This is a genomic window from Acinetobacter sp. V102_4, assembly GCF_031799005.1.
GTDB classification, from domain to species: Bacteria; Pseudomonadota; Gammaproteobacteria; order Pseudomonadales; family Moraxellaceae; genus Acinetobacter; species Acinetobacter calcoaceticus.
Window position 1 is genome coordinate 57,672 of sequence record NZ_JAVQNR010000049.1, and the last position, 57,671, is coordinate 115,342.

The 57,671-nt window shown below is 39.3% G+C and carries 50 protein-coding genes and 2 pseudogenes (1 of these 52 only partly in view); 29 read left to right on the plus strand and 23 right to left on the minus strand.

The genetic code is table 11. The features are described from left to right. The first annotated feature begins 199 nt into the window (after positions 1–199). From RMB13_RS13750 to RMB13_RS13760, 3 genes are all read left to right on the plus strand, one after another. The gene (locus RMB13_RS13750) at positions 200–1,546 is read left to right on the plus strand and encodes an MFS transporter (RefSeq protein ID WP_311085505.1); all 1,347 of its coding nucleotides are present in this window, start codon (positions 200–202) and stop codon (positions 1,544–1,546) included. 31 nt (positions 1,547–1,577) lie between these two features. Then, the gene (locus tag RMB13_RS13755) at positions 1,578–2,858 is read left to right on the plus strand and encodes an OprD family outer membrane porin (protein WP_311085506.1); all 1,281 of its coding nucleotides are present in this window, start codon (positions 1,578–1,580) and stop codon (positions 2,856–2,858) included. A 252-nt stretch (positions 2,859–3,110) separates the two neighbouring features. After that, entirely contained in the window at positions 3,111–5,309 is a 2,199-nt protein-coding gene (locus RMB13_RS13760; protein WP_311085507.1) for an OsmC domain/YcaO domain-containing protein, read from the plus strand. Positions 5,310–5,374: 65 nt separating this feature from the next. Here RMB13_RS13760 and RMB13_RS13765 read toward each other — a convergent pair whose 3' ends face one another. The 4 genes from RMB13_RS13765 to RMB13_RS13780 all read right to left on the minus strand — a co-directional run bounded on the left by RMB13_RS13765 (position 5,375) and on the right by RMB13_RS13780 (position 10,429). Next, positions 5,375–7,045 carry a GMC family oxidoreductase gene (locus RMB13_RS13765; RefSeq protein ID WP_311085508.1) on the minus strand — a complete coding sequence of 557 codons (1,671 nt, stop codon included), beginning with the start codon at positions 7,043–7,045 and terminating at the stop codon, positions 5,375–5,377. 28 nt (positions 7,046–7,073) lie between these two features. Continuing rightward, complete coding sequence (locus tag RMB13_RS13770; RefSeq protein ID WP_005041987.1) at positions 7,074–7,967, minus strand: alpha/beta hydrolase; 894 nt, start codon at positions 7,965–7,967, stop codon at positions 7,074–7,076. Between the two features lie 75 nt (positions 7,968–8,042). Further along, positions 8,043–8,897 (minus strand): SDR family oxidoreductase, encoded by an 855-nt coding sequence (locus RMB13_RS13775; protein WP_080026564.1) that lies wholly within the window; start codon positions 8,895–8,897, stop codon positions 8,043–8,045. Positions 8,898–8,941: 44 nt separating this feature from the next. Beyond that, on the minus strand, positions 8,942–10,429 hold the full coding sequence (locus RMB13_RS13780) for an NAD(P)/FAD-dependent oxidoreductase (RefSeq protein WP_311085509.1): 1,488 nt from the start codon (positions 10,427–10,429) through the stop codon (positions 8,942–8,944). A gap of 136 nt (positions 10,430–10,565) precedes the next feature. Here RMB13_RS13780 and RMB13_RS13785 point away from each other — a divergent pair, with 136 nt between their 5' ends. Next, the gene (locus RMB13_RS13785; protein WP_311085510.1) at positions 10,566–11,588 is read left to right on the plus strand and encodes an AraC family transcriptional regulator; all 1,023 of its coding nucleotides are present in this window, start codon (positions 10,566–10,568) and stop codon (positions 11,586–11,588) included. A gap of 1 nt (position 11,589) precedes the next feature. On the opposite strand, the gene RMB13_RS13790 is transcribed toward RMB13_RS13785, so the two are convergent. The 4 genes from RMB13_RS13790 to RMB13_RS13805 form a co-directional block, all read right to left on the minus strand. Next, entirely contained in the window at positions 11,590–12,465 is an 876-nt protein-coding gene (locus tag RMB13_RS13790; protein ID WP_311085511.1) for a class I SAM-dependent methyltransferase, read from the minus strand. 113 nt (positions 12,466–12,578) lie between these two features. After that, the gene (locus RMB13_RS13795; RefSeq protein ID WP_311085512.1) at positions 12,579–14,102 is read right to left on the minus strand and encodes an NAD(P)/FAD-dependent oxidoreductase; all 1,524 of its coding nucleotides are present in this window, start codon (positions 14,100–14,102) and stop codon (positions 12,579–12,581) included. Positions 14,103–14,124: 22 nt separating this feature from the next. Then, positions 14,125–14,958, minus strand: coding sequence for an SDR family NAD(P)-dependent oxidoreductase (locus tag RMB13_RS13800; RefSeq protein ID WP_080026570.1), 834 nt, complete (start codon positions 14,956–14,958; stop codon positions 14,125–14,127). Positions 14,959–15,023: 65 nt separating this feature from the next. Further along, a complete protein-coding gene (locus tag RMB13_RS13805) occupies positions 15,024–15,983 on the minus strand; it encodes a metal-dependent hydrolase (protein WP_005041970.1) in 960 nt (319 codons plus the stop codon). A gap of 523 nt (positions 15,984–16,506) precedes the next feature. On the opposite strand from RMB13_RS13805, the gene RMB13_RS13810 reads away from it, so the two are divergent. After that, a complete protein-coding gene (locus tag RMB13_RS13810) occupies positions 16,507–17,127 on the plus strand; it encodes a TetR/AcrR family transcriptional regulator (protein ID WP_004641989.1) in 621 nt (206 codons plus the stop codon). A gap of 77 nt (positions 17,128–17,204) precedes the next feature. On the opposite strand, the pseudogene RMB13_RS13815 reads toward RMB13_RS13810, so the two are convergent. Continuing rightward, positions 17,205–17,928 (minus strand): annotated as a pseudogene (locus RMB13_RS13815) (pirin family protein). A gap of 571 nt (positions 17,929–18,499) precedes the next feature. Between RMB13_RS13815 and RMB13_RS13820 the strand changes: the two are divergent. The 3 genes from RMB13_RS13820 (at position 18,500) to RMB13_RS13830 (ending at position 21,483) form a co-directional block, all read left to right on the plus strand. Beyond that, on the plus strand, positions 18,500–18,727 hold the full coding sequence (locus RMB13_RS13820) for a hypothetical protein (protein WP_004641992.1): 228 nt from the start codon (positions 18,500–18,502) through the stop codon (positions 18,725–18,727). A 321-nt stretch (positions 18,728–19,048) separates the two neighbouring features. Further along, positions 19,049–20,368: an NCS2 family permease gene (locus tag RMB13_RS13825; protein WP_003652707.1), complete on the plus strand. Its 1,320-nt coding sequence runs from the start codon at positions 19,049–19,051 to the stop codon at positions 20,366–20,368. 116 nt (positions 20,369–20,484) lie between these two features. Beyond that, on the plus strand, positions 20,485–21,483 hold the full coding sequence (locus RMB13_RS13830) for an adenosine deaminase (protein WP_005041965.1): 999 nt from the start codon (positions 20,485–20,487) through the stop codon (positions 21,481–21,483). Positions 21,484–21,525: 42 nt separating this feature from the next. Here RMB13_RS13830 and RMB13_RS13835 read toward each other — a convergent pair whose 3' ends face one another. Next, positions 21,526–22,080 carry a cytochrome b gene (locus RMB13_RS13835; RefSeq protein ID WP_311085513.1) on the minus strand — a complete coding sequence of 185 codons (555 nt, stop codon included), beginning with the start codon at positions 22,078–22,080 and terminating at the stop codon, positions 21,526–21,528. Positions 22,081–22,318: 238 nt separating this feature from the next. Here RMB13_RS13835 and RMB13_RS13840 point away from each other — a divergent pair, with 238 nt between their 5' ends. Continuing rightward, positions 22,319–22,708 (plus strand): hypothetical protein, encoded by a 390-nt coding sequence (locus RMB13_RS13840; RefSeq protein WP_005041960.1) that lies wholly within the window; start codon positions 22,319–22,321, stop codon positions 22,706–22,708. A 70-nt stretch (positions 22,709–22,778) separates the two neighbouring features. Further along, positions 22,779–23,345 carry a ribonuclease HII gene (rnhB, locus tag RMB13_RS13845; protein ID WP_005041957.1) on the plus strand — a complete coding sequence of 189 codons (567 nt, stop codon included), beginning with the start codon at positions 22,779–22,781 and terminating at the stop codon, positions 23,343–23,345. A 67-nt stretch (positions 23,346–23,412) separates the two neighbouring features. Here the strand turns inward: rnhB and csrA are convergent, their stop codons facing one another. The 3 genes from csrA to alaS form a co-directional block, all read right to left on the minus strand. Further along, positions 23,413–23,667 carry a carbon storage regulator CsrA gene (gene csrA / locus RMB13_RS13850; RefSeq protein WP_003652701.1) on the minus strand — a complete coding sequence of 85 codons (255 nt, stop codon included), beginning with the start codon at positions 23,665–23,667 and terminating at the stop codon, positions 23,413–23,415. A gap of 245 nt (positions 23,668–23,912) precedes the next feature. Continuing rightward, positions 23,913–25,193: an aspartate kinase gene (locus RMB13_RS13855; protein ID WP_003652700.1), complete on the minus strand. Its 1,281-nt coding sequence runs from the start codon at positions 25,191–25,193 to the stop codon at positions 23,913–23,915. A gap of 65 nt (positions 25,194–25,258) precedes the next feature. Continuing rightward, entirely contained in the window at positions 25,259–27,895 is a 2,637-nt protein-coding gene (gene alaS / locus RMB13_RS13860) for an alanine--tRNA ligase (protein WP_311085627.1), read from the minus strand. Positions 27,896–28,165: 270 nt separating this feature from the next. On the opposite strand from alaS, the gene RMB13_RS13865 reads away from it, so the two are divergent. The 5 genes from RMB13_RS13865 (at position 28,166) to RMB13_RS13885 (ending at position 33,386) form a co-directional block, all read left to right on the plus strand. Next, a complete protein-coding gene (locus tag RMB13_RS13865) occupies positions 28,166–29,185 on the plus strand; it encodes a type I glyceraldehyde-3-phosphate dehydrogenase (RefSeq protein WP_017389114.1) in 1,020 nt (339 codons plus the stop codon). A 316-nt stretch (positions 29,186–29,501) separates the two neighbouring features. Then, positions 29,502–30,668, plus strand: coding sequence for an ATP phosphoribosyltransferase regulatory subunit (locus RMB13_RS13870; protein ID WP_311085514.1), 1,167 nt, complete (start codon positions 29,502–29,504; stop codon positions 30,666–30,668). A gap of 63 nt (positions 30,669–30,731) precedes the next feature. Beyond that, on the plus strand, positions 30,732–32,051 hold the full coding sequence (locus RMB13_RS13875) for an adenylosuccinate synthase (protein ID WP_003652692.1): 1,320 nt from the start codon (positions 30,732–30,734) through the stop codon (positions 32,049–32,051). Between the two features lie 121 nt (positions 32,052–32,172). After that, on the plus strand, positions 32,173–32,490 hold the full coding sequence (locus tag RMB13_RS13880; RefSeq protein WP_005041944.1) for a hypothetical protein: 318 nt from the start codon (positions 32,173–32,175) through the stop codon (positions 32,488–32,490). 116 nt (positions 32,491–32,606) lie between these two features. Then, positions 32,607–33,386, plus strand: a complete 780-nt coding sequence (locus tag RMB13_RS13885) for a M48 family metallopeptidase (RefSeq protein WP_080026580.1) — start codon at positions 32,607–32,609, stop codon at positions 33,384–33,386. Between the two features lie 54 nt (positions 33,387–33,440). Here RMB13_RS13885 and RMB13_RS13890 read toward each other — a convergent pair whose 3' ends face one another. Then, entirely contained in the window at positions 33,441–34,490 is a 1,050-nt protein-coding gene (locus tag RMB13_RS13890; protein ID WP_311085515.1) for an NADP(H)-dependent aldo-keto reductase, read from the minus strand. Between the two features lie 159 nt (positions 34,491–34,649). Then, on the minus strand, positions 34,650–35,357 hold the full coding sequence (crp, locus tag RMB13_RS13895) for a cAMP-activated global transcriptional regulator CRP (protein WP_005041938.1): 708 nt from the start codon (positions 35,355–35,357) through the stop codon (positions 34,650–34,652). A gap of 241 nt (positions 35,358–35,598) precedes the next feature. Here crp and RMB13_RS13900 point away from each other — a divergent pair. The 3 genes and pseudogenes from RMB13_RS13900 to RMB13_RS13910 all read left to right on the plus strand — a co-directional run. Continuing rightward, positions 35,599–35,661: pseudogene (locus RMB13_RS13900) on the plus strand (hypothetical protein); the annotation flags it as partial. 135 nt (positions 35,662–35,796) lie between these two features. After that, positions 35,797–36,219: an OsmC family protein gene (locus RMB13_RS13905; protein WP_005041936.1), complete on the plus strand. Its 423-nt coding sequence runs from the start codon at positions 35,797–35,799 to the stop codon at positions 36,217–36,219. Positions 36,220–36,310: 91 nt separating this feature from the next. Beyond that, positions 36,311–36,736, plus strand: a complete 426-nt coding sequence (locus RMB13_RS13910) for a GNAT family N-acetyltransferase (RefSeq protein WP_311085628.1) — start codon at positions 36,311–36,313, stop codon at positions 36,734–36,736. On the opposite strand, the gene RMB13_RS13915 is transcribed toward RMB13_RS13910, so the two are convergent. Further along, complete coding sequence (locus RMB13_RS13915; RefSeq protein WP_311085516.1) at positions 36,733–37,542, minus strand: peptidoglycan DD-metalloendopeptidase family protein; 810 nt, start codon at positions 37,540–37,542, stop codon at positions 36,733–36,735. The genes RMB13_RS13910 and RMB13_RS13915 overlap by 4 nt on opposite strands. A 303-nt stretch (positions 37,543–37,845) precedes the next feature. On the opposite strand from RMB13_RS13915, the gene clpB reads away from it, so the two are divergent. Next, positions 37,846–40,425 carry an ATP-dependent chaperone ClpB gene (gene clpB / locus RMB13_RS13920; RefSeq protein ID WP_017389110.1) on the plus strand — a complete coding sequence of 860 codons (2,580 nt, stop codon included), beginning with the start codon at positions 37,846–37,848 and terminating at the stop codon, positions 40,423–40,425. A gap of 50 nt (positions 40,426–40,475) precedes the next feature. On the opposite strand, the gene RMB13_RS13925 is transcribed toward clpB, so the two are convergent. Further along, complete coding sequence (locus RMB13_RS13925) at positions 40,476–40,970, minus strand: CinA family protein (RefSeq protein ID WP_311085517.1); 495 nt, start codon at positions 40,968–40,970, stop codon at positions 40,476–40,478. Between the two features lie 269 nt (positions 40,971–41,239). On the opposite strand from RMB13_RS13925, the gene RMB13_RS13930 reads away from it, so the two are divergent. Continuing rightward, complete coding sequence (locus tag RMB13_RS13930) at positions 41,240–41,656, plus strand: hypothetical protein (protein WP_311085518.1); 417 nt, start codon at positions 41,240–41,242, stop codon at positions 41,654–41,656. An 18-nt stretch (positions 41,657–41,674) separates the two neighbouring features. Here RMB13_RS13930 and rlmKL read toward each other — a convergent pair whose 3' ends face one another. Then, positions 41,675–43,885 carry a bifunctional 23S rRNA (guanine(2069)-N(7))-methyltransferase RlmK/23S rRNA (guanine(2445)-N(2))-methyltransferase RlmL gene (gene rlmKL, locus RMB13_RS13935; protein WP_311085519.1) on the minus strand — a complete coding sequence of 737 codons (2,211 nt, stop codon included), beginning with the start codon at positions 43,883–43,885 and terminating at the stop codon, positions 41,675–41,677. Positions 43,886–44,124: 239 nt separating this feature from the next. On the opposite strand from rlmKL, the gene RMB13_RS13940 reads away from it, so the two are divergent. The 5 genes from RMB13_RS13940 to RMB13_RS13960 all read left to right on the plus strand — a co-directional run bounded on the left by RMB13_RS13940 (position 44,125) and on the right by RMB13_RS13960 (position 49,376). Continuing rightward, the gene (locus tag RMB13_RS13940) at positions 44,125–44,469 is read left to right on the plus strand and encodes a hypothetical protein (protein WP_311085520.1); all 345 of its coding nucleotides are present in this window, start codon (positions 44,125–44,127) and stop codon (positions 44,467–44,469) included. 124 nt (positions 44,470–44,593) lie between these two features. Beyond that, a complete protein-coding gene (locus RMB13_RS13945) occupies positions 44,594–45,610 on the plus strand; it encodes an aspartate carbamoyltransferase catalytic subunit (protein WP_003652674.1) in 1,017 nt (338 codons plus the stop codon). 12 nt (positions 45,611–45,622) lie between these two features. Continuing rightward, positions 45,623–46,858, plus strand: a complete 1,236-nt coding sequence (locus RMB13_RS13950; protein WP_311085521.1) for a dihydroorotase — start codon at positions 45,623–45,625, stop codon at positions 46,856–46,858. Positions 46,859–47,071: 213 nt separating this feature from the next. Next, complete coding sequence (locus RMB13_RS13955) at positions 47,072–48,493, plus strand: OmpA family protein (RefSeq protein WP_311085522.1); 1,422 nt, start codon at positions 47,072–47,074, stop codon at positions 48,491–48,493. Positions 48,494–48,596: 103 nt separating this feature from the next. Continuing rightward, positions 48,597–49,376: a Rossmann-like and DUF2520 domain-containing protein gene (locus RMB13_RS13960; RefSeq protein WP_311085523.1), complete on the plus strand. Its 780-nt coding sequence runs from the start codon at positions 48,597–48,599 to the stop codon at positions 49,374–49,376. Between the two features lie 14 nt (positions 49,377–49,390). Here RMB13_RS13960 and RMB13_RS13965 read toward each other — a convergent pair whose 3' ends face one another. The 3 genes from RMB13_RS13965 to trmB all read right to left on the minus strand — a co-directional run bounded on the left by RMB13_RS13965 (position 49,391) and on the right by trmB (position 51,577). Further along, positions 49,391–50,017: a glutathione S-transferase gene (locus RMB13_RS13965; RefSeq protein WP_311085524.1), complete on the minus strand. Its 627-nt coding sequence runs from the start codon at positions 50,015–50,017 to the stop codon at positions 49,391–49,393. Positions 50,018–50,315: 298 nt separating this feature from the next. Beyond that, entirely contained in the window at positions 50,316–50,690 is a 375-nt protein-coding gene (locus tag RMB13_RS13970; RefSeq protein WP_311085525.1) for a hypothetical protein, read from the minus strand. Positions 50,691–50,860: 170 nt separating this feature from the next. Then, complete coding sequence (gene trmB / locus RMB13_RS13975; protein WP_004642023.1) at positions 50,861–51,577, minus strand: tRNA (guanosine(46)-N7)-methyltransferase TrmB; 717 nt, start codon at positions 51,575–51,577, stop codon at positions 50,861–50,863. Positions 51,578–51,722: 145 nt separating this feature from the next. Between trmB and RMB13_RS13980 the strand changes: the two genes are divergently transcribed. Then, positions 51,723–54,161, plus strand: a complete 2,439-nt coding sequence (locus tag RMB13_RS13980) for an ExeM/NucH family extracellular endonuclease (RefSeq protein ID WP_311085526.1) — start codon at positions 51,723–51,725, stop codon at positions 54,159–54,161. A 207-nt stretch (positions 54,162–54,368) separates the two neighbouring features. Continuing rightward, positions 54,369–54,980 (plus strand): glutathione binding-like protein, encoded by a 612-nt coding sequence (locus RMB13_RS13985; RefSeq protein WP_017390222.1) that lies wholly within the window; start codon positions 54,369–54,371, stop codon positions 54,978–54,980. 59 nt (positions 54,981–55,039) lie between these two features. Here the strand turns inward: RMB13_RS13985 and RMB13_RS13990 are convergent, their stop codons facing one another. Together RMB13_RS13990 and ahpF are read right to left on the minus strand one after the other, a co-directional pair. Next, complete coding sequence (locus RMB13_RS13990; protein ID WP_017390223.1) at positions 55,040–55,384, minus strand: hypothetical protein; 345 nt, start codon at positions 55,382–55,384, stop codon at positions 55,040–55,042. Between the two features lie 174 nt (positions 55,385–55,558). Next, a complete protein-coding gene (gene ahpF, locus RMB13_RS13995) occupies positions 55,559–57,124 on the minus strand; it encodes an alkyl hydroperoxide reductase subunit F (protein ID WP_311085527.1) in 1,566 nt (521 codons plus the stop codon). A 268-nt stretch (positions 57,125–57,392) separates the two neighbouring features. Between ahpF and RMB13_RS14000 the strand changes: the two genes are divergently transcribed. Together RMB13_RS14000 and RMB13_RS14005 are read left to right on the plus strand one after the other, a co-directional pair. Next, positions 57,393–57,611: a DUF1653 domain-containing protein gene (locus RMB13_RS14000; protein ID WP_003652655.1), complete on the plus strand. Its 219-nt coding sequence runs from the start codon at positions 57,393–57,395 to the stop codon at positions 57,609–57,611. A 45-nt stretch (positions 57,612–57,656) separates the two neighbouring features. Beyond that, positions 57,657–57,671, plus strand: the 5' portion of a protein-coding gene (locus RMB13_RS14005; RefSeq protein ID WP_311085528.1) for an O-methyltransferase. Its footprint extends 573 nt past the window's final position; the window shows 15 of its 588 coding nt (coding positions 1–15); it begins with the start codon at positions 57,657–57,659; its stop codon lies beyond the right edge, outside the window.

Here is a 57,671-nt window from a genome sequence, read left to right on the forward strand (position 1 = left end):
TTCAATGTATTGTTGGTTGTTGAATTAAATTTTAAAAATATTGTTGATTTTTTGGATCCAAATATTCAGTATAGAAAAAGAGCAGGATGCTCAAAAAACAAATATTCCTCTAGGTCATTATGGATACGGATGTGCATAACCACCCAATCGCTTATATCAGCAATGTCGTGTGTATGTCTTATCCAAGGGAGATACACAAATGGAAAGAGACGTGCTGAGTGAGATCAATCAAAATAATATGAGCCGCTACCAATGGTTCGTCATTTTGATCTGTATTTGTCTTAATATTATTGATGGCTTTGACGTGATGGTAATGGCATTTACCGCACCATCCGTGTCAGCAGAGTGGTCACTTTCAGGTGCACAAATTGGCTTGTTGCTCAGTTCCGGTCTTTTTGGAATGGCTGCTGGTTCAATTTTTCTTGCACCGTTAGCTGATAAAATCGGTCGCCGTTTACTCATCTTAGTTTGTCTTGTGATCGCAGGTCTTAGCATGTTGGGCTGTGCTTTTGTACAAAGCCACGGCATGTTGGCAGCACTGCGGTTTATTACCGGAATTGGGGTGGGTGGCATTCTTGCTAGCAGTAATGTTTTAGCAAGTGAATATGCCAATGCTCGCTGGCGCAGTCTCGCAGTTAGCTTAATGTCTACAGGTTATGGAATTGGCGCGACACTGGGCGGAGTACTATCACTGGCATTGATTGAACATTTAGGCTGGCGTTCAATCTTTTTAGCAGGTGGAATCACCACCATTGCAATGTTGCTGATCAGCGTATGGTTATTGCCTGAATCTTTAGATTACTTACTCGCGAAACGACCAAAACAGGCATTGGAACGAATCAATACAACTGTAAACCGCATGGGGCTTAACGAACTATCAGTTATGCCGCGCTATGAAAAAATGAGCACGCAAAATGGCAGTGAACTCAGCAAATTATTTGCCGGACAACTGGGATTTCAAACACTTTGCCTTTGGTTTGCATTCTTTTTAGTGATGTTTGGCTTTTACTTTGTCATGAGCTGGACACCAAAAATTCTTATTTCAATGGGAATGTCACCAGAGCAAGGGGTAAGTACCGGTATTTTAATTAGTATTGGCGGTATTTTCGGTGCAGCTATTATTGGTTTACTCGCATCACGCATAAAAATTTTCTATGCTTTAAGCCTATTTTTAGGGCTAACGTCTGCTTGTGTTTTTCTATTTGTCGCAGTCTCGTCTCAAGTGAGTGTCGCACTCATGGTGGGGTTATTACTCGGCACACTTATTAATGGCTGTGTGGCAGGTCTATATTCTATTTCTCCAACAATTTATGGCGCTGAAATCCGTAGTCGCGGTGTGGGTTATGCCATTGGTTTTGGCCGTATTGGGGCAATTTTATCGCCAACGATTGCAGGTATTTTTCTGGATAAAGGTATTGCGCCCGCAACGCTTTATGCCTATTACGGTGTGGTCTTTATTTTAGCTATTTTCCTGATTTTAAGTCTGGGCAGCGCTTTTTACCGAAGTAAAAAAGAGCAAAACTACTCGCTTAAAACAGCACCTTAAACCATTAAAAATTAAATAGTTGAGATAAAAAATGAAAAAGACACCATTGTGGGTGGGGGTATGCTTGTGCCCATTATTTAGTCAAGTTGTGCATGCCGAGTTTATTTCAGACAGTAAAGCTGAGCTGACACTTCGTAATTTTTACTTTGACCGAGACTATAAAAAAGACCCATATCCCTATACCGCAGCCAGAGATTGGGCGCAGGGTCTAATTTTTAAAGGGCAGTCTGGTTATACCGAAGGAACAGTTGGATTCGGTGTTGATGTGCTGGCAATGGCGGGTTTTAACCTGATGGGAAGTCGCGCTGATGACTATGCACGTAGTGGCTTATTACCCGTCAATACTGATAACTCGCGTGACGATTATTATGGAAAAATTGGTATTACAGGGAAGGCTAAATTTAGAAAAAATGAGCTTTTTGTAGGGGATTTAGTTCCACAATTACCGACCATATTTTCATCGCCAGCGCGTTTGTTCCCCCAGACTTATCGCGGTATTCGCTTTGTTTCAAATGAAATTCCAAATCTTCAACTTGAAGGATTTTATGTTGACGAAGTGCGTCAACGCGATTCAATTCGCTTTACAGACGTTGGAACGGACAATATCAACCGTCGTTTTGACAAGGCGGCAACCACTGATTCTTTTTACACGCTGGGAGGAAGTTATCAGTTAAAGGATTACCGTTTACGTGCCTACCATGCTGAACTCAAAGACATTTACCAGCAACAATTTTTGGGTTTTAACGGAAAACAGCCTTTAAATGACCAGCTTAATTTTTTAAGTGACGTGCGTTTTTTTAATAGTGAAGAAACTGGAAGCAAAAAAATAGGAGAGGTCGATAACCGCCATATGAGTGGTTTATTTGGTTTGAACTATCAAAATCATACTGTTTCTTTGGGCTATATGCAGTCATTTGGTTCAACTGGTCTGCCATTTTTGTCAGGAACAGAAAGTCCAGTCGTGCTTGATTTTATGAGTTCGGACTACTCAAATAAAGACGAAAAAGTCTATTCGATTCGTTATGAATATGACTTTAAAAATGCACGATTAGGGGATGTTTCATTAAATGGACTGCGCTTTATGACCCGCTATGCAAAAGGTGAAAATATTGATTTGCTGCAATATGGCGATCAGCGTTTTAAAGAAGAGTCGATGGAATTTGATTTAGGCTATAAAATCCCTGAAGGGAAATTAAAAGGCCTAGGCATGCGAGCTCGTTTTTCTCACTATCGCAACGATATGCCAAGCAATATGACATTTCACTCGGCAAATGAAACACGGTTGAATGTTGATTACACCTTTAAATTTTAATGCTCAATATTTAAGTAAATTAAAGACAAGTTAAAACATTGTGAGCATCAATGTTTTAACTTTAGTTATCAACTTCACAAAATCACTCTATAATACCGCCAATCTTATTAAAGCCAATTGAGTCGTTCATTAAACACATGGCTTTAATCTCTCATTTTTTTAAGTCAATTTCTTCGCTGTGATTCGGCTTATATTTCAATATTTAGAATTTTATGTGTCTGTGCTGACACATAAAAATATTTAGGTGCCAGCATGGAAATCAAGGTTAATTATCTCGACAATCTTCGACAGGAAGCTAAGTTCGATGACTTTACGGTAATTGCCGATCAACCAATTCGCTACAAGGGTGACGGTTCGGCACCGGGCCCATTTGACTATTTTTTAGCATCTTCCGCATTATGTGCAGCGTACTTTGTAAAAGTGTATTGTGCAGCCCGAGATATCCCAACTGATAATATTCGTTTATCGCAAAATAATATTGTTGATCCTGAAAACCGCTACAAGCAAACGTTTAAAATTCAGATTGAATTACCAGCTGATATTTCAGAGAAAGATCGCCAAGGGATTTTACGTTCAATCGACCGTTGTACTGTTAAAAAAGTCATTCAAACTGGTCCTGAGTTTATTATTGAAGAAGTTGAAAGCATTGATGCAGATGCGCAAGCATTGTTATTGCCAAGCTTAACTTCAGAAAGCCATACCTATATTCAGGGTAAAGACCTGCCATTAGAAGAAACCATTGCCAATATGTCTGCCATTTTGGCAAATTTGGGTATGAAGATTGAAATCGCGTCTTGGCGTAATATTGTCCCGAATGTATGGTCTTTACATATCCGCGATGCACAGTCTCCGATGTGTTTTACCAATGGTAAAGGTGCAACTAAAGAAAGTGCTTTGGCATCTGCATTAGGCGAGTTTATTGAGCGTTTAAACTGTAACTTCTTCTATAACGACCAGTTCTGGGGTGAAGAGATTGCCAATGCTGAATTTGTGCATTATCCAGATGAAAAATGGTTTAAACCGGGTCCAAATGGTGAATTACCTAAAGAAATCTTAGATGAATACTGTCTTGAGATTTATAACCCAGATGATGAATTACTCGGTACGCATTTATATGACACCAATTCAGGCAATGTAGAGCGTGGCATTTGTTCGCTGCCTTTCGTGCGCCAGTCTGACGATGAAGTTGTCTATTTCCCATCAAATTTAATTGAAAACTTGTACTTAAGTAATGGTATGAGTGCAGGTAACACTTTGGCGGAAGCCCAAGTTCAATGCTTGTCAGAAATTTTTGAACGTGCTGTTAAACGTGAAATTTTAGAAGGTGAAATTGCACTTCCGGATGTTCCTGAAGAAGTATTAGCAAAATACCCAAGTATCGTTGCTGGTATTAAAGGCTTAGAAGAGCAAGGCTTCCCTGTATTAGTTAAAGATGCATCATTAGGTGGTCAGTTCCCTGTAATGTGTGTGACTTTAATGAACCCGCGTACGGGTGGTGTTTTTGCATCGTTTGGTGCACATCCAAGTTTTGAAGTTGCGTTAGAGCGTAGTTTGACTGAGCTGCTTCAAGGTCGTAGTTTTGAAGGCTTAAATGATTTACCACAACCGACTTTCCAAAGTAATGCGGTGACTGAACCGAATAACTTTGTTGAGCATTTTATTGACTCAAGCGGTTTGGTATCTTGGCGTTTCTTTAGTTCTAAATCTGACTATGACTTTGTTGAGTGGGATTTTTCTGGAGAAGGCGAAGAGTCGAATGCAGACGAAGCTGCAACATTGTTCGGTATTCTCGAAGAGATAGGCAAAGAAGTTTATATGGCAGTCTATGAGCACTTAGGTGCGACTGCTTGCCGTATTTTAGTACCGGATTATTCAGAAATTTATCTCGTTGAAGATTTGATTTGGGACAATACCAATAAGGCACTTTCATTCCGCGAAGATATTTTAAATCTGCATCGTTTGGATGATGAACAACTTGAAGCATTGGTTGAACGCTTAGAAGAGTGTGAGTTAGACGATTACACCGAAATCACCACACTCATTGGCATTGAATTTGATGATAATACAGTTTGGGGACAGCTCACGATTTTAGAGTTGAAATTGTTGATTTACGTTGCTTTGCAGCAATTTGAAGAGGCAAAAGAGTTAGTCGAAACTTACCTGCAATATAACACTAACACCGTTGAGCGTGGTTTGTTCTATCAGTGCATGAACGTGGTGCTTGAAGTCATGTTAGATGATGAGCTAGAGCTTGAAGACTACCTGATTAACTTCCGTCGTATGTTTGGTGACACACGAATGGAGGCAGTATTAGGTTCTGTCGATGGTAGCGTTCGTTTCTATGGTTTAACACCAACAAGCATGAAACTAGAAGGACTTGATCGCCATTTACGTCTGATCGAGAGCTATAAAAAATTGCATGCAGCTCGTGCTAAAGCTGTGGCGATGTAATCTAAAAAGCGAAAGAAAAAAAGCCTATTTTTAAATAGGCTTTTTTTATAAAACAAATTTCTATTTTAAGCAGAAGCTTTCGTGATCTCTATAATTTCTACTTCTGGTGTATCATCCTGATGTTCGTCCAAAGTGTGTTTAGCCGGAATATAAGACATTGCACGCTCTGCTAGAGCTGTAATGGTTAGACTTGGGTTAACGCCCAAATTGGCACCTAACATTGAACCATCTACAACATATAAGTTTTTATAGTTAAAAACGTGATTTTTTCCATCGACTACACCTTGTTCTGGGCTTGAAGCAATGGCACAGCCACCCATACAGTGTGCGGTAAAAGGTACATTAAACAAAATCTCGGTAATGGTCGTGATGGGATGTCCATTAAACATTTTGGCAACTTTTTCGGTAAAGACATTGGCCTGTGGAATGTAAACCGGTAGCTTTTTACCTTCACTTGATAAAACCTTGCCAAAAGGCCAAAACCAGTTGCGTTTCAGGCGCATGTTAATTGAAGCATCGGCAGTTTGCATCACGAGAAAAATGAGAGTTTGTCGTGCAAAACCAACTGGATTACTCATGCGAAGAAAGATAAATGGATGGGAAATTAATACCCATAACCAATAAAAAATACGTGTCCAACCCGGTTTGCCTTTTGCCATGTAGGTACACATAAGACCCATGGCATCAGAACCACTTTGGTAACGAGTTGCTTCAATATGAGTGTCATGGTCGATGTAAATACTTGAACCAATGGCAACGCCTTTACTCATATCGACATCTTTATCAAAGAAACGAACCCCTAAAATTGACTCAGCATTAGTACGAACTCGATTACCCAAGTCATCGGAAATATTTGGCAGAGAACCAGATTGCTTTAAGCGGAACAACATCTCTTGCGTACCCAAAGAAGATGCCGAGAAAATTACGTTGCGTACTCGCCATGTACGACGCTGTTTATTAAACCATGAGGTTGAACATTCAGTGGTTACTTCATAGCCATCACTGCCATCTGCTTTACCATTGAGTGGTTTAACATCAACAACTTTGGTTTCTTCATAAACCTTGGCACCATTTTTTTCGGCAAAGTACAAATAGTTTTTATCTAAAGTATTTTTTGCGTTGTGTTTACAACCTGTCATACAACCGCCACATGCGGTACACGTCGCACGGTCTGGACCTTCACCGTTAAAATATGGGTCGGGGTAGGTTTTGCCGCCTTGTTCACCTTCGGGTGGAAAAAAGGTTGCAACACGAGTCGGTTTAAACGTATGTCCAACCCCAACTGCATCGCCCATTTTTTTAAGCATGTGGTCGGCAGGACCGAAAATTTTATTATCTGTCACCCCAAGCATACGTTCGGCTTCAGCATAGTGCTGTGGCATTTCATTTTTCCAGTCCGCAGCATCTGCCCATGTGCCTTCGTCCCAAATATGTTCAGGTGGAACGAGTAGGGTGTTGGCATAGGTAATTGAGCCTCCACCTACTGCATTCCCGCAAATAATGGTGACATGGCGGAAAAAGCGCATATTGAAATAGCCGAAAAGCTTCATGCCCGGACGCCAAATCCAGCGGCGGGAATTCCAGTTATTTTTCGCAAAATCCTCGGCTTTCCAACGACGCCCCATTTCCATTACGGCCACAGAATAGCCTTTTTCAGTTAGACGGCAAGCAGAAACACTACCACCAAAGCCTGAACCAATAATGAGGTAATCATAGTCATAATTGTTTGTTGCCATGCCGAGGGCTCCTGTCTAGTGATATTTTTTATATTGACTGTGTATGTTTATCAATGAATTGCCCAATGCGCTCAATCGAGTCATTAGATTCTTTTAGTATACCTGCGTGGAACTGAAAAACATGTCCGACTTGGTCATAAATCCTAAAGTTCGTCGGAATGCCGTATTTTTGAGCTTGTTCAGCAAGGCGTTTTGCATCATCTAATAAAACTTCTTCGGTACCGACATGAATCAAAATAGGCGGTAGTCCTGTTAAGTCAGCATAGAGTGGGGAACAGATTGGATCGATTACTAATTTTTGCGCGCAATAGTTTTTTGCACACCACGCTAACCAGTCTTCAGACAGCATTGCATCTTGAGCTGCGTGGGTTTTCATCGTGCTTCCAGAGAGACTTAAATCAACCCACGGCGAAAGTAAAACCAATGCTGCTGGTAGCGGTAACTTTGCATCTCGAATAGCAATTGCGGTGCTTAAACTGAGTCCGCCACCCGCAGAATCTCCGACAAACACGAGTTTTTTCGGGTCTTGTCCTTGGGCAAGTAGAGCTTGATAGACTGCAACTACATCTTTAATAGCCGCGGGGCTTGAGTGCTCAGGAGCGAGGCGATATTCAGGTAACCAGACTTGAGCTTGAGCTGCATGTCCGATTTGAGCGGCAAGCTTGGTATGACTTTTTGAACTACCAACCACATAGCCACCGCCATGTAAATACAAGATACCCAGCCCTGACTTAGTCGTTTTGGGCTGAATATGAACTGTTGGCACTTGAGCAATTGTTTGCTTTTTTGTTTTATAACCACGTGGCCCAAGCACAATAGCACTGGCTGCATCGCTACAAAAACGTTGTAGTTTTAGTGGTGTTTTGGGGGATAAAGCTGGACGTAGCGTGGTACGGATGGTCCATGCAAGAAGCTGCTTCATAATAAGAACTCATACTAGAGCTTGTCATTTATCGATCAGCATCTCTTAAAATTAAGAGTATGCTGACCACTATTTTTATTTTGCTGATTTGTTGAGTAGGCGAGTTTGCAACGCGGTTGCTGTTGCAAAAATCTTTTGGTAACCCTGTGGAAGAATACGCTGAATTACATCAACGACTTTTGCATCGGCCCCAATCAATAAACGGCGGCGGTTTTTACGAACAGCCTCTAAAATTTGTTGAGCAGCTTCGTCAGCAGGGGTGCGCAGTAATTTATCGAAAGCATCCTGACTTTTAACAGGGTCCATTCCTAAAGACTGGACGCTATTATTCATACGGGCAGCTTTGGCAATATTGGTGCGAATACCTCCCGGATGAACACACGTCGCGCTAACCCCAGCATTTTGCATATCAAGTTCTTGACGCAGCGATTCAGTAAAGCCACGAACAGCAAATTTACTGGCGTTATAGGCACTTTGGGTTGGTTGAGCTGTTAAACCAAACATGCTGGAAATATTAATAATATGTCCATCACCACTTTGCTTTAAAAATGGTAAGAATTCTTTGGTGCCATAAACCACACCCCAAAAATTAATACCAATAAGCCATTCAAGATCTTCGTAGCTCACACCTTCAGCCGTGCTCCCAATTGCTACACCAGCATTATTAAAAATCAAATTAACTTGGCCATGCTCATTTACAACAGCTTTTGCCCAATCTGCAATTTCAGTACGCTTAGCCACATCAACTTTTTGAGTGGTCACTTTAACTGGGTAGGCTGATAACTGCTCGACAGTTTTGGCTAAGCCAGCTTCACTGATATCGGAAAGTGCCAGATGGCAGCCTTGTTTCGCGAGTGCAATTGCAATTGCTTGTCCAATACCAGAACCCGCACCTGTAACAGCCGCGACTTTGTTCTTAAATGTTTTCATAAAATTCTCCGTTTATTTTTCTCATTTCCTATGGTGAAACTTGTTTAAGAAATAGCCGAAACCTGAGTGTAGTTTTCAATATCAAAGCGGCGAGTGCGTTGACGATACTCAAGGGTAAAACCTGGCCAGTTGTTGGTATTCTTGCCATCAGCAGTTTGATACCAACTGGTACAACCTTGTGCCCATACGGTTTTCTTCATTTTTTCTTGAATGTTTTGGTTGAACTCGTGTTGAACTTCCGCACGAACATTAGTGAATAACAACTTATTTTTTATCAGTGTTTGAATGGCATCTAAAATATAATTCACCTGACTTTCAATCATATAGACAATTGAATTGTGTCCAAGATTGGTATTTGGACCATAAAGCATAAAGAAGTTTGGAAAGCCGCTCACAGTTAAACCGAGATAAGCTTCTGCACCATCTTTCCATGTGTCTTTTAAGGTGCGTCCGTCCAATCCGGTAATCTGCATTGGCGCCATAAATTCCGTTGCGGCAAAGCCCGTACCATAAATAATGGTATCGACTTCGCGCAGATTTCCGTCCGTGTCTAAAATGCCATTTTCAGTGATTTCTTGAATGCCAGTATTAATCACATCGACATGAGGTTGGGTCAGTGTTTCATACCAGTGGTTAGAGATTAAAATACGTTTACAACCAATTGGATAATCCGGCATTAAACGGTGACGCAATTTGGAGTCTTTAACCACTTTACGAATATGGCGCTGGAATAGATATTCCACCAAAGGCATTTCATTTAAAGAAGTTGTAAAGGCAAGCAGACGAATTTCGTGATGTCCATATTGCAAGGCACGATCTAGACTTTGCAAAATCGGTAATTTGCGGAATGCTTTTTTCTCTAAAGGTTGATAAATCCGATCTGGCTTTGGAATGACGTAAGGTGCCGAACGTTGATAAACATCAAGATGAGCAACCTGTTTAGCAATTTCGGGAACAAACTGAATGGCACTTGCACCTGTACCAATTACAGCAACACGTTTGCCATTTAAATCGTAGTCATGATCCCAACGCGCGGAGTGAAAAGCCTTACCTTTAAAGTTTTCAATGCCTCTGAGTTTCGGATAGGCTGGGCGATTGAGCTGGCCCACAGCACCTATTAAAAATTCAGCTTCAAAATGCTCACCGGTTGTACTTTGAATGTGCCATACACCTTGCAGAGCATCAAATTCGGCACTAGCTATTTCAGTATTAAGTTGAACATGGGGGCGAATGTCATATTTATCGGCGCAATGGCGTAAATATTGATAAATCTCTTGAGATGTGCCGTAACGGTTTTTCCAACCCAGCTCTTGCTCAAAAGAAAAAGAATAAAGATGTGACGGTACATCGCAAGCAGCACCCGGATAAGTATTATCGCGCCAGACACCACCGACATCAGCGGCTTTTTCATATAGTGTAAATTGTTCAAAACCGGCTTGTTTGAGACGAATCGCAAGACCCAAACCACCAAAACCAGTGCCTATAATGGCGATGCGTACATTTTTATTTGAATTAGCTGACGAATTAAACATAGGCTGCTCTAAAATCCTTAAAAACAGTGGGCGAAAGAATCGCAATTTCCTGTATGCAGAATAGTCGTTTATTTGCTTGATTTAGAGGATGGATGAGGACAAAATATTGTGATTCGAGGACATTCTGAGCAATACAGTGAAGTATGCATGGGCTTTTGAACGCAGTGTACATAGTGTTCGGTTAATGGCTGATTTTGCGGTGGAATCAGGCATTTCTTATCAGACCATTTTAGAAGAGACTGGAATCAGTCAACAGCAATTGCTTGACCCTAATATGGTGGTGACAGGTCAGCAAGAATTGCAGGTTATTCATAACTTGGTTGAGCAGCTTGGAGATAGACCGACATTAGGCTTAGATGTAGGTACACGCTATCACTTCACAACATTTGGGCCTTTAGGTATGGCCCTCATGAGTAGTGCCAGCATTCGTGAAGCACTTGATTTAGCTTTAACCTATTTTTCACTTACTTTTGCTTTTACCCGATTTCTAGTTTCAGATACAGATGAAGGTATTCGGATTGAGATTGAAGATGAGGGCATACCACCTTCAGTTCGCCAGTTTATTCTTGAACGGGACGCCGCGGCGCTCATTACGGTGCAACGGGACTTGGTACAAGATAATTTTTGTCAATATATGGCTTTCACTTTCCAGCCTAAAGCTGAGGTACAACCCTATATCGATTTGTTTGGAATTCTGCCGGAGTTTGGGGCGGCTAAGAACTTTGTTTTACTCGATCCACATAAAGTAGATCAAAAACTACAAATGGCCAATGACCTGATTTTGCATACGGCTGAAGAACAATGTAGGCAAATTCTAGATAGGCGCCAAACACAAAAGAAATTTATTAATTTAGTGCAGCAGCAGTTAATGAGGGTACGAGGGGAAATGCCATCTATGGACATGGTTGCCGATCGTTTGCACTTAAATACACGTACCTTACGCCGTCATCTGTCTCAAGAAGGTATGACCTTTATTCAAATTCGTGAAGAAGTCAGACAGGTTTTAGCAGAACAATATCTGACTTTACCGAAAGCCTCTATTGAGCAAATTGCCGAATGGTTGGGATATGCCGAACCTGCCAGTTTTATTCATGCATATAAAAGATGGCACGGTAAGACACCGCATGCAGTGCGGTTAAGTGGTAAATCATCAACCTGACTTATTTATTCAAGCGCAAATGCAATAAGCGTGTTGCTGAAGTATGGCGAATCTCATCTACTCGTGCACTAAAATAACGTTCAGTAATAGCTTCACCTGACAAATCTTCAACAACTTCAAACCCCATTTGTTCAACTGCGCGATGTAAATCAGTAGGTTTAAATTGACCTAATAATGGTTCTTTGAGCAAATGCGTAAACTGGGCAACACCCATACTCCCAAGTCGTTCGATACCAGTTAATTCCTGAAAATCGGTCGAATAGTCGAGTACCACCTCACTAGCGTTTGCTGCAAATTCAGCAATACTTTTTAAGGTCTGCAAGGTTGTTTGAGGGTTTAAATAGTGAGTTGTTCCAAGCCACGAGAAAAATGCAGGAGCGGATCGTTCATAGAGACTTCTGGCTAAGGCTTCCGAAATAGACTCTTTTTCAAAATTAATTGCGACAAACTCAACTGTGGCAGGAATTTCGCCTAGTTTTTTTAGCTTGGCTTGTTTTGCAGCTTGAGTATCGGGATGGTCCACTTCAAAGATTTTTAAAGTTGGGTAATGGTGAGACTCACGTAGTACAAATGAATCTAGACCTGCACCTACTAATACATATTGTTGAGTGTTTTGTTGAACTGCCTGATCAAGTAAATCTTCGGCATAACGAGAGCGTCCGACCACTTGCCCAGTGAGTAAACCTAAAGTGCGGTTTAAAACCGCAGAATTCATTAATTTAACAAGAAGTGGGCTTGATAGAAGTTTTTTCCAGCTTCTACTGGTCAACTCAAAAGCATAAGGGTCTGAAAATACAGGGCTGACCGTATTTTTAAAGTGATTTGCACGTAATGCAGCGGCGGCTTCGGCGGTACGACTTGATTGACCTTCTTTCATCTTTATCCTGTTTTTTTATTTCTTGAAGATATTCAACGAAGAAGGCAGTGTATTTCATGAAAACCTAAAATACACTGCCTATTTCTTACAACGGATTTGATCAAAATTACAAATTAATGAGTCTTTGTCGTTTGATATGTCACTTCATAATCTTTCAAATCGACGTTTTTCAAACGTTGTTTTAGCTTTTTCAATGACCATGGCCATGCAGCGAAGTTACGGCCGTTGGCATCAAGGTAGTAGCTCTTACAACCACCACTATTAAATACAGTTGTTTTTAAGTGCTTTTGCACCAGATCATTATGCTTTTTAATAACTTCGGACTTAACGTTGAGCTTGCTAATACCCTTGTTCTTAATTTTCAATAAGCCATCTACAATATAGTCTAGCTGCGCTTCAGCTAAGCCAATAAAAGAGTCATAAACCAAGACATTCGGTCCTAAAATTAAAAATGCATTCGGCACATTTTCAATGTTGGTACCTAAATAAGCCTCAGGTGAACTATCTTTCCATAAATCTTGTAAACATTGACCTTTTTCATTATGAACACGTTTACCAATTGGCGGATGAGATACCTCAAAACCAGTGCCCCAAATAATTACGTCAACTTCATGGCGTTCACCGTTGGCAGCAACAACAGTATTGCCTTCAACTTTCACTAAACCATGAGGAATAAGGTTGGTATTTGGTGCTTGTAATGCAGGATAGTAATTGTTAGCAAACAAAATACGTTTACAACCAATATCAAAGTTTGGCGTTACATTTTTACGTAGCACAGGGTCATTAATCTGCAATTTAAGTAATTGCTTACCCAGTACATTGACGGGTTTAAGCGCAAGAGGGTTACGTAAACCAAAGTTAATTGCATTGAGGGTTAGCGCTACACTTTTACGCCAGCTTGCTTGAATAGATGGATATTTAGCAATCACTGATTTACTAAATTCGCCCAAGTCTGTGTCTGGTTTTGGTAGTACCCAAGGTGCTGTACGTTGGAACACAAAAAGCTCTTTCGCTTTTGGTTGAATTTGGGGCACAAACTGAATAGCTGATGCGCCAGTACCAATCACAGCAATGCGTTTACCTGTCAAATCATAATCATGGTTCCATTTAGCTGAATGGAACATCTCACCTTTAAACGTATCTAAACCTTCAAGACGTGGAATTTGTGCTTCAGTAATTGGACCTGTAGCGAAAATAACAGTTTTAGATAAATACTGACCAGTAGTGGTATCAAGTACCCACACATGGCGTGAGTCATCCCATGCGGCGTTCAGCAATTCGTTGTTAAATTCGATTTTAGATGCGACATTAAACTTATTACTCACATCTTCCAGATAACTTAAAATTTCTGGTTGTCGAGCAAATAAATGGCTCCACTTTGCACTTGGTGCAAACGAGTAAGAATAAAGCGCAGATGGCACATCACAGCCACAGCCCGGATAGGTGTTTTCACGCCATGTTCCACCCACACGGCTAGCTTTTTCAATAATTTTATAATTGGTATAGCCAACTTGATCTAGGCGAATGGCAGTAGCTATACCTGAAATGCCGGCACCTACAATAAAGGTGTCGAAAATGTGATTGGATGAATTGACAGCTTTTTTTGCCGATGCATTTGTTTTCATTTGAGCAGTCATATGCGTACTACCTATAAATTTCTTATTTAAATAATTTGTAAGACGTGCCAAGGAACTTGGTATACAAGCTTGGTGATGCACGTTTCATGAGCCAGAATAACTTCGCATCGATTTGAGGAATGGTGTAAAGCTCATTCTGATCAAGGCGGTTCAGTGTTAATTTGGCTACACTATCACTTGTGGTGAGGGCATAATTCATGAGTGCATGGTCTGCAAGCTTTGAATACCGTCCTGGAATCCGACCATTTTTGATGATATTGGTTGGAACCAAAGTAGGGCAGAGCACATTAACTTTAATATTGAACTTATGCAGTTCGGCAGAAAGCGTTTCTGAAAGCGCGCGTACACCCGCTTTAGTCACGTTATAGGCGGTCATTTCTGGTGCAGCCGTATACGATGCAGCGGAAGCAACGTTAATAATCGCACCATAACCTAACTTTTTAAATTTTGGGACGAAAGCATGACAACCGTGAATAACACCCCAAAGGTTGATATTCATGACCCAGTTCCAGTCTTCGAGCGTCATTTCATCGAATTTTCCGCCTAAACCTACACCTGCATTATTAATGACAAGGGTGACAGGGTGCCCAAGTAAGATCTCAGCAGTTTCTGCTAGATCTGTAACCTGTTCTGAGTTACCGACATCGCAACGTATAGCGAAAGCTTTCGCGCCTTGTTGTTCAAGAATTTTTACGGTTTCTTCAGCAGCTTCGAGATTAATGTCTGCACAAACCACGCTGCCACCACGTTTTGCCAGTTCAATTGCAAAACTTCGCCCAATCCCACTGCCTGCACCTGTCACCACGGCATAAGCTTTTTGGCTTGGTTTAACTTTCTTTTTGCCAAATAAAATCATGATTCATCCATAAATAACTTGAAGATATACCAGCTATCTGTTTGATAGCTGGAAATGCAGGACGATTAAGACATGCGTACTGGTGGGGTAAATTCTTTAACAAAGTAAGGCGCAATTGCACCACCTTCATTCAGCAATTTCTTTTTGTAGTACTCAAGATATTCAGTCGTATCATGGTCATTTGGGTGAAAATCTGGACGTAAATAGTCAAGAATTTGACCAATTGTACTTCCGAAAACGCCATCTTTCGGGCCAAAGATTAAACCTACACCACGACGGGCATCTTTCCAGAATTTTAAGGTGAACATCTCTTGCGGTTTTCTTAAAACAGGGACAAATAAGGTCGTCGCAGGAATAAGCCCTAAAATGGTAATTAGAGCAAGGACGAAACCAGACGCTCGTAATGGGTAGCTGCCATTTAAGATTTGGTAGACATCATAGGCAATATCTTTATGTTCAGATTCTTCAAGCATATGCCACATCCACAAAGCACGGCTCTTCGCATCATCTGAATAATAAAAGTTTTTTTCATGCTTCATCATGTATTCAGCAAGTACTGCGGTAAAATGCTCAATACCCGCCATCATCGATAATTTGAGTGGCTGCGGAAACTTTAAAAATACATATTTAAAGAAGTTCGAGCCAAGAAAACGGTATAGGGCAACAGGATATTCAGCATCTTGAAGTGCATCGTTATATTCATTGTGCAATTTTGAGTGAATTGCTTCTTGACCAATGAGCGAAGTCACTCGCTGTTTTAAGATAGGGTCTTTAATAAACTCACGGTGATGGCGAGCGGTTTCGATCACCAGATCTTCACCATAAGTTAAAAAAACTGAAAGTGTGGCAAAAAACAAGGTGGCAAATTGATTGTCCATATAGAATCTGACATCAATTTCCTTACCATCAAAACCAATATTTAAATGACGGATTGGAATAGTGTTTTTACTGGCAAAATCCGGTAACTCACTTTCACGTTGAAATTTAAGTTTGTTAAATGATTTTTTTACTGTGGTCGAGATCATAGCGACACCTTGAGACAAATCAGTAGTAGTGCATTTTGATGAAAATCAATAAACTTAATGTTCAACAAAGCACTGTAAATTCCATTTTCAAAGCAGAGTGTTCTCTGGATTGACTACGGTGTTGTTGCTCCGTTATTTGTTTGATTATTTGGCTGAATAACGGAAAGAAGAGTTGAGACACATAGAATTTCTCAGTGACTCTTCTTTAATTTTTTCATATTAATCTGACTTTATGTTCGGATTCAATTCGGGTAAATTTTTAAATATATAAAAGTAATTTATCAATTTCTTGCATAAGAAAAAATTTCATAAAATTTGTACATATTATTGAAAAATAATAAATAATTTATTTTTATTAAAGTCGTTAAAGTAAATATAATAATGTTTAGATATCCTTAATTACATCTATTTTGAAGGATTTTTTTGATCAAGTTTGACAACTATTCGGATTTTGTTTTTTTATTTCTACCGAGTCTGATTACATGCTAATCTGACTTTATGTTCGGATTATTGATTAGATCGTATGACCACGCGTAAACCTCGTCAAACTCGAGCCAAAGTTACTGTCGATACTATTATTGAAGCGGGTTTTATTGCAGTGGCGCTTCATGGACCAAGTGGCACCACCACACGTCATATTGCAGAAATTGCAGGGGTGAGTGTCGGATCTTTATATGAATATTTTAAAAATAAAGAAGAAATTTACGATGCGATGAATCACTATTTTGTTCGAGAAATTCTGGACATGATTACGGAACTTACCCCAACTATTTTACAGCTGGAGTTAGAACCTGTTATTGAAATGATTTTTTATACTTTTAGTGATTTATTAAAGAAAAATAACGACCGCTATTTGACTGTTTTACGTTATGCAGGCGAGTTACAGTACGATAAATACATTCCCAAAATTGAGCAGGCTTTAGTGGAAGTCATCATGAAATATATGATGCACAATCCTAAATATTTAAAAATTAATAATTTGGCTGTAATTACCTATATTTGTATTAATAGTGGGATTTTTAATGTGGCGCGGCATCTTATTTTGCCAAACCCTTATATCAGTTTTGATGAAATGGTGCAGGGGTTAACCACTATGATCATGAGTTATATCAATGCAGAGATGTCGCGCTCTGAAGAGCATTGATCACAGTTAGACTTTTTCAATTTGTATAAACACTAAAAAAGCCCTCACATAAAATTTTATGTGAGGGCTTAGCTTCATTATGGCATGGTTGGAACTTCTTCCGGACGCATATCAAAAATCAGAATTTCAGCATGATCCCCATTGGTAAACGATAAGTTTCCACCATCACGGATACGTGCTGCATCACCTGTGTTAAAGGTTTTACCATTTACATCAACGCGACCTTTGGCAACATGTAGGTACACATATCGACCATCAGGAATCGTAAATTCGGCAGTTTCTTCACCATCAAAAAGACCTGAGTAAATATTAATGTCTTGTTTGATGGATAAAGTTTTTTCACCGCCTTTTGGTGAAATAATCAAATGCAATTTACCGCGTTTGTCTTCTTCATCAATATGAATTTGTTGATAACCTGGATCTGTATTTACTTCATTTGGAACGACCCAAATTTGTAAAAAATGTACGCCTTCTTGCGCAGAATGGTTAAATTCACTATGAGCCACTCCACGACCTGCACTCATTAACTGAATGTCGCCAGGTACAATTACAGAACCTGTACCCATCGAGTCTTTGTGCTCTAATGCACCTTCAAGTACATAGGAAATAATTTCCATATTACGGTGAGGGTGAGTACCAAAGCCTTTAGACGGAGCAACATTATCATCATTAATTACAAGTAGATCTGAAAAACCGACTTGTTTTGGGTCCCAATAGTTAGCAAATGAAAAGCTATGTTTTTGATTGTAACCAGCCGTGATGTGCTGCACCACGTTCATGAGATAAACGCATATCAAACATGATCTACTCTCCTAATTTAATTTTTTCTCTGAGTGCAGTTTATCGTAGCGATTATTGTAATAAATCTCTAAAAATGGAAAGCTTGGTACGATTTATAGAACGATGAAATAGAAAGCTATTTCTTAAATAAGAAAAGGACTCTTTTAGTTAAAATTGGAATTTTACTTTTAAAGCTAAGGATAAAATAGGAAAATGTCTGGGTTACTAAACAATTTTAAATATAACAATTGAAAGAAAAATCGATCTTTTTATCTTATTCAGTACATAGAAAATTTAGAGATCTTTCATGCAATATACACATTTGTCTACACTGCATATTTAAATGAACTTAATAATGGAAATGAATAAAAAGCTAATATTAAAAATAATTAAACATGAACTGTTTTAAAATAAAGTTACTTTTCAATGGAAATGTTTTGTATTTATCAATCATTGTAGTATTAAATTTAAAATCACTTTTATTTTCAAATATTTGAGTAAATATGTGTTATTGTAAATAAATGTGAAAACATTCACAAAGCTATTTTTTTTTGTTAAGATCATTAACATTAAAAACATAGAGATAATAATAATGATCAATAAAGTATTAATCGTGTTGTGTGTGAGTATCGTCTTTGTATTAGGGTATTGGGCTTATTTAGATACCCAAAATAAAAGACATCAGGAATTGATGCGAATCATTCAAGAAGCAGAACAAAATTTACAAAGTATCGAACGCAATCCTAATCATGCTCATCACAGCAATTTGGCTTCTTATAATTTGCAAGGCTATATAAGCGAGAAAAAAATTATTTTCTAATAATATTGGGCTTTAAATTTCTGATTTTTTGCATCGTCATTGGTCATATCTTTTCATAAATTTTGATCATGTTTCGGTTGAATCTGTTAAACTTATTGAACGTATAGTAAAAAAGCTGCATAGGGGTTATGCAGCTTTTTTGTGTTTCAAGAGGGGCTGTGGTTATTTCCTATGTATGAACTAGAAACCAAATGAGTGGCATATTTGTTGCTTCTTAAATTTGAGATTCTTGTTTATAGGCCTGAACAGAAAAACAATATTGTTCAGCGACCTACATAGAAGTAAATATTCCACAGTTCAGATTTTGCATAGAGGCTACTTATGGCGGCGCCCAATTCTTCGGCAGGCTGGTTAGAGCGTTTATTTAAGTTAAGCGACAATAAAACCACTTTCCGGACTGAAGTTCTTGCTGGTGTAACTACATTTCTAACGATGTGTTACATCATTATTGTCAATCCACTCATTTTATCTGAAACCGGCATGGATCATGGCGCCGTATTTGTTGCGACCTGTTTGGCAGCAGCAATCGGCTGTTTAGTGATGGGGATCATTGCTAATTATCCAATCGCACTGGCCCCTGGTATGGGTCTAAATGCTTATTTTACCTATTCAGTTTGTATGGGTATGGGCGTGCCATGGCAAACAGCTTTAGCTGCTGTTTTTGTTTCAGGTCTTGTCTTCCTTGCAATTAGCTTCTTTAAAATTCGTGAAGCGATTGTAAATGCTATTCCAATGTCGCTGAAGTTTGCGATTGGTGGTGGTATTGGCTTATTCCTTGCACTTATTGCTTTAAAAAATGCTGGCATCATTGTTGATAATCAAGCGACATTAGTTGGCTTGGGTGATATCAAACAACCTACAGTATTATTAGCGTTATTTGGATTTTTAATGATTGTGGTTTTACACCAATTAAAAATCCGTGGCGCAATCATTATTAGTATTTTGGTTGTTACAGCAATTGCGACAGCCTTAGGTCTAAACGAGTTTAAGGGCGTAGTGGGTCAAATTCCTTCAATTGCACCAACCTTTATGCAAATGGACTTTAAAGGTCTGTTTACTGCAAGTATGGTTGGCGTAATCTTCGTATTCTTTATTGTCGACTTGTTTGATAGTACGGGTACTTTGGTTGGCGTTTCACACCGTGCTGGTCTTTTGCAAGATGGTAAATTACCTCGTTTGAAAAAAGCATTATTTGCTGACTCTACTGCAATTGTTGCTGGTGCCGCATTAGGTACATCTTCAACTACGCCATATATTGAATCAGCTTCAGGTGTGGCAGCAGGTGGACGTACTGGTTTAACTGCTGTTGTGGTTGCAGTCTTATTTATTTGCTGTTTATTTTTAGCACCTCTTGCTCAATCTGTACCAGGTTTTGCAACAGCGCCAGCTTTATTGTTCATTGGTGTGTTGATGATTCAAGGGATCACTCACATTGACTGGGATGATATTACAGAAGCTGTTCCTGCATTTTTGACTATTGTATTTATGCCATTTACCTATTCAATTGCAGATGGTATTGCAATGGGCTTTATCAGCTATGCATTAGTTAAATTATTCACAGGTAAGGCAAAAACTGTACCGTACATGGTATGGATTATTGCTGCACTTTGGGTATTTAAATTTATCGCGTTTGGCGGTTAATATGATTTTTTATAATTTTCTTCTTGAGCTGTCTTAGTCATAGTTTTTAATAAGAAGAAAATTATAGAAGGGTGTGATTTTTACCACACCCTTTTTTCTTTAGACGTGGAGTTAATATGAATCAAGTCGAGCTGATTCGCGCCTTACCAAAAGCCGAATTGCATGTACATATTGAAGGGACATTTGAACCTGAATTAATGTTTGCAATTGCCCAGCGCAATCAGATTCAGATTCCTTACAAATCTGTTGAAGAAGTAAAGCAAGCTTATAACTTTCATAATCTTCAATCATTTTTAGATATTTACTATGCTGGTGCGAATGTTCTTGTACATGAACAAGACTTTTACGATTTAGCATGGGCTTATTTTGAGAAATGTGCAGAAGATCGTGTGGTTCATACAGAAATGTTCTTCGATCCGCAAACTCACACTGATCGTGGCGTTGCTTTCTCAACAGTGATTAACGGTTTAAAACGTGCTTGTGCCGATGCCAAAGCTAAGTTTGGTATCAGCTCTCAGCTTATTATGTGTTTCTTACGCCATTTAAGCGAAGAAGCTGCATTTGAAACACTTGAGCAGGCTTTACCATTTAAGCAAGACATTATTGCTGTAGGGCTTGATTCAAGTGAAGTGGGGCATCCGCCAGCTAAGTTTGAACGTGTTTTTGCTAAGGCACGTGAAGAGGGCTTCTTAATCGTTGCTCACGCTGGTGAAGAAGGCCCTCCTGAATATGTATGGGAAGCTTTAGACTTGCTCAAAGTGAACCGTATTGACCATGGTGTGCGCTCTGAAGAAGATGAACAGTTAATGGCACGTTTAATTAACGAAAAAATGCCTCTAACGGTTTGTCCTTTAAGTAATTTGAAGCTGTGCGTTGTAAAGGATATGAAAGATCATAATATCCGTCGTTTGCTGCAAAAAGACGTACACGTGACGGTTAACTCAGATGATCCATCATATTTCGGTGGATATATGAATGATAACTTCTTTGCAATTCAGCAAGCTTTAGATCTAACAAATGATGAGTTGAAAAAACTCGCAATCAACTCTTTTGAAGCCTCTTTCATTTCAGATGAAGAGAAACAAAAGTGGATTGCAGAAATCAAAAAAATCTAAATAAAAAACCGCCTATCTCAGGCGGTTTTTTTATACATACAATTACTTTGGTTGTTTGGTCATACTATTTAAAATATTGTCTTTATCAATAAAGTGATGTTTTAAAGCAGCAAGTACATGTCCAACAATAAGAAAGCCTGCAAACCAAGAAATATAAATATGTAATGGTTTGACGACAGCTAAAAGCTCAGGGTTATCTTGTACTAAACGCGGAATTTCAAATAAATATAAAACAGGGGCAGGGTGACCAGCACTCCAGCTAAATAAACAACCAGTGACAGGTAACGCCACCAAAATCACATAAAGGAATAGATGACCAATATGTGCCAGTGTTTTCATGGTTGGTGACATCGTATCTGGTAATTTTGGAGCTGGATGTGTATAGCGCCATAAAATCCGGATAATCACCAAAAAGATAATGGTTGTCGCAATGTTTTTGTGCAGTGTAATCACATCGCCTTTAATACTACTAGTATCGTAACTTAAAAAATTTCCACTATAGAAGCCAATAGCCCACGCTGCGATGAAAATGATTGCCATCACCCAATGCAGGACTTGTGCGGTACGGGTGTAATACTGAGATGAAACAGCAGGCATAAAAGACCCTATTTTTTTGTCGTTTTGATTTTTAATTTTATGGGAAAGCGCTGATTTTGAGAAATGTTTTAAATGTAACAGAGCGTGCTAAAAACAGAACGTTTAAGAAAAAATGCATTTGATGAGCTGAGTTTTGCAGGGGAAAATAGATTGCATAAATGCATCAAATTATTTGTTTCTTATAAAGTCGAGTTTAGGCACAATACGCGCTGCCAACGTTCAATCAAAGGAAAAAATGATGAAAAAATTGATGCTCGCTCTAGCGCCAGTTGTTTTAGCTTTAACAGCGTGTGCAACGACTACAGGTACGGGTACAGGCGCTACTTCTGCACAAACTACAACTCAACAGTTGGGTGTTGCTGCATTAAAAGTTGCTGTAAATGCAAAATGTATTACAGAAATTAATAATGTTTCAGCTTGGAAAACGGCAACAAAATATATGACTGCTGACCAACGTGACAGCATTCAAACCAATGTTTGTGGTTGTGTGAGCGAAAAAGCACCAAATAGTGTGACAGCAGTAGAATTGGCTGCGGCTGCATTTGATGTAAATGCACGTGCTACAATTGTAAACCAAGTGGTTTCAAAAACTGTAAATGAGTGTGTGGCAGAAGCTTTACAAAAGTAATTAATGATTTTTGTATTAAAGAAGGCTGATTATTATTGATCAGCCTCTTTTGTTTAAAGGTAGAGAATTGATGTTTATTGCTGGTGTAGATGAGGCGGGACGAGGACCTTTGGTGGGTTCTGTTGTGGCAGCGGCTGTTATTTTAGATCCGAATAATCCAATTGCGGGATTAAATGATTCTAAAAAATTAACTGAAAAGAAACGTGAAAAGTTGTTTATTGAAATACAAGAAAAAGCCTTAGCTTGGTCAATTGCAGAAGCAACGCACAGTGAAATTGATGAATTAAATATTTTACAAGCGACTTTTTTGGCTATGCAACGTGCAGTTGATGGTTTGAAAACTCAACCACAAAAAGTGATTGTAGATGGTAATCAAATTCCAAAAGGAATCATTATTCCTTGTGAAGCGATTGTTGGGGGAGATGCGAGTCATGCTGAGATTAGTGCAGCGAGTATTCTGGCAAAAGTTACGCGTGATCGACAAATGCAAGAATTAGATCAACAATATCCATTATTTGGTTTTGCCAAACATAAAGGATATCCAACTAAAGCGCATTTTGAAGCGATTGCAGCGCATGGTGTAATTGATCAGCACCGCCGTAGTTACGCACCTGTTAAACGTGCTCTAGGCCTATAAATACAACTTCCTAAAAAATTTAAAGCGACTATAAAGTCGCTTTAATTAGGGAGAGAATAACTTCATGTTAACGATTGAAGTTTTTCTGTGCAAAATTATCATCTTCGAAAGAAACTTGATAATCTTGATCAAGATGTTGAAGGTGTTCATGCATTGCACGTTCATGTTGAATACGTTGATAAATTTCTTCGCGATGAACAGAAACCTCTTTTGGTGCATTCACACCAATACGAACCTGATTTCCTTTGACGCCAAGCACAGTAACACTGACTTGATCCCCAATCATTAATGTTTCCCCGACACGGCGGGTCAGAATCAGCATGTTTATCTCCTTGCTAAACGCTTAAAACTGCAATATTGGTACCCAAATAAAAGCTCAACCTCAGTTTTCAGTCAGATTCTAACAGAAATATGAGAACAAAGTCATATTTTGATAATCACTGCCAAAAAACTTTCCGTTTAATATAACAGAGCCGCTATAAAAAAAACTATAGCGGCTCTGTGTTTTCTTTAATTATTGTCGGACAAGTAAACATTTTTTAATGAATAATTGACCGTTTGGTAAAATTAAGCGCGGGCGCTGCTTTCACCATGTTCACGATCTAAACCAAAAGCGGTGTGTAGACAACGAACAGCAAGTTCCAAGTATTTCTCATCAATAATGACAGAAACTTTAATTTCAGATGTTGAAATCATAAGGATATTAATACCTTCATCAGCAAGGGCAGTGAACATCTTGCTCGCTACACCTGCATGTGAACGCATACCTACACCCACGATAGACACTTTAACGATGTCATCACGTGTTGAAACTTCACGTGCACCAATATTTTTGGCAGTTTCGTTTAAGATTTTTTCAGCTTTAGCTAAATCAACACGGTTTACAGTGAAAGTGAAATCTGTTGTGCCATCTTCTTCAACATTTTGCACTATCATATCGACTTCGATATTGGCATCACTTACTGGTGATAAAATTTTAGAAGCAATACCTGGTTCATCAGGTACACCTAAAATCGTTAATTTTGCTTCGTCACGGTTAAAAGCAATACCTGCAATAATTGGCTGTTCCATATTATCTTCCGCCTCAGTAGTAATGAGTGTACCTACATTTTCTTTAAATTCATCGTCAAACACGCCGTCGTTATCATTATCAAAACTTGATAATACACGCAAAGGAACTTGATATTTTCCGGCAAATTCTACTGAGCGAATTTGTAAAACTTTTGAACCTAAGGAAGCCATTTCTAGCATTTCTTCAAAAGAAATACGGTCGATTTTTTTGGCTTTAGGAGCAACACGAGGGTCAGTGGTGTAAACGCCATCTACATCAGTGTAAATTTGGCATTCATCTGCTTTTAGAGCAGCAGCAAGAGCAACACCTGAAGTATCTGAACCACCACGGCCTAGAGTTGTGATATTTCCATTAGCATCAAAGCCTTGGAAACCAGCAACAACAATAACACGCCCTGCATCAAGGTCATTGGTCATGACATCTGTATCAATAGACTCAATACGCGCCTTGGTAAATGCACTGTCAGTTTTAATACCGACTTGACGTCCGGTATAGGATTTAGCTTCCACACCAATCGAATTAAGTGCCATAGCTAACATGGAAATCGTCACCTGTTCACCGGTTGAAACCATTTGGTCTAACTCGCGTGGGTCAGGTGTTTCGGTAATGGCTTTAGCGAGAGCAAGTAAGCGGTTTGTTTCACCACTCATAGCAGATACGACCACAACAACCTTGTGACCGTGATCATGCCAACGCTTCACACGACGAGCAACATTTAAAATGCGCTCGGGGGTACCCATAGAAGTACCGCCATATTTTTGAACGATTAATGCCATAGTTGTTCCATATAAGCCATGACCCTGAGAGGCTTTTCAGGGTCAGTTACACAAAAAGTGAAGTCTTATTTTTGTTCAAGCCATGCAGGTAATGCAGCAATAACTTGTCCAAACTTCTCGTTAAGTGGCGCGCCACCTTGTGCTAAGTCAGGTTTACCACCACCTTTACCACCTAACTCGGTTGCTAGATGCTTGATGATGTCACCTGCTTTTAGATTTGCAGTGTATTGTGATGCAACTGAAGCAAGCAGGCTAACTTTGTCACCCTCTACGCCAGCTAACACAATGACTGCGTTCTCTAATTTTGATTTAACACTGTCGTGCAAGTTGCGAAGTGATTTCGCATCTACACCCTGAACAGTGGTAATAAGCGTTTGACGACCAGCAATCGTTTGTACCTGATCAATCAATTCTGACGCTTGGAAGTTTGCCAATTTCTGATTGAGCTGTTCAATCTGCTTTTGTAATGTAGAAACAAGTTCTACATTGGCTTGTACACGCTCAACAGTTTGGTCTTTCTGTGCTTTTAATAAACTATTAATGTGCTGGATATCTGAATCGGTTTTTTGTACTACATCTAAAGCTTTAGTCCCTGTAACTGCTTCAATACGGCGTACACCGGCAGCCACACCACCTTCTGAAGTGATTTTAAATAAACCGATATCGCCTGTACGCTTAACGTGAATACCACCACAAAGTTCGATTGAGAAGTTTTTCTCATCAATCACTGAACCCATAGCGAGAACACGAACTTCGCTACCATATTTTTCACCGAACAACATCATTGCGCCTTTGGCTTTTGCCGCTTCGATGTCAAGGAGTTCAGTGGTTACTGCGGTATTTGCAATAATTTCTGCATTTACCAAACGCTCAACCTGTTGTAACTGTTCAAACGTTACTGGTTGGTCGTTAGCAAAGTCAAAACGTAAGATATCGCTTGCAACTAACGAACCTTTTTGTTGTACGTGTGAACCTAAGATTTGACGAAGGGCAGCATGTAATAGGTGAGTTGCCGAGTGGTTACGAGCTGTTGCCTCACGAATGTCTGCTTTAACAATCGCTTCAACGTTTTGATCGGCTTTAAGATTACCAACAGTCACAATACCTTGATGAACAAAGGCACCGCCTGATTTTTTCGTATCTTGAACTTCAAAAATACCAGTTTCGTTTTTGAAGATACCTGTATCACCAATCTGACCACCACTTTCTGCATAGAAAGGAGTTTGGTTTAAAACGATAAGTGCTTCGTCGCCTTCAGAAACTTCATCAACTTGTACGCCATCTTTGTAGATCGCTACAATTTGGCCTTGACCAGTAGTGTTGATGTAACCGTCAAACTGAGTTTCGCCTTCAACTTGTACAATGCTGTTGTAGTCAATAGCGAATTTACCAGCATCACGAGCACGTTGACGCTGTGCAGCCATTTCTACTTCAAAGCCAGCTTCGTCAATAATAAAGTCGCGTTCACGTGCAATATCAGCTGTTAAGTCTGTTGGGAAACCATACGTGTCGTAAAGTTTAAATACAGTCGCACCAGGAATCGTCTTATCTTTTAATTGAGCAAGCTCGCCTTCAAGTAGTTTTAAGCCTTGCTCAAGTGTTTTAGCAAACTGTTCTTCTTCACGAATTAAAGTTGCTTCAATTACATCTTTGCGAGCTACAAGCTCTGGATATGCATCACCCATAACTTCGATTAGAGGTTGCAACATTTTGTAGAAGAATGTACCAGTTGCACCAAGTTTATTACCATGACGCACAGCGCGGCGGATAATACGTCGTAATACATAACCGCGACCTTCGTTGCTTGGGTTTACACCATCAGCAATTAAGAAACAGCATGAACGCGCATGGTCTGCAACTACACGTAAAGAAGGCTGACCTTCGTCTTCAATACCAATAATGTTTGCAGCAGCTTTTAATAAGTGTTGGAACAAGTCAATGTCATAGTTTGAATTAACATGTTGCAATACAGCAGAGATGCGCTCCAAGCCCATACCTGTATCAACAGATGGAGCAGGGAGAGGGTGAAGTACGCCATCGTTCGTGCGGTTAAACTGCATGAAAACGTTGTTCCAGATTTCAATGAAACGGTCGCCATCTTCTTCTGGAGAGCCTGGTAAGCCACCCCAAATATGATCGCCGTGGTCAAAGAAAATTTCAGAACATGGGCCACATGGACCTGTGTCACCCATTGCCCAGAAGTTATCAGATGCGTATTTTTCGCCTTTATTATCACCAATACGGATAATACGTTCAGGTGCTAAACCAATTTCTTTATTCCAGATGTCATAAGCTTCATCATCGGTGTGATAAACGGTCGCATATAAACGATCTTTAGGAAGTGCTAGCCACTCATCGCTAGTCAAAAATTCCCAAGCAAATTTAAGAGCATCACGCTTGAAATAATCACCAAATGAGAAATTGCCTAACATTTCAAAGAATGTATGGTGACGAGCAGTGTAACCAACGTTGTCTAAGTCATTGTGTTTACCACCAGCACGTACACATTTTTGTGATGTAGTTGCACGTACATAGTCACGTTTTTCAAGACCTAAGAAGCAGTCTTTAAACTGGTTCATCCCAGCATTTGTAAATAATAAAGTTGGGTCGTTGGCAGGAACAAGAGAACTCGACGCGACACGTGTATGCCCTTGCGTCTCAAAGTAGCGCAAAAATGCTTCACGAATTTCAGCAGATGTCATTAAACGAGTACTCACAACCAAGTCACTCCATATTTTCGAATTTGGCTAAATGTATCAATGCCTGTTTGTTTTATGTCAAACCTGAGCATTTGATACGGGGCTTATTTTTTAAAAACGCTAAATTGTAGCGGAAAAACCCCACCGAACCAACGATTTTAAAAGGAATATCTTACAAAACTGTGATTTGGCTAAAAATCTATATTCAATTGGGCGTGACGTGCTTTACTATATGCCTTCTTTAGCCTTTAGTTTTGTAGATAAGGATAGGTCATGCAACGTATCGCCATTAATGGGTTTGGGCGGATTGGACGTAATGTTTTACGTGCTTGGTTCGAGAGCTCAAAACAATTTCAATTTGAAATCGTGGCGATCAACGATATAGCAGATGTACAAACATTAGTGCACTTATTTAAATATGATTCCACACATGGCCGTTTTAATGGAAATGTAGAAATATTTATTGAAAATGAAAAAGTTTTTTTGAACATTCAATCAAATCAAAGAACGCTAAAAGTTGAAGTTTTAAAACAGGAACAACCTGAGCTTTTGCCATGGTCTAGTTTAGATATTGATGTCGTACTTGAGTGTACTGGACTGTTCCGTTCCCATGCTGATGCAACACGCCACCTACAAGCTGGAGCAAAAAGGGTAATTATTGGTGCAGCACCTTTTGATCATGTAGATGCAGCAATTGTCTATGGTGTTAACCATGCAGATGTGAAAGCGACTGATCAGATCATATCAAGTGTGTCATGTACTACGCAGGCTTTGGTGCCCTTAGTTAAAATTATTGATGATGCGTTTGGAATTGAAACAGCGCTCATGACAGAAATTCATGCTGTTACAGCAGACCAGTCTGTGCTTGATCACGCGCATCGTGATTTACGTCGTGCCAGAGCTTCTGGGCAAAATATTATACCAACTACGTCTAGTGCACTCGGTGCATTAAAACGTGTTATGCCAAAAATGGAAGACCGTATAGATGGTTATTCAATTCGGGTGCCGACTATTAATGTGGCTGCAATTGACTTAACTTTTATCGCTCAATCGCCAATTACTGTTCATCATATTAATGAAGTATTGATTAAAGCTTCTCAAACAGATTATGCAGAAATTATGGCTGTTACTGATGAACCATTAGTTTCAAGTGATTTCAACCATTCTCCTTATTCTCTTATTGTTGATTTAACCCAGACTATGGTGGTGGGGCATCAGGCTAAAGTATTTGCTTGGTACGATAATGAATGGGGCTACGCAAATCGATTATTAGATTTGTGTGATTCTTTCTAAACGTCAATTGAAATAATTTAAGAAAGCTATTCAAAAGTTAAATTTGGTGAATTGGAAACAAGGTGATAGTTCAGTTATTGGCCCTTTCTTTGGTCGAAGAACTTTTGATTATAATTTAAGTGAGTGATAGTAAGATATTGAATCCACTTGCTAATTCATAAAAACTTCTTTTTGACTTTAGAGTTTATTCAGAAAGATTTATGCAAATTGTCAGGTGCATGGCAGAAAGTATCATGCTACACTAAGAGAAATCGGGTGTGTTCCCGATTTTTTTATGTGGGGTCGTTCCACGTTGATCAGATTTTAGGCTTGAAATATGACCATTTCAGAGACATGGTTGCTGCCTGACGGGGTAGCCGATGTATTGCCGGAACAGGCACAAGTCATTGAAAAACTTCGCCGTGAAGCTTTAGATTTCCTCGCGGTACGAGGTTATCAATTGGTATATACACCATTTATCGAATACATCGAATCGTTGTCTTCATTATCAGAATCAAATCAAGACTTAGATTTAGTAACTTTTAAGGTTATTGATCAGCTCTCAGGCCGTTTACTCGGTGTTCGTGCTGATATGACGCCACAAGTTGCACGTATTGATGCACATGTAAGACCAGTTGAAGGCGTTGCACGTTACTGTTATTCAGGGACTGTATTACATACTAAACCACAAAATTTCAATGCCACTCGTGCACCTTTACAATTAGGTGCAGAGTTATATGGCCATGACAGTATCGAAGCTGATGTCGAAATGGTCGATGTTATGCTGGGGTTGATTGAGAACATCTATACTTTGCAAGGCGCGCATTTAGATTTGGGCCATGTAGGGTTGTTCCGTAGTCTAGTCAAGTATGCTGGACTGTCAAAAAATGAAGAGCATGAACTGTCTGATCTTTATCAAAGAAAAGCATTGCCAGAATTAGCAGAATTTACTCAAAGCCTGAATATGGGTTCTGATTTCTATGCGCTTGGCCGTTATTCTAGTGATCTAGAAGCATTGCAGTCGAATTTAAGTGCCAATATCTTGCAAGATGCAGAGTTTAAGTCAGCATTAGATGCGCTTAAGACGACGCTTGAGCAAATTAAAGGGCGCTGGCCAAATCTCAATATCGGTATCGATGTCGTAGAGCTACGTAGTTATCACTATCACACTGGTTTAATGTACGCAGTATATGCGCCGAACCGTGCTGCGCCGTTAGCGCAGGGTGGCCGTTACGATGGTATTGGTGAGCATTTTGGTCGCGCACGTCCTGCTACTGGCTTTAGTTGTGATTTATATGCCTTAGGCGCAAATCAGTTCGCAGAGATCGAAACTGTTGTTGCTCCAAAAGGTACAGAACAGGATTTACTCAAAGCAATTTCTAATGCACGTGCTCAAGGTTTACGTGTCGTTCAATTGTTGGGTAATGATGATTTAAGTTCTATTCCATACGCGACCCATCAACTCGTGGCGCAAAATGGTCAATGGAATATTGAAAAGATTTAAACGCCAACGGTAATTTTTTACTGGTGGTTTCCAATTTTAACAGCATGATGTAATGAGGCTATTATGGGCAAAAATGTTGTGGTACTTGGTACCCAATGGGGCGACGAAGGTAAAGGTAAAATCGTCGACCTGCTCACAGATCAGGCGGCTGCGGTAGTACGTTATCAAGGCGGACATAACGCAGGTCATACTCTTGTCGTAGGTGGTAAAAAAACTGTATTGCACCTCATTCCATCAGGTATTTTACGTGAAAACGTATTGTGCTTAATTGGTAATGGTGTGGTACTTTCACCAGCCGCGTTAATTGAAGAAATGGGAATTTTGGAAGCAGAAGGAGTTCCTGTTAAAGAACGCCTACGCATTTCTCCAAACTGTCCACTCATTTTGCCTAACCACATTGCACTTGATCAGGCGCGTGAAAAGAAACGTGGTAATGCTAAAATCGGTACTACAGGTCGTGGTATTGGTCCTGCATATGAAGATAAAGTGGCTCGCCGTGCAGTGCGTGTTGCTGACCTTGTTCGTGGTGGTGCAGCATTAGAAGAAAAACTGTCTGAAATGCTTGAGTTACATAACTTCCAGTTGACTCAGTTCTACGGTGTAGAAGCTGTTAAATTTGAAGATGTATTGGCTCTTTGCAACCAATGGCGTGAAGTTCTTGCTCCATTAGTGGTTGATGTGACTAAAGTGTTGCATGACTATCGCAAAGAGGGTAAGGCTGTAATGTTTGAAGGAGCTCAAGGCTCACTTCTAGATATTGATCACGGTACTTATCCATATGTTACAAGTTCAAATACAACTGCTGGTGGCGTAAGCTCTGGTTCAGGTATGGGACCTTTACATCTTGATTATGTATTAGGTATTACTAAGGCTTATACAACTCGTGTAGGTGCTGGCCCATTCCCAACTGAGTTGGTTTACGATGCAGCAGCTGATGCTGGTGATCCAGTTGGTAAACACTTGGGTACAGTAGGTCATGAGTTTGGTGCTTCTACTGGTCGTCAACGTCGTTGTGGTTGGTTTGATGCTGAAATCCTTCGCCGTTCTGTAGATGTAAACTCACTTTCTGGTATTTGCTTAACTAAACTTGACGTTTTAGATGGTTTAGAAGAAGTGAAAATCTGTGTGGGCTATGAAAATACAGATTCAGGCTGTGTAGGTTCTTCTGATGCGGTTTCTTTTGAATGCTTGAAACCAATCTACGAAACTATGCCTGGTTGGAGTGAGTCGACTGTTGGTTTAACTAGTATCGACCAATTACCAGCAAATGCTTTAGCTTATGTGAAGCGCATTGAACAGTTAATCGAATGTCCGATTGATATCGTTTCAACTGGTCCAGACCGTGCAGAAACAATTGTTTTACGTCATCCATTCTCTGCTTAATTAGCAAAGATTAAAAAAGCCTCCTGAAAGGGGGCTTTTTTATACCCGACTAAAGTGCAGTTTTTGTTTGATTCGATTCAGATTAAAACGTTATATATCGATAAGGAATGATGGGCTCAGGATGAAGCTGCAACCAACTATTTCAAAAACAATTTTTTATTCTTTTTTATTTGCTATTGGTGGCTCTCCAACATTAGCGATGTTGGTCATTTATGGACAAACATATCATGAAGATTTTTTTATGACTGCTTTTATGAGCTTGTCAGTATTGTTCGCATGCGTGTTAATTCCTGTGGTATTCATACAAAATAGTTATTTACTCTGGAAAAGAGAAAGTCCTAATCTTGAAGAGAAAGTTAAGACCTTAAGTCATATCTATCTTGGCTTAAATGTAATATGTTTGATTTTCTGGATTTATTTGATGACTTTATCTACTTGATCGTTACATAAATACTATGATCATGAAGAAATGAGACATTCAAAGCATACGCGGGATTTCTTATAATAAGTGCAAAAGAATAAACAGCTTTTCTAACGATTTAGGTGATCCAATTGATGAATAAAAGACTTTTTTTAAGCTTATGTGCTGCGAGTGTTGTAACCATTTCTGGTTGTACAACAGTAGCTGACATGGCAGGCGCAGATACAGCGACTTTAAATGCTCAATCTGCTCAAGGTTTTAATAAAATGGTGCAGGAAGCACGTGGTAAGGGTGCGCTAGATACTAGTTCTAGTACATATAACCGCATTAATTCTGTATTCAACCGTTTGAAACCGTATGCGAACCAGATGAACCAGACAGGGCAGCCATTTAGCTGGCAGTTGGCAGTGTTGAAGTCTGACACGATTAATGCCTATGTAGCACCAGGCGGTAAAGTTGTGTTCTATACCGGTATTGTCAATAAATTGAACCTCACTGATGCTGAAATTGCAGCGGTTATGGGGCATGAAATGACTCACGCTTTAGAAGAGCATGCAAAAAGTAAAATTGGCGCTCAGGCTCTAACTGATTTAGCTCTTGGTATTGGTCTAAGCTATGCTGGTAATAATGTCGGCCAACTTGGTACTGCTGCGGCTCAACTGGGTTCGCAAGTGGGTGTAGGCTTACCATATTCTCGTAGCTTGGAAAGTCGTGCTGACCAAGGCGGTTTAATGCTAATGGCGCGTGCAGGTTATAACCCAAATGCTGCGATTACACTGTGGGAGAAAATGAACAAGCTTGAAGGTGGTGGTGGTTCATCTTTCTTGTCTACTCACCCATCTAACTCTCAGCGTATTGGCGAAATGCGTAAAAACTTGCCTGCAGCAATGGCAGTTTATAATACCCGTAAATAAGATATAAATTTTTTATAGATAAAGAAAACGGATGCTTAAGCATCCGTTTTTTATTTAGGGCGCAGGGTTGGGCTGTTGAGTGTGAATGGCCTCAATACCTTGTAAAACTTCAGTAGATAATTCAATTTCAAATGCCTGAATATTTTCTTTAAGTTGGTCTAAATTCGTGGCACCAATAATTGTGCTGGTCACAAAGAATTGTTGTTTGATAAATGCTAATGCCATTTGGGTTAAGCTGAGTCCATGTTTCTCTGCTAGCTGCGCATATTGCTCAGTTGCCCATTCGCTTTGAGGGTTGCTGTAGCGGCTAAAGCGCGGAAATAATGTGACACGGGCATTAGCGGGGCGAGCGCCATTTCTAAACTTGCCAGAAAGATGGCCAAACGCAAGAGGAGAGTATGCAAGTAAGCCGACATCTTCATATTTAGCAATTTCAGACATACCTAGTTCATAAGTACGGTTGAGGAGGCTATATGGGTTTTGAACACTTACAAATTTGCTGACACCTAATTTTTCAGCCAAATGTAAAAATTTCATGGTGCCCCATGGGGTTTCATTCGATAAACCAATATAGCGAATGCGTCCGCGGTTAATCTCTTCTTGTAGAGCAAGTAATGTTTCTTCTAGAGGTGTTGTGTCGTAATCATTTTGAGCTTGTTGGTTGCCATAAGCTAACGTACCAAAGAAGTTGGTGTGACGTTCAGGCCAATGGAGTTGATAGAGGTCGATATAGTCGGTTTGGAGACGTTTGAGTGAACCATCTAGGGCTTTCGCAATATGATCGCTGTTGAAGCGCGTATGGCCTTCTCGGATGTGTGTTCCTCCAAAGCCAGGTCCAGCAATTTTAGAGGCGAGAAAGACTTTGTCACGTTGACCATTTTGGGCAAACCAATTGCCAATGATCGTTTCTGTTGCACCGTAAGTTTCAGGTTTTGGCGGAACCGAATACATCTCTGCCGTATCCCAAAAATATAAATCGTGTGCCAAAGCATAATTGAGTTGTTGAAATGCTTCTTGCTGGGAGTTTTGCTCACCAAATGTCATGGTGCCTAAACAAATTTCTGGAAGCTTGAGGCCTGTGCGACTAAGTGGGTTAAATTGCATACAGCGGAATCCTTGGAAATTTTGAGTTAGCCTAACTGAGAATATGTATTCAACTTAAATCATAAAATTAGAATAGTTTGTAAGTTTTGTGTATTAACTCATTGTTGCATATAAAAAAAGCAAACCGAAGTTTGCTTTTGATTAAAAATTTAATAAATATTATTCGTCATCATCATAGTCGTCATCAGAAACAGGTGCATCTTCTAATGAAACATCAAAAATAAGAATAGCTTTACCATCTGTTTGGATCATGCCTTGATCTTCTAAAGTTTTGAGCACACGGCCAACCATCTCACGTGAACATCCAACAATACGACCAATTTCTTGACGAGTAATACGAATTTGACGACCGTTTGGCAAAATCATTGCTTCTGGCTGTGAAGATAGGTCGATTAAACAACGTGCAATACGGCCAGACACATCGATAAATGCAAGATCTGTCATTTTACGGGTCGTATTTTTTAGACGGCGAACGAGTTGTGCAAAAACAGCATAACTTAAGTCTGGATATTGTTTGCTAAGTTCGTGGAAGTTGTCATAAGAAATTTCTGCAATTTCACAGACATCACGAGTACGAACTTCAGCTGTACGTTGAGGGTTCGGTTCGAAAAGCCCCATTTCCCCAAAGAAGTCGCCCGGATTCAAATATGCAACAACAATTTCACGTTCATCATCTTCGCGTAAAATAATTGAAACTGAGCCTTTTAAAATTAAATATAAAGATTTCGACTCTGTTCCGGCATCAACAATTGTGGTTCGTTTTGGATATCTGTTGATGTGAGCACGTTTTAACAATGCTTTAACGGATTCAGGTAGTTGCCCCGGGGATAAAGCATCTGTGCTGAGTTGTGAAAAATTTGAAGTCATGCTTAATATGTTCCGAATAGGGTAAACAATTCACACAAGCCCGAGATGAGCTATTACACAGAAGAGATGAAATTCCTTATCAACTCATTTTATGTTAGTGTACAAAACAAGGGTCTGTTGACATTTCACAGATGGTTGCGACATAAGACAATTCTTTTAGACGTTACCAAGCAAGAGCTATGAAATTTAGCCATTCTAAATAAATAGATCTTAACAACGGAACGTACAAAATAACATAGTCTTGCGCTATGCCTGCGCTGCTTAAATGGCAACTCAGATTATGGCTGAAATTTCACAAACTATATAACAAAACTGGACAAAGGATTGCCATTGTCTGGGTTTTGCGTCTTATTTGGATTAATTTTTAGCTCTAACGCAATCCATAGATGAAATGTCAACAGACCCTGCTTAAATTTATAATTTTTTTTAGGTAGTTGCAATGCAAACAAGTGTACATTGGCTAGAGAATGTTGCTTTTGAAGCGAAATCAGATAGTGGGCATAGTGTCATCATGGACGGCTCACCTGAGTATGGTGGTGAAAACCGTGGTCCACGTCCTATGGAGTTGCTATTAATGGGACTTGGTGGGTGTGCTTCGTTTGATATTGTGACCATTTTAAAGAAATCTCGTCAAGATGTGACGAATGTTGTATGTAATTTAAAAGCTGAGCGCGCGGACACAATTCCCGCTGTTTTCACTAAAATCCATTTGCATTTTGTGGTAACAGGTAAAGCTGTAAAAGAAAAACAGGTTGCAAAAGCGGTTGAATTATCTGCCGAAAAATATTGTTCAGCGAGTAAAATGCTTTCTGATGGTGGTGTTGAAATTACCCATGACTTCGAAATTATTGAAGCTGAATAAGGTGTTTTTTGATAGGTAGAAAAAAGAAGCTGACATTAGAGTTGGCTTTTTTATTGTCAAAAATAACTAAAAAATAAGAGGATAAATGAAAGTGAATATTCGCACTGCTAAATGGGAAGATACTCAGGCAATTTGTAATTTACTTAAACAGATGGGGTACCCACAACCACTCGCTCTTATCCAAGAAAAATTTGAAATATTGCATAGCGATCTTAAAGCAGAACTTTTTGTTGCTGAAGAGGAAGATAAAGTGTGTGGTTTTTTATCCCTTTATTTTATTCCACAAATCGCCTTGAAAGGTGACTTTGCCAAAGTATGCTATTTATGTGTCGATGAAAATATACGAAGTAAAGGTATTGGACATTTACTTTTGCAGCAGGCTGAGCAATTGGCAAGACAACGTGGTTGTGATCGAATGGAACTGCATTCAGGCGAACAACGGACATTGGCGCATCAATTTTACTTACGAGAAGGGTATGTCGATGCGCCAAAATATTTCCGAAAAAAACTAAATTAGCGCGTTTTGCCTAAGAATAACTGAGGGTCTACTCGTGCATTATTAAGACTCATGCCCCAATGCAAGTGCGGACCTGTCACACGTCCAGTTTTACCAACTAAACCTAAAGTTTCTCCTTGGCGAATATGTTGGCCTTTCTCTACTTTAATTGCACTTAAATGGCAAAACATACTGATTAGGCCTTGCCCGTGATCAATCAATACAGTTTGACCATTAAAAAAATAAGATCCGGTTTGGATTACAACACCATCTGCTGGTGCAACTACTTTTTGTCCCACTGGTGCAGGGATATCTAAACCTGAGTGGGGCGCGCGCTCTTCGCCATTAAAGAAACGTTTTCGCCCAAAAGAGTTGCTGAATTTCCCCGAAGTGGGGCGTATAAATTTTGGCAACGCTTGCCATGTGCTCTGTGTAAATGAGCTATACACGTCATTTTGTTCTTTAGCTTCTTGAGCGTAACGGTCTAACTGACTTTGGTTAGGATTGACATAATCTTGGTTAGTAACTTTAATCCGTTGCTCAGCGTAAGGATAGGATTTAATTTCTATTTGAATTGAGGCTTTATTGGTTTCAAGCTGTACAGTACCAAGAGGTGTAGATAAAGGGATCCCGAACACAGCATAACGCTGATGACCTTCTTGACTGATTAAAACTGGTTTTTGCTGGAAGTTGACCTGAGTAATATCAGCAGTTAAAGGAATAACCGCAATTCCACCTGCTCTTCTAGAATCTTGTGGCAGCTCGGCCATTGCCAGAGTAGCTGTAAAAAGACAGGTTGTTGTTAATATAATTTGTTTGAAAAGCATAGCAAATATCAAAATTAATGAATGATTAGAAATATAGACTAAATCTTAATTGTAGAGTTCTCAATGAAGTCTCTGTGAATACTATAAGTTTAAAAAGAATAGCTCAGCTCAAGTTTAAAGATATTTTATAAAATATAGCAGAAGTGTACTTGAAATATACAATAAACAAACCCATATTATAATGGAGTTTTACTCATTGTTATTTTAATAACATTATGAAAAATATATAAAAATTTATTTGAAATCCGAAAAAGTGTTCCCATTTATTATGCAAGTACAAATTTGTTGTGAGGAATAACAAGAATGCGTTTTGAAAAATTTACAAACCGCTTGCAGCAAGCCCTTTCAGATGCTCAATCTTTAGCGATGGGTAAAGACCATACCGCGATCGCAGGTATTCATATTTTGTCTACCCTATTAGAAGAGCCATCAAATATTAGTTTGTTGCAACAAGCAGGTGCACGGTTACCTGAACTTAAACAAAAGCTTGAGCAAGCTATAAAAGATGCTCCGACCATTGCGAATCCGACTGGAGATGTCAATTTAAACCCTGAAGCCGTTAAAGCGCTTAATCTGGCAGATAGATATGCGCAAAAAGCAGGCGATGAATTTTTGTCAACTGACTGGGTCCTATTAGGCCTAGCAGAGACAGGCGAAACTAAAAATATTTTAAGTGCCGTAGGTGTAACTCCCGACAGCTTACGTAAAGTTATTGAACATATTCGAGGTAGTGACAAAGTCATGAGTAATAATCACGAAGATCAACGTGACTCACTTAATAAATATACGATTGATTTAACTGAACGTGCTTTAGCGGGAAAACTTGATCCGGTGATTGGGCGTGATGATGAAATCCGTCGTACTATTCAGGTCTTATCACGTCGTACAAAAAACAACCCTGTACTCATTGGTGAGCCGGGTGTTGGTAAAACCGCTATTGTTGAAGGTCTGGCGCAGCGTATTGTAAATGGTGAAGTACCAGAAGGCTTAAAAAGCAAACGAGTTTTATCATTAGATTTAGGTTCATTACTTGCTGGTGCTAAATATCGTGGCGAGTTTGAAGAACGTTTAAAAGCTGTTTTAAAAGATTTGGCTAAACACGAAGGCGAAATCATCCTGTTTATTGACGAGCTACATACGCTTGTAGGCGCAGGTAAGGGTGATGGCGCAATGGATGCAGGGAACATGTTAAAACCTGCATTGGCGCGCGGTGAGTTGCGCTGTGTGGGTGCAACAACCTTAGATGAGTATCGCCAATATATTGAAAAAGATGCAGCTTTAGAACGTCGCTTCCAAAAAGTATTAGTTGATGAGCCAAGTGTTGAAGATACCATTGCGATTTTGCGTGGTCTAAAAGAGAAATATGCCACTCACCATGGTGTGCAAATTTTAGACTCGGCGATTATTGCAGCGGCAAAAATGTCTCATCGCTATATTACAGATCGTCAATTACCAGACAAAGCAATTGACTTGATTGATGAAGCTGCTTCTCGTATTAAGATGGAAATTGACTCTAAACCAGAAGCGCTTGATAAGCTGGACCGCCGTTTAATCCAGTTGAAAATGCAATTGGAAGCTGTAAAAAAAGATGAAGATGTAGGTAGTAAAGCCGAAGTCGCTCATCTTGAAAAACAGATTGCTGAAGTCGAGAAAGAATACAACGATCTTGAAGAAATCTGGAAATCTGAGAAGACTCTTGTAGAAGGCACTAAACAAGCTCAGGTTGAACTTGATAAAGCGCGTATTGCTTTTGAAAAGGCTCAGCGTGAGGGTGATTTAGCTGAAGCAGCACGTTTACAGTATGGTGTAATTCCAGAGCTTCAAAAACAACTTGAGCAAGATGAAGTTGCAGAAGAGAACGAAGAGCCAAAACTTATTCGTACTAAAGTAACTGAAAATGAAATTGCCGAAGTCGTGAGTGCAGCAACAGGAATTCCAGTTGCTAAAATGCTGCAAGGCGAGCGTGAAAAACTACTCAATATGGAAGGTTTTTTACATGACCGCGTTGTAGGGCAAGATGAAGCCGTTGTTGCTGTATCGAATGCAGTTCGTCGTTCACGTGCAGGGTTATCTGATCCGAATCGTCCAAGTGGTTCGTTCTTATTCTTGGGTCCAACAGGTGTTGGTAAAACTGAGTTAACAAAAGCACTGGCGAACTTCTTGTTTGACAGTGATGACGCCATGATTCGTATCGACATGAGTGAATTCATGGAGAAACATTCGGTTAGCCGTTTGGTGGGTGCGCCTCCGGGTTATGTGGGTTATGAAGAAGGCGGTGTTTTAACTGAAGCTGTTCGCCGTAAACCATATAGTGTGGTGTTGTTTGATGAGGTTGAAAAAGCGCATCCTGATGTATTCAATATCTTGTTACAAGTATTGGATGATGGACGCTTAACAGACTCACAAGGCCGAGTAGTCGACTTTAAAAACACGGTTATTGTGATGACATCGAACTTGGGTTCACAAGATGTACGTGAGCTAGGTGAGGGGGCAACAGACGATGAAGTGCGTACTATTGTAATGAATGCGGTAAGTCAGCATTTCCGTCCGGAATTTATTAACCGGATTGATGAGCTTGTGATTTTCCATTCACTCAAGAAAGCACAAATTCGAGGCATTGCCGATATTCAGTTGGATCGATTACGTTCACGACTTGTTGATCGTGATATGAGTTTAACTGTAGATGATACTGCTTTTGATTTATTGATTGATGCTGGTTTCGACCCTGTATATGGCGCGCGTCCGTTAAAACGTGCGATTCAACAACAGATTGAAAACACATTAGCTCAAAAAATCTTGTCGGGTGATTTTGTCGCAGGTGATACCATTTTAGTTAAAGGTGAAAATGGTCACTTAGTCTTCGATAAAATGAAACTCAGCTAAGCTTTTTCTGCTAAAACCGAAAAGAGAATATGGAAACATATTCTCTTTTTTTATGGTGAGGCTGTTTGTGTTGTTGATGTGAGTAAAGCAATTAAGGCATCTGAAATTTTCTGAGTTAATGTTTTTAATTTTTGTTCGGGGTGGCCCGATAAAAAATAATGGTAATGATAAATATGGTCTTGGTAATAAATACACATAAAAAAAGTACCTACAGGTTTTTCTGCGGTTTCACTTCCTCCAGATTTTAATAGACCAGTACAACTTACAATAAGATCGGCTTGTGGAAATAACGTTTGGCCTAGCTTGCACATTTCTTCTGTGACTTGTGGTGACTCTGCTGTGTAAGTCTCTATTAACTTTGGATCGATATTTAAGATACTAACTTTAATGCTGGGGTCATAACTCACTAAACCACCGAGTAAAATGTCTGCACCACTATTTTTATGAATGGAAAATTGACTAGTTAAATAACCCGAACTGGCACTTTCAATAAAGGCAATTTTAAGTTGACGAGTTTCTAATATTTGGCAGCAGTGCTGAAGCATTATTTCACCTCGGATGGTGTTTATTTATAAATAAAATCAATTTACAGATAAATTATAAAATCACAGTAAGTGATTTAAGGGTGTGGTTCAAGTCTGAGATAAGAATCTATAAAACTACTGGAATATTCACAAAATGCTTGTGAAAAGAATCAGGTTTTAAAATGATCAATGTTAATTGTCGGGAAGTTTGTTTATAACATTGCGACCTGCTTAAAAAATTGTTAATTTTGTTCGATATAACAAACAATAACAATTTTAGGATGAATGAAATGAACAATAAACAAGGGTATATGCTGGGAATTTTGAGCGGTGTATCTGTATTATTATCAAATACATGGGCAGCACAACCAATGTCGGAAAGTGCGCTTGCAACTCAAACAGGAGCGATAACCACGTCTTTACCCGTCATTATTGCGAAAGCTCAGGACGATGCCAAAAAACCTGCGATAGAACAACAACAAGTACGTCAGGCGTTAGGAGATAACTATTTACAGCAAGTTCGATGGGATGCGCTTAGAACTAGCGTACTTTCCCCTTATCAAGAACAAAAACAAAATCATGTTATTGATAGTAAAGAAAAGAAAAGGTTAGAAATGATTGCGCTACCGGAAAGAGCAGACCGATTTACCAAATATGATTTTGAGTCAAAAAATGCTCATGGCGAGGTTATTATTACCGTGAAGTAATAATAACCTCCAATTTCATTAATATTGATCTAGAGCAGGGTGTTGAATTTTCCACGCACGGTGGATTTTTTGATTACGTTTAAAATCAAGGCCAATTGTTTCAGAAGTGATTTCTTCAACCTGAAAAATAGCTTCGATCTCTTCATCCATTTCAAAACCACGATAGTTATTCGAGAAATAGAGCGTGCCTTCACTGTGCAAACGGTTCATTGCACGTTTAATGAGTGAGATATGGTCACGTTGTACATCGAATGTACCATAGAATTTTTTTGAGTTTGAGAATGTTGGTGGGTCAATAAAAATAAGGTCGTATTGTTCATGGCCTTCTTTTAACCACTCAAAACAGTCACTGGCAAAGAACATGTGTTGTTCATCTGCATGATCTACAGTTAAACCATTTAAAACAAAGTTTTCTTTTGACCAGTTTAAGTAAGTGTTAGATAAATCTACACTTGTCGTACTTGCAGCACCGCCAAGCGCAGCATGTAAGCTTGCAGTAGACGTATAACTATATAAGTTCAAGAAGTGTTTACCACGTGCTTCTTGAGCAATACGTAAACGCATTTGACGGTGGTCAAGGAATAAACCTGTATCTAGGTAATCAGTCAGGTTAACCAAAATTTTAGCTTTACCTTCTTGCACGATAAAACGTTTTGAAGCTGTACTTTGTTTCGTATATTGAGTTGTACCAGTTTGGCGTGCACGTGTCTTAATAAAGATGGCATCGCGGTTTAAACCAGTAACAGCACGAATTGCAGCAAGCGCTAAATTAAAACGTTTTTTAGCTTTTTCTGGATCGATTGTTTTTGGTGGTGCGTATTCCTGAACGTGTAAACGGTCACCATATAAATCAACAGCAACATTAAAGTCAGGTAAGTCTGCATCATACAAACGTAAGCAATAGATATTTTCTTTAGTTGCCCATTTTTTCAAGGCTGTCATATTTTTTTGCAAACGGTTAGCGAAGTCTTGTGCTTCTTCCATTTCAATAGGTTGGGCTTGCCAATTCGCTAAAAATGGTTGATTCACTTTTTCTGGTTTGATTACACCGAAACGAATATAAATTGGCAACTTACCATTCATTAAACGTAAAGTTTCAGGTGCTTCAAATGCTAAAACATCGGATTGTTCAATTTGAGCTGCAATAATTGCTGCATATTGATTTGGGAAATGTTTTTGTAAAAGCGCTGATAAACCTAGATATAGAGAACGGTTTGAAGCTTTTTCACCTAAACGTTCACCATAAGGTGGGTTAGTCACAATAAATGCAGTTTTACCTTCAGCAGCAAAATCTGGCCAGTCAGCTAAAGTACGCTCTTCGATCTGAATCTGACCTAATAAATTTTCAAAGCCTGCCGCAATAATATTTTCACGGGTTGCTTTAATTGCTTCCCAGTCTGCATCGTAGGCATAAAATTTAGGTAAAGGTAATTCAAGTGCCTTTTCGTGACGCTCTGCAGCTTCTGCTTTAAGTGAAAGCCAAAGTTCGCGGTCATGACCATGCCAGCCATTAAATCCAAAACGGCGAACAAGTCCTGGTGCACGGTCAGTTAAAATCATTAATGCTTCAATGATAAATGTGCCTGAACCACACATTGAGTCAAGCACAATCTCTGGATTACGCTGTTTGAGCTGAGCTTTTTGTAAAATTGCCGCAGCAAGGTTTTCTTTAATTGGTGCATCCGTCATAAAACGACGGTAGCCACGTTTATGTAGCGAGTCACCTGATAAATCTAGACAGTAGGTATGTTCAGTTTTACCTGCTAAAGCATAGATCGTAATTTCTGGTTGTTTGGTGTCAATGCTAGGGCGACGACCTACAGCTTCCATAAAGGAATCAACAACGCCATCTTTTACACGCAGTGTAGCAAATTGCGAATTGACCATGATTTCACGTTCGGCATGCAAGCGAATTGCGAAAGTACTTTGTGGTGCAAAAACAAGTGACCAGTCAAAGCTCATTGCACCTTCGTAGAGTTCTTCTGCTACATCACGTGCATCATGCGTAAAATCAAGTTCATAAGTATGAATAGGAAGTAAAACACGAGAAGCGAGACGCGACCACATACAAATGCGGTAAGCTTCTTCAAGCGTCCCTTCAATGATTAAACGTCCTGCTTTACGTTCTGTCACTTTGGTGCCAAGTTGTTCTATTTCTTCTTGTAAGAGGGGTTCTAAACCATCAGCACAAGTAATCCAATAGTGGTTTAAACGTAAAGAGGTATTCATAAACTCGATTGACCAAAACATATAAATATTAACGATGCAAAGTTTAACGTATTTTGATGTCTAAAGGTTTTTAAATTATTGCAACCTATCATTTAGCAACCAATAAACTGATTTTTAAAGGGTAATACCTTGAAATTGGTATGTATTTTGCTAGACCAACATTATTGATGGTTATTTATTTAACAGACAGAGTCGGTTTTTAACCATTTTTATAATTTTAATGGATGGGGACGTTATAAATGAAAGACATGATCGGGAATGGTTTTACCACTAATGCAGATGCTTTCTCTGTGGCTACACAAATATATGTACGTATGCGTAGGGTGACTGGGCGGGTAATAGATGCAATGTACGTGATTCAAAATAAAGATTATGCAAAATATGTAATTACGGTAGCGTTAGAAACGGAGGATGACGAATTAAAACGATGCGTTGAGCGATTAAGATCGTTGGTTGACGCAATACCCGAGTCTTCTCAAAAAGAAAAACTTGCTGATGTTAAAGTCGATGAAGGTTCAGAAATTACTGCCGAAGACATTTATCGGGCACAAGTTCCACACCATTATATAGGTGCATTGAGATAGTCCAGATCACGGTCCTAAATTTTCTGGTCAATTTAGGGCCTTATTCTGTAAAGTTCTTCTGCGAAAAGAGCGGAATTCAGCTACACTATGCACGTTTTCGCGATTCGACCCATAGGAATCCATTATGCATATTGCAGCGTTGCATCAACCGAGCCAGGTTCAGCTCAATCAAGACGGAAATTTAAAACATTTTTTAACGATTGAGGGCCTTTCAAAAGAAAACCTCACTAAGATTTTAGATACCGCACAAAGCTTTTTAGATGATAATAATAATTTAATTAACCGTCCGCTCTTAGAGGGATTGACGGTTATGAATCTTTTCTTTGAAAACTCCACCCGTACTCGTACTACTTTTGAAGCAGCAGCAAAACGCTTGTCTGCAAATGTATTGAATATTGATATTGCACGTTCAAGTACATCAAAAGGTGAAACGCTACGAGATACGCTCTGGAACCTTGAAGCAATGGCTGCCGATATTTTTGTTGTACGCCATTCATCTTCGGGTGCTGCACATTTCATTGCCAAAGATGTTTGTCCAAAGGTCGCAATTATTAATGCTGGAGATGGACGTCATGCCCATCCAACGCAAGCGATGCTCGATATGCTTACAATTCGCCGTGAAACAAAAAAACCGTTTGAAGAGTTGAGTGTTGCCATTATTGGTGACATTAAACACTCTCGTGTAGCACGTTCGGATGTTGCGGCATTACAAACACTAGGATGTAAGGATATTCGTGTGATTGCACCGAATACATTATTACCAGTGGGCTTTTCCGAATATGGCGAACATGTCCGTTTATTTAACAACATGGATGCAGGGATCGCAGACTGTGATGTGATTATTGCTCTACGTATTCAAAATGAGCGTATTGACTCTCCAGCATTATCTTCACAGTCTGAATTTTACAGAATGTATGGCCTAAACAAAGAACGTCTTGGTTTGGCTAAACCTGATTGTATCGTGATGCATCCGGGTCCAATGAATCGTGGTGTAGAAATTGACTCAAGTGTGGCGGATGGAGACCAGTCGGTTATTCTGAAACAAGTAACCAACGGTATTGCAGTTCGTATGGCTGTGTTGGCGTTGTCAATGCAAGGCCAACTCCAAGAACAAGGCTTAATTGAAGCGATTACGTTGTAAGGAATGGATCACATGAGTATTGTAAAAATTGAAAATGTACGTGTGTTAGACCCAATCCAGAAAACAGACAACGTACAAACTGTATATATTCAAAATGGCAAGCTGGTTGCCCCAGTAGAGCAAGTTGAACAAACCATTGATGGTCAAGGTAAATGGCTAATGCCAACCATGGTTGATTTGTGTGCACGTTTGCGTGAACCTGGTCAACAGCAACACGGGACACTTAAATCTGAAGGGAAGGCGGCACGTGCTAATGGCATTTTGCATGTCATTACTCCACCTGACTCAAAGCCGATTGTACAAGACAACGGTGCCCTCATTCATGGCTTGATTGAAAAGGCATGGCTTGATGGCGGCATTCACATGCATATTATTGGTGCTCAGACGCAAGGCTTAAATGGTAAACAACCTGCAAATATGGCAGGTCTGAAAAAGGGCGGTTGTACTGCTGTTTCAAATGCCAACGCCGCTTTTGAAAATGATGATGTGGTTATTCGTACCTTAGAATATGCAGCAGGTCTTGGCTTAACGGTTGTGTTCTATGCCGAAGAACCACAGATTGCTAAAGATGGATGTACACACGAAGGCTTTATTGCTTCTCGCCAAGGTCTGCCGATGATTCCGGCACTTGCTGAAACTGTAGCGATTGCAAAATATTTGCTTATGATTGAAGCAACTGGCGTAAAAGCTCACTTTGGTTTGTTGTCTTGTGGTGCATCGGTTGAATTAATCCGTGCTGCAAAAGCAAAAGGCTTACCTGTGACTGCCGATGTTGCAATGCATCAGTTACATTTAACTGAACATTTAACAGACGGCTTCAATTCACTTGCACACGTTCGCCCACCATTACGTTCTGAGCAAGATAAAGAAATTTTACGTCAAGGCTTAAAAGAAGGCGTAATTGATGCAATTTGTACGCACCATGAGCCTTTAAGCAGTTCGGCAAAAATGGCGCCATTTGCTGAAACTCAGCCGGGCATTACAGCTTTTGATACCTATGTATCGTTAGGGATTCAACTCATTAATGAAGGTTTATTTGAACCTCTAGAATGGGTTGCTAAAGTAACCAGCATGCCAGCGCAGGTTGCGAATATGACCGCGCGTTGGGAAGATGAAGCAGGATGGGTATTGATAGATCCTGCTTTTAACTGGACAGTAAGCAAAAACACAATTTTATCGCAAGGGAAAAATACCCCATTACTGGGTCAAAACCTAACGGGTAAAGTACTGCAAACTTTTGCTAACTGATAAAGTACTTAGTTAAAGTAAATTTAAAATATAAACAGGTAGATCAATAAGATCTACCTGTTTTGTAAATACTAGATGGAAAATTGTATATAAATTATATAAAAAACAATAAAAGATTCTAGGCAGATTAGAATAAAAAACTATCAGCAAAGAAGAACTATTTGAATAATCAAAAGTTGCTGGTTACGACGTATAAATTCGGGAGAATAACCAATGTCGATAAACCCTATAGAATTGCTTAAAGAAAAAGTATCTTCAATATTATTAGATGAACAGGATGGATACCTAGGCGAAAAATCAAATGCTTTATCTAAGTTTTATCCAATTTTACTTTCATTATTAGCTGCTAAACCTGATCTTATTGGACAATTGAAAAATAGTCTGACTCCATCGTTATCCGATCTTTTTTCGCATAATGATCAAATCAAGAATACCGTGCTTACTCATTTAAGCGGTACAGCACCAAATAATGAAATTGAAAGCACACTCAACAGTGCAATTAAACCGAGTCTTACTGCAATTTCAGATGTTGCTGGAAATGATCAGCAAAGTATTGTGAATTATTTACGTCAACATGCAGAAACAATTCGTTCATATTTACCAGCATGGGCAGTGGGTCTATTAGCGCCTTTAGGTATTGGTGCAGGTTTATCTTCGGTTCCACACTCAGCTTCAACAGCTCCACCATTAGCTGCAGCCAGCGAAAAAACGGGTAAGTCTCGTGGGTTCTTGCCCATTATTGCTCTAATTATTCTGGGTCTTATTATTGCGTGGTTATGGCGTTCTTGCCAGCATAAAGAAGCTGTACCAGCACCAGAACCGTCGGCTGCAAGTGGTGTTGAAGCCGCTGCTGCACCAGCTAGTTTAACTTTAAGTACAGATGATAAAGGGGCAGTGAGTCAGTGTCAGGCTGGGATTGGCGACCAAGGCTTCTTGGCAACGCTACAAACAAACGTTAAAAAGGTTTTTTCGACAACTCAAGATTGTAATGTGGATACAAGCCAAACTTATGCGGCTTCATTTACAGACAAAGATGCACTTGCTGGTGTGCTTGGCGCATTAAAAGGTGTGCCAAATGCATCTTTAGAATGGGTGGGTGACAAAATTACTTTGAAAGCAGGTGATGCAGCAGCATTAGAAGCTTTAACTGCAAAAGTAAAAGCATTGGTGCCACATACTGAGGTTGTAGCCTCAGCACCAGTAACAGCTGAACAATCTGTGAGCAATAGCTTGAGTGCATCACAAACTGCTCTAACAGCAATTGACCCGAACAATGTCGATGTAAATGCTTTGGTGAAAGCCCTTAACTTGCAAATTATTAATTTTGCGAGTGGTTCAAGTGAAATTCCTGCGGATAACAAAGCTATTCTTGATCAAGCTGTAACACTTTTAAATAAAGTGTCTGGAGTGAAATTAAATGTTGGCGGTCATACAGACTCAACTGGTAATGCGGCTTCAAATAAAGCTTTGTCTCAACGCCGTGCTCAAGCCGTAGTAGATTATTTAACATCTAAAGGTGTAGATGCTTCTAAATTAGTTGCACAAGGTCATGGTTCTGATCAACCAGTTGCTGAAAATACAACTGATGAAGGACGTTTCAAAAACCGTCGCATCGAGTTTTCAGTAGCTCAATAATGAAATAATTTATGAAAAATTATTGATTTTATTCATTTTGATTTGAAAAAAGCTTCTCATTTTGAGAAGCTTTTTTCATAGAGATAAATATTGTTGGGTTAATATGAAAATCAGTTTGATAGGAAGTGGACGAGTTGCCTTTCATTTGGCACAGGCTTTACTGGCTCAAGGGCATAACATCGTACAGGTCTATGCACGTGATTTTGATAAAACCCAAAAATTTGCAGAGAAAATTCAAGCTAAAGCATGCCAGTCTCTACAGCAATTCCAATCGACCGATCTTATCATTCTAGCGGTTTCAGATAGTGCAATTGGAGAGCTTGTAAAACAGGTTCATGAATTATTTCCTGAAACTCTTATGGTTCACACCTCGGGTAGCACTAATATTGAAGTCATCAGTCATGTGCATGAAAAAGCAGGGGTGTTTTATCCATTGCAAACATTTAGTCTTGAAAGAGATGTTGACTGGATTGCAACGCCGTTGTTTGTTGAAGCAGTAGCAGATGTTGACCAGAAACTACTTAGTGATTTAGCAAATAGCCTAAGTAATCGAGTATATCAATACACCTCAAAGCAGCGTTTAACTTTGCATTTAGCAGCCGTATTTGCCTGTAATTTTAGTAATTATTGTTTTGATATGGCAAAGCAGATTGTAGATGCAGAGCAAGTCGACTTTAGTTTGCTTTATCCATTAATTGTGGAAACAGCAAAAAAAGCCACTGAAAATGAACCAAAACAAATGCAGACAGGGCCTGCAATGCGAGGAGACAAAAATATCTTGGCCATGCATCAAGACTTATTAGCTCAAGCAAATCGAGATGATTTAAAACAGGTGTATCAACTTTTAAGTGATGGCATCTTACAACGCCATCACTCGGCTTAAAGCTTATTTAAAAATTAAGGTTCGCCGTTATTTCCCCATTTTAAAAAGCCCGCACGTTGATTTAAAAGTTCAAAATATTGGTCGACGTGCTTAAGCGTTGGATGGTCAAAAGGAGTGGCCTTCCAGCGTTGTACAGACAGACCAATTGGAATATCGGCTAAGCTAAATTGTGAACCTGCAACATAGGCTTGAGTTTTTGCAAGTTGTTGATCGAGAATCTGCATATGACGATTCCACTTATCAATACCTTGTTGTAATAAGTTTGGGTCTTGATGATCTGGTGAATGTCTAAGCAGAGACATAATCGTATAAGTCCAGCTGTTATTCAGCTCTATCGCTTGCCAATCAAGCCACTGGTCTACAAAAAATCTTTCTTTCGCTTGTGTAGGGTAAAGCAGATGCTCTTTGTCATAAGCATTTGCTAGATAACGGATAATACTATTGGACTGCCAAAGTACTAAATCACCATCTAAAACAACAGGAATTTGTCCATTGGGGTTTAATTGTAGAAATTCAGGAGATTGTGTTGAAAGAACGCCTCTTCCCCAATCTTCTCTTTCATATTCAAGATTTAATTCTTCACAGAGCCATAAGACTTTGCGAACATTAATAGAATTATCGCGCCCTAAAATTTTTAACATATTGTTTTCTGACTTTTCGTGAGTTTAAGTAATTAGTTAGTGAAGTGTTCATTTCTATATTTTTAACATGATTTATGAATATTAATAAGTCTAGAGATTAACTAAAGTGATATTTAAAGAAAACTATATTGCTTGTGAGCTTTTTGTTTTTAGGGAGATATGTGAATAAAGGAATATTCAATTTAACTCAAGAGGGGGGTGTTACGTGAAAAAAATGAATATTCGTTCGTTAAGCTGTCTGCATCTGTTCTTAGTAGGTAATAAAAAACCGCACTTCGGCGGTTTTTTGAATTTTGGTTTATCTACATTGGTTCTCTGGCTTGTTTAATTGCTCACGCAGCCATTCAGAATCCTCCTGTAGATTTTCTTTAGTATATCCCATTGTTCTAACCTCTTCTGAGGCTGATTCATATTCTTTAAATCTACTTAAGATAAAGTCAAAAAGTTCAATATTTTCTTTCCATCCTTTGCAATCAAGAGCTTTGAGTTTATTAGACCTAACAAGATCTTCTTGCTCAGTTTTTGCTTCTGTGGAAATGATTTGATTTCTGTCTGATTGTGTTTGAATGTATCGTTCCATTAATTTGTAATATTTAAGCTCAAAGTCTTCTTGAGTTGAGGAAAAGCAGCTACTTGATACAATTACACAAATTAGAAATGCGAAAAGCTTCATTGTTGTTTTCTGTCTAGTTAAAATGGTGGTTGCTATTATATTTATATATCTAATAATTCAAAGGTTTTTTCATTTAACTCTTTAAGTTCAGCTAATGTTTAATCCCGCTTATTCAACGGATTGGTTTTAAAATAAAAGGCTTAGATTTTGTTCTAAGCCTTTTTTATTAGTTACTTAATCTTTTTAAAGATAAAGTCATTAATTTTATGGCCTGACTCAATACCACGGCGTTCAAACTTAGTCACTGGGCGCCAATCTGGACGAGGGTAGCTATTACCTTTACCTGCCAAGTTTTCAAGATCTGGACGATTATCTAATACATCTAGCATCCATTCAGCATAAGGTTCCCAATCTGTTGCAGCATGGAACGTACCGCCAAGCTCAAGTTTTTGTTCAACCAATGGCATACGCTCATGAGCAACAAAACGACGTTTGAAATGACGTTTCTTTTGCCAAGGGTCAGGGAAGTAAAGTTGTACGCAGTTAATGCTGTTGTCTGGCATTTCACGTAGAACCTGAATCGCGTCTGCATCAAGTACACGTAAGTTTTTAACTTCTGCTATACCTGCTTCATATAGGCATTGGGCAATACCTGGCACATGGACTTCAATACCCACATAGTTACGTTCAGGGTTTGCTTTTGCCATAAGTACTAATGAACGACCCATACCAAAACCGATTTCAACAGTTAATGGACGCTCTGGGTGTTCGAAGTGTTGACGTAAGTCGCCAACAGGATATTCCAAAATTAAATCGCGATGTTGTTCTAATGCCGTGCGTTGAGACGTATTAAGTGGTGCTGAACGACGCATAAACGTCACAATTTCACGGTGTTCAGGCAAATTGTCTAAGTCTGCAATTTGCGTTTCTAACTGATCGATCGACATAACCTTGGCAATATTGAAATTCAAATGCGGTATTTTAAGTCTTCATGTGATCAAGTCAAATGTTTCGGTGTTTTTCTTCATGTAGATGTCATGATCAATATTTACTCTAAGAGACTAATTAAAACTCATATGAACACTTTTACTCATGAAAACTTTTCAATTAAGAACACTTTCAGTCTTTTTAAGTGCATTAGGTGCATTTTCATATAGCTCAGTTGCTCAAGCACAGCTGATGTTTAGTCAATATGTTGACGGCAGCAGCAATAAAAAAGGTTTGGAAATTTATAATCCAGATGGGGCTACAGTTAATTTAGCCGATTATGAGATTCAACAATTTAATAATGGTGGTACAGCAAAGACGGTGGCTTTTCGTTTACAAGGCACACTCGCGAGTAAGCAGAAGTTTTTAGTGGGCCGCTCCGAGTTGCAAACTGAGCTTGGAAGTAAAGTAAATCAGGTGGCAGCATTATCTTTTAATGGAGATGATGCGGTTGTACTTGTTTATAAAGGTACGCCTGTAGACCGTTTTGGCCGTATTGGTGAACGCCCAGCTGCGGGATGGGGGACAGTAGTTTCAAGCTTGGGAAATAGTTTTAAGCGTATTGAAACAGAGAATCCAGCTTTAAGTGTTGATGCAACCGCAGCATTTGATTTGGATCACTCATGGTCGGCTTGGACAAACCGAAATGACTTTTCAAATTTATCAGGATCTACTACTCAGCCTCCTGTTGAAACAGTAAGTTGTTCGAGCTCAGATACAGCTATTGCTGACTTGGCGGCAGCAACTCAAGACCAGACTTATACTGTGCGTGGTGTGATTACAGCTGACTATCGTTATGCCAATGGTTTCTCTGGTTTTTATGTTCAAACGCCAGATACAAAAGCACGTGCAAATGTCAGTAATGCTATTTTTGTTTATATTCCAAATAGTAGTGCGGTAAAAGGTGGACAAGTTGGCGATGAAGTTATTTTACGTGGTCGTTTAACGTCTTATCAAAATCAGCTACAAATAGATCAATTACAACAAGATATTCAAACCTGTAATAGCAATATGGCAAATCAGGTTCAGCCGATTAGCCTTGAACTTCCATTTGCAAATTTAACTGGTGGATCGACCAACTCTCCACAGCGTTATCAAGGTATGTTGGTCAAATTACCTCAGACTTTAACGGTCAGCGAGAACTACAATTATGGTCGTTATGGTGAATTGTCGCTGAGCTTAGGCCGCTTATATATTCCAACCAACTTATATCCAGCATTATCTCCAGAAGCTAAGGCTCTAGCTCAGAAAAACTTATTATCAAAAATTATTTTTGATGATGGCTATAACAATCAAAACCGTACGCCATGGTTACCAAGCAATTTTAGTGCTGCTAATACGCTACGTTCGGGTTATCAACTTAAAAATGCTGAAGGTATTTTAGAATACCGTTTTAATGGTTGGCGTGTGCAACCTGTGCTTGGGCGCAATCAACCTGAGGTTCTTACTCAACCAAACCCGCGTCAAAGCGTCCTTACTAAAAATGCTAATCACATTCGTGTAGCTTCATTTAACGTTTTGAACTATGACAATGGCGCAACAGGTTTTCCAACAGAGCGTGGTGCGACGACACAAGCGGAGTTTAATAAACAGCATCGTAAAATTGTGAGCGCACTCAAAGCGATTGATGCCGATGTATACGGTTTGATGGAAATTGCCAACAATGGTTATGGCCCAGACAGTGCTATTGCTAATTTGACCAAAGCTTTAGGTAGCGATTGGAAATACGTTGTTCCTGAAAATTTAGACCGTTTAGGTGGTGATGCAATTGCGGTTGCTATTATTTATAACAGTAAGCGTGTTAAGCCTTTAAATAAGCCTGTTGTGCTTGATTTGGGCGACAAGAACCGAACAACACTGGCTCAAAGTTTCCAAGCAGTTCGCGGTAATAAAACATTTACTGTTATTCCAAACCACTTGAAATCGAAAAGCTGTAGTGGGGTCGATGCTAGCTCTACTGACGCAGACCAAAAAGATGGTCAAGGTTGCTGGAATCCAACTCGTGTGAAAGCAGTTGATCAAATTGTGCAGTGGTTAGCGAAAAATCCAACTCAAGTGCCTAAGCAAAATGCTTTACTTGTCGGGGATATGAACAGTTACGCAAAAGAAGAACCTATTTTGTCGTTTGAAAAAGCGAACTATAAAGTTTTACTTAACGACGCTAAGGTAGGTCAGGGTACTCAGGCGTATAGCTATGTATATGGGGTTGCGAGTGATGCCAACGGTAATGGTGGAGCAGGTAACTTAGACCATGCAATTGCTGATGCAGCTTTATATCCAAAAGTTGTGAGAACCTTTGCATGGCATATTAATGCAGATGAGCCAACAGTTCTAGATTACAACGAAGAATACAAAACGGATGAGCAAAAGGCATTGTTCTATGGTGAAGATGCTTATCGTTCGTCGGATCATGACCCTGTAATTGTAGATCTAGATTTAAATGGAAAAGACTCAAGCCATCCTGATGATGATAAGAAAAATGGTATTTTTGATTTCTTATCTGAATTAATGAACTGGCTTAGCCAGCTTTTTAAGCGTAATTAACGGAAAAATTGCGTGACGCAAATGTGTTTTATCATATTTTAAACAATCGTCACGCAAGACAACTTGCAAGGAATGACTTTTTGAAGAATATTAGATGGTGTAAGTATTTTATAAGTTTACGCTTTTTTACAATTAAAGAATTGTGCAAACCTTGCAGGTTTTCTAGAAGCAATTTAAAACGTTAATATGAGATAACAAGGATCAGATATGAAATTATATTATTCGCCAGGCGCATGTTCTTTAGCTGCACATATTATTTTAAATGAAATTAATGTTGATTTTGACTTAGAACGGGTAAATTTAAAAACTCATAAAACAGAAAAAGGTGCAGATTATTACGAGATTAATCCAAAAGGATATGTACCAGCTTTAGAAATTAATCCGGGTTTAATGTTAACTGAAAACGTTGCGATTTTACCGTTTCTTGCTCAGCATGATCCTAAGCAGGATTTAATTCCTCCATCAGGGATGGGCCGTGCGAAAGTATTGGAATGGTTGGGGTACTTAAACTCTGAATTACATGATGCTTATGCAGTTTTCTTTGGTGCACCGTTAACAAATGATGAAAAAAACAAAGCTTATGCAGAAATTGATCGCCTTTTAAAATATATCGATAATTATTTGGCTGAATCTGATTATGATTATTTAGTAAATGATAATTTTGGCCCAGCAGATGCTTATCTATTTGTTTTAACAAATTGGTCAAATTCAATTGAGCATGATCTAACACCATATAAACATATTATTGCACTACGTAATAAAGTAGCAGAGCGTCAATCTGTACAAATTGCGATGCGTGATGAAGGACTAATCTCATAATCATTTTTAGGATTCAAAAAAAGCCCCTGTATAAACAGGGGCTTTTTTATTTCTAGAGATTAGTGTTGAGCATCTTTTTTTACTTCAGCAGCAGTATTTTCAACAGCTTGAGCTGTATCAGCAGTTGCCTTACGAGCAGTCGCTTCAGTTTTTGCAGCAGCTTCAGCGGTTGCATCGGCAGCATGGTCAGTTGCAGCGTCGATTTTATCAGTAGCCTTATCAGTTGCAGTTGCAATATCGTCTGCAGCCTTGTCACCAGCAGATTTGATATCTGCACTTGCTTGTTGAGCTGCATTTTCTAAGTGTTCACCCGTTGTCGCACCTGTTTCTGGAGCTTTATCTTTATTACATCCAACAAGAGCAACGGTCGCAGCAAGACCTAAAGCAACAAGTAATTTATTCATTGTGTTTTTCCTTCTAATTTATGGCATCCAAAATTATGGATGTCTAAAATATAAACATAAACTAACTGATTAATAAAGATCGAAAATTGTTAAAGAGTTGTAACTCTAATATTAAAAAAGCCTAGCATTTTGTAATGCTAGGCTTGAATTAAATAATAATGGTTTGACCTGTTTTTATTGCCCAGAACGGATGATGTAATCAAACGCAGAGAGTGATGCTTTAGCACCTTCGCCGGTGGCAATAATGATTTGTTTGTACGGAACCGTAGTACAGTCACCCGCAGCAAATACACCTTTCACATTGGTTTCGTTGCGGTCATTCACAATGATCTCGCCACGATTGGTTAACTCAAGCTCACTGTCTTTCAAGAAGTCAGTGTTTGGTAATAAACCAATCTGTACAAAGATCCCAGCAAGCTCAACTACATGCTCTTCATCAGTAGCACGATCTTTATATTTAAGACCAGTCACTTGTGAGCCGTCACCTAATACTTCTGTACTTAAGGCATTCATAATCACAGTGGTGTTTGGCAAGCTATGCAGTTTATTTTGCAAGACTTGGTCTGCACGTAGTTTGGTGTCGAACTCAACTAAAGTCACATGCTCAACAATCCCTGCAAGGTCAATTGCAGCTTCTACACCCGAGTTACCACCACCAATCACAGCAACACGTTTGCCTTTGAACAATGGACCATCACAGTGTGGGCAGTACGCGACACCACGGGTACGGTATTCAGCTTCACCCGGTACATTCATTTCTCTCCAACGTGCACCTGTTGAAAGGATTACTGTTTTCGATTCAAGCTTTGCACCGTTTTCGAGTTCAACTTCAACCAGACCATTTGCAGTTTGATCTGCACCAACGATTTTGCTGACGCGTTGCAGGTTCATGATATCAACATCATATTCACGAACATGTGCTTCCATTTCAGCAGCAAACTTAGGTCCTTGAGTTTTTTGAACAGACGTGAAGTTTTCAATGTCCATGGTGTCCATCACCTGACCACCAAAGCGTTCAGCCACGATACCTGTGTTAATGCCTTTACGTGCTGCATAGATGGCAGCTGTTGCACCCGCAGGACCACCACCAATCACTAACACATCAAACGCATCTTTGGCATTAAGCGCTACTGCATCTTTTTCAGCAGAGTTGGTGTCGAGTTTTGCCACAATCTCTTCAAGTGTCATACGACCTTGACCAATGTGTTCATTATCTTGGAACACCATTGGAACAGCCATGATTTTGCGTTGTTCTACTTCATCTTGGAAGAATGAACCATCGATCATGGTTGCAGTTGTGTTCGGGTTATAAATTGCAATCAGGTTAAGCGCCTGTACCACGTCCGGACAGTTATGACAGCTTAACGATACAAACACATCAAAGTCAGCTTTGAGGTTTAAACCTTTAATCTGGTTCAATACTTCATCAGACACTTTAGGAGCATAGCCAGACACTTGTAACAGCGCCAAGATCAAAGATGTAAACTCATGGCCCATCGGTAAGCCAGCAAAGAACACACGAGGTTGTTCGCCTGCTTTAGCCACACCAAAGCTTGGACGACGTGTATTGTTACCATCAAAACGTGCAGTCACCTTGTCAGAAAGTTCAGCAATTTCGGTAACCAGCTCTTTAATTTGAGCAGCTTTATCTGATTCATCCAAAGCAGCAACTAATTCGATTGGACTTTCTAAACGTTCTAGGTAAGCTTTTAATTGAGTTTTAATGTTTTGATCTAACATCTGTTTTTACTCCAATGCATCCAAATTCTTTCAATAGATGCATAGTACGTCAAAACATAAAATAGGTGAAACAGTATGTTTTTATATATTTGATCGGTTTTTTGAATGTGGTGTGGTGCTCATAAACAATATCAATAATTTAAAGCGGTAATTTGTCTTTAAGTGTCCTTTATTACTCTTTTTTATCTTTTAAAGTGAAAGTATTTAAAAATTTATATATGTTATATGGCTGTAAAGATTTTATGTCATAACATTAAAAGGTACTTTCATGTCATTGCAACGCGGCATTTATCAGCATTATAAAGGTAATCTCTATCAAGTTTTTTCTGTGGCAAAACACAGTGAGACTGAAGAGGAGCTAGTCGTTTATCAGTGTCTTTATGGTGACTATTCAACTTGGGTGCGTCCACTAGATATGTTTACTGAAACGGTTCAAGTGGCTGATGGAAGTATCGTACCGCGGTTTAAGTTAATTCAAAGCACTTAACTCAAACGGCTGTCATATAAAATAACGAGTTTAAAGGGTGAATATATGCCAAATACTTTT

Excerpts from the sequence above, each read along its gene's own strand:
- RMB13_RS13750 (WP_311085505.1), top strand. The coding sequence starts at position 200 with ATGGAAAGAGACGTGCTGAGTGAGATCAATCAAAATAATATGAGCCGC.
- RMB13_RS13755 (WP_311085506.1), top strand. The coding sequence starts at position 1,578 with ATGAAAAAGACACCATTGTGGGTGGGGGTATGCTTGTGCCCATTATTT.
- RMB13_RS13760 (WP_311085507.1), top strand. The coding sequence starts at position 3,111 with ATGGAAATCAAGGTTAATTATCTCGACAATCTTCGACAGGAAGCTAAG.
- RMB13_RS13765 (WP_311085508.1), bottom strand. The coding sequence starts at position 7,045 with ATGGCAACAAACAATTATGACTATGATTACCTCATTATTGGTTCAGGC.
- RMB13_RS13770 (WP_005041987.1), bottom strand. The coding sequence starts at position 7,967 with ATGAAGCAGCTTCTTGCATGGACCATCCGTACCACGCTACGTCCAGCT.
- RMB13_RS13775 (WP_080026564.1), bottom strand. The coding sequence starts at position 8,897 with ATGAAAACATTTAAGAACAAAGTCGCGGCTGTTACAGGTGCGGGTTCT.
- RMB13_RS13780 (WP_311085509.1), bottom strand. The coding sequence starts at position 10,429 with ATGTTTAATTCGTCAGCTAATTCAAATAAAAATGTACGCATCGCCATT.
- RMB13_RS13790 (WP_311085511.1), bottom strand. The coding sequence starts at position 12,465 with ATGAAAGAAGGTCAATCAAGTCGTACCGCCGAAGCCGCCGCTGCATTA.
- RMB13_RS13795 (WP_311085512.1), bottom strand. The coding sequence starts at position 14,102 with ATGACTGCTCAAATGAAAACAAATGCATCGGCAAAAAAAGCTGTCAAT.
- RMB13_RS13800 (WP_080026570.1), bottom strand. The coding sequence starts at position 14,958 with ATGATTTTATTTGGCAAAAAGAAAGTTAAACCAAGCCAAAAAGCTTAT.
- RMB13_RS13805 (WP_005041970.1), bottom strand. The coding sequence starts at position 15,983 with ATGATCTCGACCACAGTAAAAAAATCATTTAACAAACTTAAATTTCAA.
- RMB13_RS13810 (WP_004641989.1), top strand. The coding sequence starts at position 16,507 with ATGACCACGCGTAAACCTCGTCAAACTCGAGCCAAAGTTACTGTCGAT.
- RMB13_RS13820 (WP_004641992.1), top strand. The coding sequence starts at position 18,500 with ATGATCAATAAAGTATTAATCGTGTTGTGTGTGAGTATCGTCTTTGTA.
- RMB13_RS13825 (WP_003652707.1), top strand. The coding sequence starts at position 19,049 with ATGGCGGCGCCCAATTCTTCGGCAGGCTGGTTAGAGCGTTTATTTAAG.
- RMB13_RS13830 (WP_005041965.1), top strand. The coding sequence starts at position 20,485 with ATGAATCAAGTCGAGCTGATTCGCGCCTTACCAAAAGCCGAATTGCAT.
- RMB13_RS13835 (WP_311085513.1), bottom strand. The coding sequence starts at position 22,080 with ATGCCTGCTGTTTCATCTCAGTATTACACCCGTACCGCACAAGTCCTG.
- RMB13_RS13840 (WP_005041960.1), top strand. The coding sequence starts at position 22,319 with ATGAAAAAATTGATGCTCGCTCTAGCGCCAGTTGTTTTAGCTTTAACA.
- rnhB (WP_005041957.1), top strand. The coding sequence starts at position 22,779 with ATGTTTATTGCTGGTGTAGATGAGGCGGGACGAGGACCTTTGGTGGGT.
- csrA (WP_003652701.1), bottom strand. The coding sequence starts at position 23,667 with ATGCTGATTCTGACCCGCCGTGTCGGGGAAACATTAATGATTGGGGAT.
- RMB13_RS13855 (WP_003652700.1), bottom strand. The coding sequence starts at position 25,193 with ATGGCATTAATCGTTCAAAAATATGGCGGTACTTCTATGGGTACCCCC.
- alaS (WP_311085627.1), bottom strand. The coding sequence starts at position 27,895 with ATGACATCTGCTGAAATTCGTGAAGCATTTTTGCGCTACTTTGAGACG.
- RMB13_RS13865 (WP_017389114.1), top strand. The coding sequence starts at position 28,166 with ATGCAACGTATCGCCATTAATGGGTTTGGGCGGATTGGACGTAATGTT.
- RMB13_RS13870 (WP_311085514.1), top strand. The coding sequence starts at position 29,502 with ATGACCATTTCAGAGACATGGTTGCTGCCTGACGGGGTAGCCGATGTA.
- RMB13_RS13875 (WP_003652692.1), top strand. The coding sequence starts at position 30,732 with ATGGGCAAAAATGTTGTGGTACTTGGTACCCAATGGGGCGACGAAGGT.
- RMB13_RS13880 (WP_005041944.1), top strand. The coding sequence starts at position 32,173 with ATGAAGCTGCAACCAACTATTTCAAAAACAATTTTTTATTCTTTTTTA.
- RMB13_RS13885 (WP_080026580.1), top strand. The coding sequence starts at position 32,607 with ATGAATAAAAGACTTTTTTTAAGCTTATGTGCTGCGAGTGTTGTAACC.
- RMB13_RS13890 (WP_311085515.1), bottom strand. The coding sequence starts at position 34,490 with ATGCAATTTAACCCACTTAGTCGCACAGGCCTCAAGCTTCCAGAAATT.
- crp (WP_005041938.1), bottom strand. The coding sequence starts at position 35,357 with ATGACTTCAAATTTTTCACAACTCAGCACAGATGCTTTATCCCCGGGG.
- RMB13_RS13905 (WP_005041936.1), top strand. The coding sequence starts at position 35,797 with ATGCAAACAAGTGTACATTGGCTAGAGAATGTTGCTTTTGAAGCGAAA.
- RMB13_RS13915 (WP_311085516.1), bottom strand. The coding sequence starts at position 37,542 with ATGCTTTTCAAACAAATTATATTAACAACAACCTGTCTTTTTACAGCT.
- clpB (WP_017389110.1), top strand. The coding sequence starts at position 37,846 with ATGCGTTTTGAAAAATTTACAAACCGCTTGCAGCAAGCCCTTTCAGAT.
- RMB13_RS13925 (WP_311085517.1), bottom strand. The coding sequence starts at position 40,970 with ATGCTTCAGCACTGCTGCCAAATATTAGAAACTCGTCAACTTAAAATT.
- RMB13_RS13930 (WP_311085518.1), top strand. The coding sequence starts at position 41,240 with ATGAACAATAAACAAGGGTATATGCTGGGAATTTTGAGCGGTGTATCT.
- rlmKL (WP_311085519.1), bottom strand. The coding sequence starts at position 43,885 with ATGAATACCTCTTTACGTTTAAACCACTATTGGATTACTTGTGCTGAT.
- RMB13_RS13940 (WP_311085520.1), top strand. The coding sequence starts at position 44,125 with ATGAAAGACATGATCGGGAATGGTTTTACCACTAATGCAGATGCTTTC.
- RMB13_RS13945 (WP_003652674.1), top strand. The coding sequence starts at position 44,594 with ATGCATATTGCAGCGTTGCATCAACCGAGCCAGGTTCAGCTCAATCAA.
- RMB13_RS13950 (WP_311085521.1), top strand. The coding sequence starts at position 45,623 with ATGAGTATTGTAAAAATTGAAAATGTACGTGTGTTAGACCCAATCCAG.
- RMB13_RS13955 (WP_311085522.1), top strand. The coding sequence starts at position 47,072 with ATGTCGATAAACCCTATAGAATTGCTTAAAGAAAAAGTATCTTCAATA.
- RMB13_RS13960 (WP_311085523.1), top strand. The coding sequence starts at position 48,597 with ATGAAAATCAGTTTGATAGGAAGTGGACGAGTTGCCTTTCATTTGGCA.
- RMB13_RS13965 (WP_311085524.1), bottom strand. The coding sequence starts at position 50,017 with ATGTTAAAAATTTTAGGGCGCGATAATTCTATTAATGTTCGCAAAGTC.
- RMB13_RS13970 (WP_311085525.1), bottom strand. The coding sequence starts at position 50,690 with ATGAAGCTTTTCGCATTTCTAATTTGTGTAATTGTATCAAGTAGCTGC.
- trmB (WP_004642023.1), bottom strand. The coding sequence starts at position 51,577 with ATGTCGATCGATCAGTTAGAAACGCAAATTGCAGACTTAGACAATTTG.
- RMB13_RS13980 (WP_311085526.1), top strand. The coding sequence starts at position 51,723 with ATGAAAACTTTTCAATTAAGAACACTTTCAGTCTTTTTAAGTGCATTA.
- RMB13_RS13985 (WP_017390222.1), top strand. The coding sequence starts at position 54,369 with ATGAAATTATATTATTCGCCAGGCGCATGTTCTTTAGCTGCACATATT.
- RMB13_RS13990 (WP_017390223.1), bottom strand. The coding sequence starts at position 55,384 with ATGAATAAATTACTTGTTGCTTTAGGTCTTGCTGCGACCGTTGCTCTT.
- ahpF (WP_311085527.1), bottom strand. The coding sequence starts at position 57,124 with ATGTTAGATCAAAACATTAAAACTCAATTAAAAGCTTACCTAGAACGT.
- RMB13_RS14000 (WP_003652655.1), top strand. The coding sequence starts at position 57,393 with ATGTCATTGCAACGCGGCATTTATCAGCATTATAAAGGTAATCTCTAT.